This is a genomic window from Streptomyces luomodiensis (assembly GCF_031679605.1).
GTDB classification, from domain to species: domain Bacteria; phylum Actinomycetota; class Actinomycetes; order Streptomycetales; family Streptomycetaceae; genus Streptomyces; species Streptomyces luomodiensis.
Genome location: NZ_CP117522.1, coordinates 7,395,952 through 7,451,415 on the forward strand (window position 1 = coordinate 7,395,952; position 55,464 = coordinate 7,451,415).

Annotated in this window: 57 protein-coding genes (2 of these 57 cut by a window edge); 38 read left to right on the forward strand and 19 right to left on the reverse strand. The window is 72.3% G+C overall.

All coding sequences use genetic code 11. From position 1 onward, the window contains the following. The 3 genes from pucD to PS467_RS31225 all read left to right on the forward strand — a co-directional run. Nucleotides 1-1,101 carry the final stretch of a xanthine dehydrogenase subunit D gene (gene pucD, locus PS467_RS31215; RefSeq protein ID WP_311038006.1) on the forward strand. It extends 1,290 nt beyond the left edge of the window, so the window shows 1,101 of its 2,391 coding nt (coding positions 1,291-2,391); its start codon lies off the left edge, out of view; the stop codon is at nt 1,099-1,101. A 105-nt stretch (nt 1,102-1,206) separates the two neighbouring features. Continuing rightward, nucleotides 1,207-2,358 (forward strand): XdhC family protein, encoded by a 1,152-nt coding sequence (locus PS467_RS31220; protein ID WP_268975017.1) that lies wholly within the window; start codon nt 1,207-1,209, stop codon nt 2,356-2,358. Nucleotides 2,359-2,514: 156 nt separating this feature from the next. Continuing rightward, nucleotides 2,515-4,227: a glycoside hydrolase family 6 protein gene (locus PS467_RS31225; protein WP_311038007.1), complete on the forward strand. Its 1,713-nt coding sequence runs from the start codon at nt 2,515-2,517 to the stop codon at nt 4,225-4,227. 12 nt (nt 4,228-4,239) lie between these two features. Here PS467_RS31225 and PS467_RS31230 read toward each other — a convergent pair whose 3' ends face one another. From PS467_RS31230 to PS467_RS31245, 4 genes are all read right to left on the reverse strand, one after another. Continuing rightward, the gene (locus PS467_RS31230) at nt 4,240-5,133 is read right to left on the reverse strand and encodes a phosphatidylinositol-specific phospholipase C (protein ID WP_268975018.1); all 894 of its coding nucleotides are present in this window, start codon (nt 5,131-5,133) and stop codon (nt 4,240-4,242) included. A 100-nt stretch (nt 5,134-5,233) separates the two neighbouring features. Beyond that, the gene (locus PS467_RS31235) at nt 5,234-5,851 is read right to left on the reverse strand and encodes a hypothetical protein (protein ID WP_311038008.1); all 618 of its coding nucleotides are present in this window, start codon (nt 5,849-5,851) and stop codon (nt 5,234-5,236) included. Nucleotides 5,852-5,963: 112 nt separating this feature from the next. Then, a complete protein-coding gene (locus tag PS467_RS31240; protein ID WP_311038009.1) occupies nt 5,964-7,118 on the reverse strand; it encodes a magnesium and cobalt transport protein CorA in 1,155 nt (384 codons plus the stop codon). Between the two features lie 366 nt (nt 7,119-7,484). Continuing rightward, on the reverse strand, nt 7,485-8,309 hold the full coding sequence (locus tag PS467_RS31245) for a helix-turn-helix transcriptional regulator (protein ID WP_349256489.1): 825 nt from the start codon (nt 8,307-8,309) through the stop codon (nt 7,485-7,487). 157 nt (nt 8,310-8,466) lie between these two features. On the opposite strand from PS467_RS31245, the gene PS467_RS31250 reads away from it, so the two are divergent. After that, the gene (locus PS467_RS31250) at nt 8,467-10,164 is read left to right on the forward strand and encodes an AMP-binding protein (RefSeq protein ID WP_311040010.1); all 1,698 of its coding nucleotides are present in this window, start codon (nt 8,467-8,469) and stop codon (nt 10,162-10,164) included. Nucleotides 10,165-10,249: 85 nt separating this feature from the next. Next, nucleotides 10,250-11,986, forward strand: coding sequence for an AMP-binding protein (locus PS467_RS31255; RefSeq protein ID WP_311038011.1), 1,737 nt, complete (start codon nt 10,250-10,252; stop codon nt 11,984-11,986). A 72-nt stretch (nt 11,987-12,058) separates the two neighbouring features. Here PS467_RS31255 and PS467_RS31260 read toward each other — a convergent pair whose 3' ends face one another. After that, complete coding sequence (locus PS467_RS31260) at nt 12,059-12,775, reverse strand: neutral zinc metallopeptidase (RefSeq protein WP_311038012.1); 717 nt, start codon at nt 12,773-12,775, stop codon at nt 12,059-12,061. A gap of 154 nt (nt 12,776-12,929) precedes the next feature. After that, the gene (locus tag PS467_RS31265) at nt 12,930-13,649 is read right to left on the reverse strand and encodes a hypothetical protein (RefSeq protein ID WP_311038013.1); all 720 of its coding nucleotides are present in this window, start codon (nt 13,647-13,649) and stop codon (nt 12,930-12,932) included. 137 nt (nt 13,650-13,786) lie between these two features. Between PS467_RS31265 and PS467_RS31270 the strand changes: the two genes are divergently transcribed. The 6 genes from PS467_RS31270 to PS467_RS31295 all read left to right on the forward strand — a co-directional run bounded on the left by PS467_RS31270 (nt 13,787) and on the right by PS467_RS31295 (nt 17,686). After that, nucleotides 13,787-14,038, forward strand: a complete 252-nt coding sequence (locus tag PS467_RS31270; RefSeq protein WP_311038014.1) for a hypothetical protein — start codon at nt 13,787-13,789, stop codon at nt 14,036-14,038. Then, entirely contained in the window at nt 14,035-14,406 is a 372-nt protein-coding gene (locus PS467_RS31275) for a helix-turn-helix domain-containing protein (RefSeq protein WP_311038015.1), read from the forward strand. Before PS467_RS31270 ends, PS467_RS31275 begins: the two co-directional genes overlap by 4 nt. Before the next feature lie 131 nt (nt 14,407-14,537). Continuing rightward, entirely contained in the window at nt 14,538-15,068 is a 531-nt protein-coding gene (uraD, locus tag PS467_RS31280; RefSeq protein WP_311038016.1) for a 2-oxo-4-hydroxy-4-carboxy-5-ureidoimidazoline decarboxylase, read from the forward strand. Further along, complete coding sequence (gene uraH, locus PS467_RS31285; protein WP_268975028.1) at nt 15,068-15,406, forward strand: hydroxyisourate hydrolase; 339 nt, start codon at nt 15,068-15,070, stop codon at nt 15,404-15,406. Before uraD ends, uraH begins: the two co-directional genes overlap by 1 nt. A gap of 5 nt (nt 15,407-15,411) precedes the next feature. Continuing rightward, nucleotides 15,412-16,293: a factor-independent urate hydroxylase gene (gene pucL, locus PS467_RS31290; protein WP_311038017.1), complete on the forward strand. Its 882-nt coding sequence runs from the start codon at nt 15,412-15,414 to the stop codon at nt 16,291-16,293. Nucleotides 16,294-16,315: 22 nt separating this feature from the next. Continuing rightward, nucleotides 16,316-17,686 (forward strand): 8-oxoguanine deaminase, encoded by a 1,371-nt coding sequence (locus PS467_RS31295; protein ID WP_311038018.1) that lies wholly within the window; start codon nt 16,316-16,318, stop codon nt 17,684-17,686. A gap of 37 nt (nt 17,687-17,723) precedes the next feature. Here PS467_RS31295 and aceB read toward each other — a convergent pair whose 3' ends face one another. Next, entirely contained in the window at nt 17,724-19,343 is a 1,620-nt protein-coding gene (aceB, locus tag PS467_RS31300; RefSeq protein WP_311038019.1) for a malate synthase A, read from the reverse strand. 118 nt (nt 19,344-19,461) lie between these two features. After that, on the reverse strand, nt 19,462-20,070 hold the full coding sequence (locus PS467_RS31305; RefSeq protein ID WP_311038020.1) for a nucleotidyltransferase family protein: 609 nt from the start codon (nt 20,068-20,070) through the stop codon (nt 19,462-19,464). A gap of 271 nt (nt 20,071-20,341) precedes the next feature. On the opposite strand from PS467_RS31305, the gene PS467_RS31310 reads away from it, so the two are divergent. After that, entirely contained in the window at nt 20,342-20,677 is a 336-nt protein-coding gene (locus PS467_RS31310; RefSeq protein ID WP_268977166.1) for a DUF5955 family protein, read from the forward strand. A gap of 1,183 nt (nt 20,678-21,860) precedes the next feature. On the opposite strand, the gene PS467_RS31315 is transcribed toward PS467_RS31310, so the two are convergent. Then, nucleotides 21,861-22,664, reverse strand: coding sequence for an IclR family transcriptional regulator (locus tag PS467_RS31315; RefSeq protein WP_268975033.1), 804 nt, complete (start codon nt 22,662-22,664; stop codon nt 21,861-21,863). A gap of 258 nt (nt 22,665-22,922) precedes the next feature. Between PS467_RS31315 and allB the strand changes: the two genes are divergently transcribed. Both allB and alc read left to right on the forward strand, forming a co-directional pair. Then, nucleotides 22,923-24,275 carry an allantoinase AllB gene (allB, locus tag PS467_RS31320; RefSeq protein ID WP_311038021.1) on the forward strand — a complete coding sequence of 451 codons (1,353 nt, stop codon included), beginning with the start codon at nt 22,923-22,925 and terminating at the stop codon, nt 24,273-24,275. After that, nucleotides 24,272-25,450, forward strand: coding sequence for an allantoicase (gene alc / locus PS467_RS31325; RefSeq protein WP_311038022.1), 1,179 nt, complete (start codon nt 24,272-24,274; stop codon nt 25,448-25,450). The genes allB and alc overlap by 4 nt, the downstream gene beginning before the upstream one ends. Nucleotides 25,451-25,507: 57 nt before the next feature. Here the strand turns inward: alc and PS467_RS31330 are convergent, their stop codons facing one another. After that, on the reverse strand, nt 25,508-26,071 hold the full coding sequence (locus PS467_RS31330; RefSeq protein ID WP_311038023.1) for a TetR/AcrR family transcriptional regulator: 564 nt from the start codon (nt 26,069-26,071) through the stop codon (nt 25,508-25,510). An 84-nt stretch (nt 26,072-26,155) separates the two neighbouring features. Here PS467_RS31330 and PS467_RS31335 point away from each other — a divergent pair, with 84 nt between their 5' ends. After that, the gene (locus PS467_RS31335) at nt 26,156-27,037 is read left to right on the forward strand and encodes an NAD(P)H-binding protein (RefSeq protein ID WP_311038024.1); all 882 of its coding nucleotides are present in this window, start codon (nt 26,156-26,158) and stop codon (nt 27,035-27,037) included. A 126-nt stretch (nt 27,038-27,163) separates the two neighbouring features. Next, a complete protein-coding gene (locus PS467_RS31340; RefSeq protein WP_311038025.1) occupies nt 27,164-27,991 on the forward strand; it encodes an AIM24 family protein in 828 nt (275 codons plus the stop codon). 11 nt (nt 27,992-28,002) lie between these two features. Here PS467_RS31340 and PS467_RS31345 read toward each other — a convergent pair whose 3' ends face one another. From PS467_RS31345 to PS467_RS31355, 3 genes are all read right to left on the reverse strand, one after another. Further along, a complete protein-coding gene (locus PS467_RS31345; protein ID WP_311038026.1) occupies nt 28,003-29,400 on the reverse strand; it encodes an amidohydrolase family protein in 1,398 nt (465 codons plus the stop codon). Nucleotides 29,401-29,503: 103 nt separating this feature from the next. Further along, nucleotides 29,504-30,541, reverse strand: a complete 1,038-nt coding sequence (locus PS467_RS31350; RefSeq protein WP_311038027.1) for a DMT family transporter — start codon at nt 30,539-30,541, stop codon at nt 29,504-29,506. Between the two features lie 97 nt (nt 30,542-30,638). Further along, nucleotides 30,639-31,517, reverse strand: coding sequence for an NAD(P)H-binding protein (locus PS467_RS31355; RefSeq protein ID WP_311038028.1), 879 nt, complete (start codon nt 31,515-31,517; stop codon nt 30,639-30,641). Nucleotides 31,518-31,648: 131 nt separating this feature from the next. On the opposite strand from PS467_RS31355, the gene PS467_RS31360 reads away from it, so the two are divergent. Then, entirely contained in the window at nt 31,649-32,548 is a 900-nt protein-coding gene (locus tag PS467_RS31360) for a LysR family transcriptional regulator (protein WP_311038029.1), read from the forward strand. A 71-nt stretch (nt 32,549-32,619) separates the two neighbouring features. On the opposite strand, the gene PS467_RS31365 is transcribed toward PS467_RS31360, so the two are convergent. Together PS467_RS31365 and PS467_RS31370 are read right to left on the reverse strand one after the other, a co-directional pair. Beyond that, nucleotides 32,620-32,808, reverse strand: a complete 189-nt coding sequence (locus PS467_RS31365; RefSeq protein ID WP_268975041.1) for a DUF6126 family protein — start codon at nt 32,806-32,808, stop codon at nt 32,620-32,622. Next, a complete protein-coding gene (locus tag PS467_RS31370) occupies nt 32,805-33,482 on the reverse strand; it encodes a helix-turn-helix domain-containing protein (RefSeq protein WP_311038030.1) in 678 nt (225 codons plus the stop codon). Before PS467_RS31370 ends, PS467_RS31365 begins: the two co-directional genes overlap by 4 nt. A gap of 176 nt (nt 33,483-33,658) precedes the next feature. Between PS467_RS31370 and PS467_RS31375 the strand changes: the two genes are divergently transcribed. The 6 genes from PS467_RS31375 (at nt 33,659) to PS467_RS31400 (ending at nt 38,975) form a co-directional block, all read left to right on the forward strand. Next, nucleotides 33,659-34,087: a ribonuclease gene (locus PS467_RS31375; protein WP_311038031.1), complete on the forward strand. Its 429-nt coding sequence runs from the start codon at nt 33,659-33,661 to the stop codon at nt 34,085-34,087. Nucleotides 34,088-34,274: 187 nt separating this feature from the next. Beyond that, on the forward strand, nt 34,275-35,240 hold the full coding sequence (locus tag PS467_RS31380; RefSeq protein WP_311038032.1) for a sugar kinase: 966 nt from the start codon (nt 34,275-34,277) through the stop codon (nt 35,238-35,240). A gap of 210 nt (nt 35,241-35,450) precedes the next feature. Next, nucleotides 35,451-36,104 carry a bifunctional 4-hydroxy-2-oxoglutarate aldolase/2-dehydro-3-deoxy-phosphogluconate aldolase gene (locus tag PS467_RS31385; RefSeq protein WP_268975045.1) on the forward strand — a complete coding sequence of 218 codons (654 nt, stop codon included), beginning with the start codon at nt 35,451-35,453 and terminating at the stop codon, nt 36,102-36,104. 390 nt (nt 36,105-36,494) lie between these two features. Next, nucleotides 36,495-37,340 carry a transporter substrate-binding domain-containing protein gene (locus tag PS467_RS31390; protein WP_311038033.1) on the forward strand — a complete coding sequence of 282 codons (846 nt, stop codon included), beginning with the start codon at nt 36,495-36,497 and terminating at the stop codon, nt 37,338-37,340. A gap of 129 nt (nt 37,341-37,469) precedes the next feature. Beyond that, entirely contained in the window at nt 37,470-38,126 is a 657-nt protein-coding gene (locus PS467_RS31395) for a TetR/AcrR family transcriptional regulator (RefSeq protein WP_311038034.1), read from the forward strand. 129 nt (nt 38,127-38,255) lie between these two features. After that, nucleotides 38,256-38,975: a DUF1700 domain-containing protein gene (locus PS467_RS31400; RefSeq protein WP_311038035.1), complete on the forward strand. Its 720-nt coding sequence runs from the start codon at nt 38,256-38,258 to the stop codon at nt 38,973-38,975. Here PS467_RS31400 and PS467_RS31405 read toward each other — a convergent pair. Then, on the reverse strand, nt 38,918-39,430 hold the full coding sequence (locus PS467_RS31405) for a hypothetical protein (RefSeq protein WP_311038036.1): 513 nt from the start codon (nt 39,428-39,430) through the stop codon (nt 38,918-38,920). The genes PS467_RS31400 and PS467_RS31405 overlap by 58 nt on opposite strands. A gap of 197 nt (nt 39,431-39,627) precedes the next feature. On the opposite strand from PS467_RS31405, the gene PS467_RS31410 reads away from it, so the two are divergent. From PS467_RS31410 to PS467_RS31455, 10 genes are all read left to right on the forward strand, one after another. Continuing rightward, a complete protein-coding gene (locus tag PS467_RS31410) occupies nt 39,628-39,957 on the forward strand; it encodes an oligopeptide/dipeptide ABC transporter ATP-binding protein (protein WP_311038037.1) in 330 nt (109 codons plus the stop codon). A gap of 123 nt (nt 39,958-40,080) precedes the next feature. Continuing rightward, nucleotides 40,081-40,848 (forward strand): GntR family transcriptional regulator, encoded by a 768-nt coding sequence (locus tag PS467_RS31415; protein WP_268977169.1) that lies wholly within the window; start codon nt 40,081-40,083, stop codon nt 40,846-40,848. 244 nt (nt 40,849-41,092) lie between these two features. Continuing rightward, complete coding sequence (locus tag PS467_RS31420; RefSeq protein WP_268975055.1) at nt 41,093-42,082, forward strand: sugar ABC transporter substrate-binding protein; 990 nt, start codon at nt 41,093-41,095, stop codon at nt 42,080-42,082. Next, a complete protein-coding gene (locus PS467_RS31425) occupies nt 42,079-43,131 on the forward strand; it encodes an ABC transporter permease (protein ID WP_311038038.1) in 1,053 nt (350 codons plus the stop codon). Before PS467_RS31420 ends, PS467_RS31425 begins: the two co-directional genes overlap by 4 nt. Further along, nucleotides 43,128-44,012, forward strand: a complete 885-nt coding sequence (locus PS467_RS31430) for an ATP-binding cassette domain-containing protein (RefSeq protein ID WP_311038039.1) — start codon at nt 43,128-43,130, stop codon at nt 44,010-44,012. The genes PS467_RS31425 and PS467_RS31430 overlap by 4 nt, the downstream gene beginning before the upstream one ends. A gap of 225 nt (nt 44,013-44,237) precedes the next feature. Continuing rightward, the gene (locus PS467_RS31435; protein WP_268975058.1) at nt 44,238-45,392 is read left to right on the forward strand and encodes an ROK family glucokinase; all 1,155 of its coding nucleotides are present in this window, start codon (nt 44,238-44,240) and stop codon (nt 45,390-45,392) included. Then, nucleotides 45,389-46,000 (forward strand): hypothetical protein, encoded by a 612-nt coding sequence (locus PS467_RS31440; RefSeq protein WP_311038040.1) that lies wholly within the window; start codon nt 45,389-45,391, stop codon nt 45,998-46,000. The genes PS467_RS31435 and PS467_RS31440 overlap by 4 nt, the downstream gene beginning before the upstream one ends. Before the next feature lie 65 nt (nt 46,001-46,065). After that, nucleotides 46,066-47,355: a bifunctional 3-oxoadipate enol-lactonase/4-carboxymuconolactone decarboxylase PcaDC gene (pcaDC, locus tag PS467_RS31445; protein WP_311038041.1), complete on the forward strand. Its 1,290-nt coding sequence runs from the start codon at nt 46,066-46,068 to the stop codon at nt 47,353-47,355. Nucleotides 47,356-47,393: 38 nt separating this feature from the next. Beyond that, complete coding sequence (locus PS467_RS31450; RefSeq protein WP_311038042.1) at nt 47,394-48,041, forward strand: MBL fold metallo-hydrolase; 648 nt, start codon at nt 47,394-47,396, stop codon at nt 48,039-48,041. A gap of 67 nt (nt 48,042-48,108) precedes the next feature. After that, the gene (locus tag PS467_RS31455) at nt 48,109-48,888 is read left to right on the forward strand and encodes an exodeoxyribonuclease III (protein WP_311038043.1); all 780 of its coding nucleotides are present in this window, start codon (nt 48,109-48,111) and stop codon (nt 48,886-48,888) included. Between the two features lie 47 nt (nt 48,889-48,935). Here the strand turns inward: PS467_RS31455 and PS467_RS31460 are convergent, their stop codons facing one another. Then, nucleotides 48,936-50,744, reverse strand: coding sequence for an SGNH/GDSL hydrolase family protein (locus PS467_RS31460; RefSeq protein ID WP_311038044.1), 1,809 nt, complete (start codon nt 50,742-50,744; stop codon nt 48,936-48,938). A gap of 154 nt (nt 50,745-50,898) precedes the next feature. Here PS467_RS31460 and PS467_RS31465 point away from each other — a divergent pair, with 154 nt between their 5' ends. Then, complete coding sequence (locus PS467_RS31465) at nt 50,899-51,339, forward strand: DUF6278 family protein (protein ID WP_268975064.1); 441 nt, start codon at nt 50,899-50,901, stop codon at nt 51,337-51,339. A 73-nt stretch (nt 51,340-51,412) separates the two neighbouring features. On the opposite strand, the gene PS467_RS31470 is transcribed toward PS467_RS31465, so the two are convergent. Further along, on the reverse strand, nt 51,413-51,853 hold the full coding sequence (locus tag PS467_RS31470; protein WP_311038045.1) for a globin domain-containing protein: 441 nt from the start codon (nt 51,851-51,853) through the stop codon (nt 51,413-51,415). Nucleotides 51,854-52,153: 300 nt separating this feature from the next. Between PS467_RS31470 and PS467_RS31475 the strand changes: the two genes are divergently transcribed. From PS467_RS31475 to PS467_RS31490, 4 genes are read left to right on the forward strand one after another with little or no spacing between them, the layout of a single operon-like run. Then, nucleotides 52,154-52,900, forward strand: coding sequence for an amino acid ABC transporter ATP-binding protein (locus tag PS467_RS31475; RefSeq protein WP_311038046.1), 747 nt, complete (start codon nt 52,154-52,156; stop codon nt 52,898-52,900). 8 nt (nt 52,901-52,908) lie between these two features. Beyond that, entirely contained in the window at nt 52,909-53,832 is a 924-nt protein-coding gene (locus tag PS467_RS31480; RefSeq protein WP_432280657.1) for a glutamate ABC transporter substrate-binding protein, read from the forward strand. 10 nt (nt 53,833-53,842) lie between these two features. Beyond that, nucleotides 53,843-54,487: an amino acid ABC transporter permease gene (locus PS467_RS31485; protein ID WP_311038047.1), complete on the forward strand. Its 645-nt coding sequence runs from the start codon at nt 53,843-53,845 to the stop codon at nt 54,485-54,487. Beyond that, nucleotides 54,484-55,353, forward strand: coding sequence for an amino acid ABC transporter permease (locus PS467_RS31490; protein WP_268975067.1), 870 nt, complete (start codon nt 54,484-54,486; stop codon nt 55,351-55,353). The genes PS467_RS31485 and PS467_RS31490 overlap by 4 nt, the downstream gene beginning before the upstream one ends. Before the next feature lie 21 nt (nt 55,354-55,374). Here PS467_RS31490 and PS467_RS31495 read toward each other — a convergent pair whose 3' ends face one another. After that, nucleotides 55,375-55,464: the 3' end of an alpha/beta fold hydrolase gene (locus PS467_RS31495; protein WP_311038048.1), read on the reverse strand. The gene runs 1,521 nt beyond the window's last position; 90 of the gene's 1,611 nt are visible here — the last part of the coding sequence; the start codon falls outside the window, past its right edge; its stop codon occupies nt 55,375-55,377.

The window sequence follows — 55,464 nt, forward strand, 5'->3', positions numbered from 1 at the left end:
GAGCTGCTGCGCCGCGTCAAGGCGCTGCCGCTGCCGCCCGAGCGCGCCTGGGAGGCGGCGGGCGGCCCCGTGGACGTACGGGCGCTGCCGGGCGGACTGTCCAACACCACCCACGGCGAGGCCGTGGTGCGCGGTGTGGGCTACGCGGTCGGCATCAAGAACGTCGGCTTCTCCGAGGGCTTCGACGACTACTCCACGGCCCGCATCCGGCTGGAAGTGATCGCCGGCGAACCGGTCGCCCTGGTGCACACCGCGATGGCCGAGGTCGGCCAGGGCGGTGTCACCGTGCACACCCAGATCGCCCGCACCGAACTGGGCGTGGACCGGGTCACCCTGCACCCGGCCGACACCCGGGTCGGCTCGGCCGGCTCCACCTCCGCCTCCCGGCAGACGTACATGACCGGCGGCGCCATCAAGCACACCTGCGAGGCGGTACGGGAGGAGGTGCTGCGCCGCGGCCGCGCACGGTTCGGCGCCGCCCACCCCGCGTGGGCGGCGCCCGAGCGGCTGCGGCTGGCGGACGGCAAAGTGGTCACCGACGGCGGCGAGGCGATCGGCGACCTCGCCGAGATCCTCGGCGAGGAGGCGATCGACCTGGAGCGGGAGTTCCGGCACCGGCCGACCGAGCCGTTCGATCTGGGCACCGGTCAGGGGTTCGGCCATGTGCAGTACTCCTTCTGCGCCCATCGCGCGGTCGTCGAGGTGGACACCGAGCTGGGCCTGGTCAAGGTGGTCGAGCTGGCGGCCGCGCAGGACGTGGGCAAGGCGATCAATCCGCTGTCGGTCGTCGGGCAGATCCAGGGCGGTTCGACGCAGGGACTCGGGCTCGCCGTGATGGAGGAGATCGTCGTCTCGGCGGACGGGGCGCGGGTGCGCAATCCGTCCTTCACCGACTATCTGATCCCCACCGTCCTCGACACCCCGAGCATGCCGGTGGAGGTGCTGGAGCTGGCCGACGACCATGCCCCGTACGGGTTGCGCGGCGTCGGCGAGGCGCCCACGCTGTCCTCGACCCCGGCCGTCGTCGCCGCGATCCGCGCGGCGACGGGCCGCCCGCTCCACCGCGTCCCGGTCCGTCCGGAGCATCTGACCGGCACCTGAGCCGCCGGTCCGGGGCAGAACGGGGACCTCCGGCGTTCCGGGGCAGATTTCGCGGGCCCGGTGCGTTGACGCGGGTAACCGACGTGCCCCAAGGAGCTGATCACCATGCTGGACATCGCCGCCGAGCTGCACCGCTGGTGCGAGGAAGGACGGGATGTCGCCGTCGCCACCGTGGTCTCCGTGGGCGGCAGCGCGCCCCGGCAGCCCGGTGCCGCGCTCGCCGTGGACGCCGAGGGCACGGCGATCGGCAGCGTGTCCGGCGGCTGTGTCGAGGGCGCGGTGTACGAGCTGTGCCAGGAGGCGCTGCGCACCGGCGAAACCGTACGGGAGACCTTCGGCTACTCCGATGAGGACGCCTTCGCGGTGGGCCTGACCTGCGGCGGGGTCATCGATGTGCTGATCAGCCCGGCCCCCGCGGCCGACCGCCGGCTGCGCCCGGTGCTCGCCGCCGCCGCGTCCGCCGCCGCCGACGGCCGGACGACGGCACTGGCCCGGATCGTGGACGGCCCGCCCGAGCTGCTGGGCCGCGCCCTGCTCGTCCGCCCGGACGGCGACTGGGACGGCACCCTGGGCGGCCACCCCGAGCTGGACCGTACGGCGGCCGCGGAGGCCCGCGCCCTGCTGGACGCCGGGCGCACCGCGACCGTGGTCATCGGCGCCGAGGGAAGCCGTTGCGGGCGCCCGGTCACCCTGCTGGTCGAGTCCAGCGTGCCGCCACCGCGCATGATCGTCTTCGGGGCGGTGGACTTCGCGAGCGCGCTGGTGCGGATCGGGAAGTTCCTGAACTACCACGTCACGGTCTGCGACGCCCGTCCGGTCTTCGCGACCGCGCACCGCTTCCCGGACGCCGACGAGGTCGTCGTCGACTGGCCGCACCGCTATCTCGAGCAGACCGAGGTGGACGCCCGGACGGTGCTGTGCGTGCTCACCCACGACGCCAAGTTCGACGTGCCGCTGCTGGAGCGGGCGCTGCGGCTGCCCGTGGCGTACGTCGGGGCGATGGGCTCCGCCCGCACCCACCGGGACCGGCTGCGGCGGCTGCGCGAGGCCGGTGTGGGCGAGCCGGAACTGGCCCGGCTGCGCTCCCCGATCGGGCTCGACCTCGGCGCCCGTACGCCCGAGGAGACCGCGCTGTCCATCGCGAGCGAGATCGTCGCGAACCGGCGGGGCGGCAGCGGTACGCCGCTGACGGGCGCGCGGACACCGATCCACCACGACACCCGGACGTCCTCGGAGCGGATGGAGCCGGTTGCATGAAATCGCATCAGCTCACATGAGGATCGTCTGACATTCGGTCACTCCTGGGCGGGAAAAACCCTCCGCCACCTGGCAGAGCCTGCTATGCCGGGCGCCGGTTCCTGAGTGAGAGTCAGAAACCGACCTTGGTCCTGCCGCCCCCTCTGGAGTGCGCCCGTGCGTAAGAGACGCAAGATTCTCACCCTGTCGACGGCCGTCGTGACCGCGGCCACCCTGCCCCTGCTGATGAGTCCCGTGGTGAGCGCGGCCGGATGGGAGGACGACACCGAGTCCTCGCACCTGACCCGCCTCTACGCCCCGCCCCCCGACCGGGACGCCTACCGTCAGGTGGCCCGGCTCGCCTGGCAGGGCGACTACCGCGAAGCCGCCGGGCTCATGGCCATGCTGCGGACGCCGCACGCGCTCTGGTACGGGGACGAGACCCCGGGGCGGGTCAAGCGGCTGGTCCGCAGGGCGACGCGGAGCGCCCGCTGGCAGGGGACGCTGCCGGTGCTCACCCTCTACAACATCCCGGGCCGTGACTGCGGCAGCTACTCGAGAGGCGGAGCGGACGGCATCGCCGCGTACGAGGCGTGGATCGACGCGGTCGCCGAGGGCATCGGCAACCGCAAGGTGATCATCATCCTCGAACCCGACTCGCTGGCGCTGCTGCCCTCCGAATGCTCCGGCGCGGACACCGAGAGCGAGAGCGAGAGCGAGACCGAGCCCGAGAGCGAGACCGCGGACGCGGCCGGGACCGATGGGGCCGCCGCCGAGGAGCAGTCGGCCGCCGAGGAGCAGTCGGCCGCCGAGGGGCAGTCGGCCGGGGAGCGGCCGGGCGAGCTGCCGCCGCTGCCCGACCCCGACGCGTCGACGGCCCCGCCCGCCGACCAGGAGGCCGCGCAGACCCCGGACCCGCAGACCTCGAACCCGCAGTCCCCGGACTCGCAGTCTCCGGCCCCGCAGTCCCCGGCCCCCCAGACCTCCGCCTCTCGGAGCCCCGCCCCCGAGCCGTCCGGCGGCGAACAGCCCGGCACCCTGCCCGAGCTGCCCCCGCTCCCCACGCCGCCCGAGACCTCCGGCTCCGAGGGCTCCGCGAGCCCCGAGAGCCCCGAGGACCCACAGAACTCCAAGGACCCCAAGGACTCCAAGGGCCCCGAGGACGCCGACACCGTGGGCGACGCCCCGGAGGTCGAGGACGCGCAGACCGCCGCCCGCTACTCCGAGATCAACTACGCGGTCGACGTCCTCACCGCGCACGGCAACGCGTCGGTGTACCTGGACGCGGGCCACGCCGGCTGGCACTCCGTCAGAACCATCGTGCCCCGTCTGATCAAGGGCGGGATCGACCGGGCCGACGGCTTCTCCATCAATGTCTCCCACTACCAGACCGACCAGGACAGCTCCTGGTACGGGCGGCTGGTCTCCTCCTGCCTCGCCTACGCCGACCAGGGTGGGGACCCCGAGGACTGTGCCGACCAGAGCTGGTCGCGGTGGCACGCCCGGCGCTGGATGCGCGACCACGTACCGTTCGACCCCGACCGTATGAAGCACTTCGTCACCGACACCAGCCGCAACGGCCAAGGGCCCTGGACCCCCAGGGCCGGTGCGCACCTCGACGCGCAGTCATGGTGCAACCCGCCGGAGCGCGGTCTGGGCAGGCGCCCCACCACCCGTACCGGCAATCCGCTGCTGGACGCCGTGCTGTGGGTGAAGACGCCGGGCCAGTCGGACGGCCGGTGTCTGCGCGGCACGGACGGGCCCTTCGACCCGGAGCGGGGGACCGTCAACCCCGAGGCGGGGGAGTGGTTCCCCGAGCAGGCCCTGGAGCTCGTGCGCTACGCGGACCCGGCGGTCACCATCCGCCGGATCACCGGCCGCAGATACTGACCGCCATCGCCGTCAGCCCGTCGGATTGTGCCGGACGAGGGCGTCGACCAGGCCGGACGTGGTGTTCGGGAAGTCCATCGGAACGATCCCGAGCCCCGTCCAGCCCTGTGCCTCGGCGCCCTCCAGGAACGACTTCACCTGCGGGTTCAGCCGGTCCGCGTTGGAGCGCGGCGGCAGCAGGGCGGCGGTGGACACGTAGTTGATGAAGAGCTTGCCGGGCTGGGCCGCCGCCTTGCGGAACTGCGCCTCGATCTTCGGGTACTTGCCGATCGGCTCCGCCATGTAGTCGTCCTGGATGTCGAAGAGCGCCCCGTCGCCGTACCGCACCCCCGGCATGTTGTCCGAGTCGGCGAGCAGTACCACCCTGCCCCGGGCCTCGCCCAGGGTGGGGAGGGTGCCGTCCAGGCGGAAGAGTGAGCGCCAGCCCTTGTCGTCCAGGTAGATGTCGAAGATCCGGCGGAACTCCGCGGCGCTCTCCTCCGAGTACTCCTGCTTGACCCGCATCAGCACGGTCTCCGACGGATGCGCGGAGAGGAAGGCGCGGCAGGCGCCGAGCACATCGTCGAAGTTGAGGTTCTGGTAGGAGGCGCCGTGGTGGATGGGGAAGGCGTTCTCGAAGGCGCGGCAGCGGATGTCCAGGAAGCGGATGCCGCTGGTCAGCTGGTCGGCGATGACGCTGTTCTGACACTCCGTCCACGGCCCGCCGAAGCGGGCGCCGGAGTCGTGGGTGCCGGGCAGCGTCAGCCGCTGGACCGGGGTGGAGTCGGCGATGGCCGACAGCCAGTCCTCGGCGGCCAGTGGCCGGGCCGGCGCGGCGGCCGTGGCCGTCGCGGCACCGCCGGCGGCGGTGACCAGCCCCACGGTGGACAGCGCGGCCGCGCCCCTGAGGAACCCTCGCCGGTCCATACACACTCCTGTCGCTCGCCTGTTGTGTCGTGCACATGGCATCCAAGCACAGGCGAACGAGGAGGGACTACGGAAAGCGGCTGAATCAGCGGTGCGTCGATTACTTCTCGACCGGCGGGCAGTAGCCGGTGTCCTCACCGATGGAGTTGATTTCGGCGTTGGGTCGGGTGTCGCCCGCGTAATTGATCTGGTCGGTGCACTTGACCCCGTCCTTCTTGGGGGTGCCCGACGGGGTGCTGGTGGAGGAGCCCTGGACGGGCGGGCAGTAGCCGGTGTCTTCGCCGATGGAGTTGATTTCGGCGTTGGGTCGGGTGTCGCCCGCGTAGTTGATCTGGTCGGTGCACTTCATCCCGTCCTTCTTGGGGGTGCCCGACGGGGTGCTGGTGGAGGAGCCCTGGACGGGCGGGCAGTAGCCGGTGTCTTCGCCGATGGAGTTGATTTCGGCGTTGGGTCGGGTGTCGCCCGCGTAGTTGATCTGGTCGGTGCACTTGACCCCGTCCTTCTTGGGGGTGCCCGACGGCGTGCTGGTGGTGGAGCCCTGGGCGGCCTTGGACGCGGGAGCGGCGGAGGTGCCCGCGGAGGCGGACGCGGAGGACGAGGCCGAGGACGAGGCGTCGGTCTCGCTGTCCTGGCAGGCGGTGAGCCCGAGCGCGGCGACCGCGATCAGCATGGCGGCGGCGGCCTTGCGGGTGTGGCGGATTGCGGTGCGGTGCGACATGGTCTTCCTCGTTCTCACGACGTGGTGTTCCGGCTTGGTGAGAACAAGTCTGTCGGCCACCGCTGTTGATCTGTCGCCGTACCGCTAACGTTCCACTAACGCCCCCGAGACTTCACAGCCACCCCCGCCGCTTGAAGATGACGTACAGGCTGACGCAGACCACCGCCATCAGCAGAATCGCGAACGGGTACCCCCACACCCAGCCCAGCTCGGGCATATGGGTGAAGTTCATGCCGTAGATGGTGCCGACGAGGGTCGGGGCGAAGAGGATGGCCGCCCACGCGGAGATCTTCTTGACCTCCTCGTTCTGCTCGAACCCCGCCTCGGCCAGCGCCCGCATCTCGGCGTTCTGCTGCTGGGTCACCAAGGTGGCGTTGACCGCGAGGATGTCGGTGAGGGCGGAGCGGAAGCCGTCCACGCGCTCGCTGGTGTGGGTGACGTGATCGGCGACGTCACGCAGATAGCGCTGTAGCTCCTCATCGGTGCCGTATTTGTCGAAACCCGCCATCAGCCCGTGCAACATCCCGACCAAGGGCCGGGTGGCGCGCTGGAACTCCACCATTTCGCGGGAGAGTTCATAGATGCGCCGGGACACCTCCGGATCGCCGCGGAACACCTCGGTCTCGATCTCGTCGATGTCGTTCTGCACCCCCGCCACCACCGGGGCATAGCCGTCCACGACCGCGTCGAGTATCGCGTAGAGCACGGCCTCGGGGCCCAGCGCCAGCAGCTCGGCCGTCGACTCCATCCGGGCGCGCACCGCGGACAGGTCCGGCGCGGCGCCGTGCCGGACGGTGATGACGAAATCGGGACCCACGAAGACGTGCAGCTCGCCGAAGTCGACCTCCTCGGGCGCGTCGAGATACCGGGCGGCGCGCAGCACCACGAAGAGCGTCTCGCCGTAGCGCTCCAGCTTGGGCCGCTGATGGGCCTCCATCGCGTCCTCGATGGCCAGCTTGTGCAGATCGAACTCCTCGGCCAGCGAGAGCAGCTCCGCCTCGGTCGGCCGGTACAGCCCGATCCAGGCCATGGCGCCCGGCTCCTCGCGCAGCCGCCGATACGTGGCGGCCAGGGAACCGGGGGTGCCGACCCGGCGGCCGCCGCGGTACACGGCGGCGTCCACCACACTGCGCTCGTCGGCCGGGGTTCCGTCGACGGGGGCGGGCTCCTCGCGCGGGGGCGCCGGGGCGGGGCCCGCGGCGTTGGCCCCGGGGCGCAGCCGGAGGTACCGCTTCGCCGGACGCGGAGTGCGACGGCGCTCGGACATGGCGGGTCCTTTACGGGTTGCGGGCGCGCGAGCACTGACCTCTGTGCAGGATATCGCCCTATATGACCGTGGTGCGGTCCGGGGTCGCTTGACCAGGTGGTTGCGTCAGATCAAGCGTTTTTCGGAGGGGGTACCGGAGGGACGCCCCGGCTCCCCGCAGTCCGGCCGGAGCCCGGCCACCGAAGACGGAAGCCGCCACCGGCGCCGCGACCACGGGCCCGGCGCCCGGCGGCGGCGCCGGGCGCCCACTCCCTGCGCCGCTGCTCAAAGGCGCCGAAGGCGCGAAACGAAACCCGCGCCCGCCCAACCCGAGAAGCCCGACAAACCCGAGCCCCCCGGCCCCGACCAGCCCGCCCGAGCAGCCGCCTACGGCAAAAGCCCCGCACGCCGCGCCTCCACCACGGCGTGCAAACGCGTATGGGCCCCCAACTTCCGCATCGACGACCGCAAATAGCTCTTCACTGTCTCCGGCCGCAACCCCAACCGCTCCGCCGCCGCCGAGTTCGTCGCCCCCGACGCCACACACGCCAGCACGTCCACCTCGCGCGGCGACAGGTTCACCCCGCTCAGGCGTTCGCGCTCTCGCCGGCGCGCCCGCTCCCGGCCGTGTCCCGACGAGGCCCTGGCCAGCCGGCCGCAGGCGCTGAGGATCTCCTCCCGCAGCTGGGGGTCGGAGACCCGGTGCGCCAGGGCCCGCAGATCGACATGCGCCTCGCGCACCTCCTCCCACACCGCCGGATCGGTCTCCTCCACCGAGGGCGGCTGCTGCCGCGCCACCGTCAGCAGCCGCTGTGCCTCCTCCTGCCCCGCCAGCGCCTGCTCCAGTTCGCGCGCCGCCGCCACGGCGGCGCTCAGCGCGCGGTCGCCGAGCATCAGCGGCTGGCGCAGGGCGCCGTACAGCACGCCGCGCACCCGCCCGCGCACCACCACCGGCACCGCGAGCATCGAGCGCAGCCCCTCGGCGCCCACCGCCGCGTCGTACTCATGGCTGATCGCCCGTGAGGCGGGGTAGTCCGCCACCGAGATCGGCCGGGACATGGTGAGGACCTTGCCGCCGAGGCCGTTGCCGGGTATGACGGCGAGCCCCCGCAAGGAGTTGGTCGTGGTGCCGGTGAGCTCCGAGATCCGGAACTGCCGTGAGCCCGAGAAGAGCCCGCCGAACGCGACGGGCAGCCCACCGCGCCGGCGCATACGCTGCAGCGTGCTCCGTACGTCGACCGCCCCGTCCGATCCCGTCACGGCCACCTCCTGCTTCCAGCGCCACCCCCGTCCGGGGGTAGTGAGACTCAGATCACCCGTCGCACGATGCTAGCGAGCGGTACGGCATTCAGGAGGACAAGTGACAGCAATGGATCCGGCTCACGACTTCCGCGAGGCACGGGACTTCCTGCTCGAGCACGGGGAGGACTACGCGGCGGCGTACGAGGGGTTCGGCTGGCCACGCCCGGACCGCTTCAACTGGGCCCTGGACTGGTTCGACGGGATCGCCGGACGCGGCGGCGACCGTACCGCCCTGCACATCGTCGAAGAGGACGAAAGCGAGATCCGGCTGAGCTTCGAGGAGTTGCGCCGACGCTCCAACCGGGCCGCGAACTGGCTGCGCGACCGGGGTGTACGGGCCGGTGACCGCGTCGTGGTCATGCTCGGCAACCAGGTCGAGCTGTGGGAGACCGCGCTGGCCGCGATGAAGCTGCGCGCGGTCGTCATCCCCGCCACCCCGCTGCTCGGCCCGCTCGACCTCGCCGACCGCATCGAGCGCGGCCGGGCGGCGCATGTGATCGTGCGGACCGGGGACACCGGCAAGTTCGCGGACGTGGCGGGCGACTACACCCGGATCGCGGTCGGCGGCGCGCCCGAGGGCTGGCTCGCCTACGAGGACGCGGGCACGGCCGGTATCAGGGCGGACCGCGAGGAGGACGACGAGCCCTTCGTCCCCGACGGGCCGACCCTCGCCACCGACCCGCTGATGCTGTACTTCACCTCCGGCACCACCGCCCGCCCCAAGCTCGTGGAGCACACCCACATCTCGTACCCCATCGGGCATCTGGCGACGATGTACTGGATCGGGGTCAGGCCGGGCGATGTGCACCTCAACATCTCCTCACCCGGATGGGCCAAGCACGCCTGGTCCAATCTCTTCGCCCCCTGGAACGCCGAGGCCACCGTCTTCGTCCACAACTACACCCGCTTCAACGCCGCCCGCCTGATGGCCGTGATGGACCGCTGCGGCGTCACCACCTTCTGCGCCCCGCCCACCGTCTGGCGCATGCTCATCCAGGCCGATCTCACCCAGCTGCGCACCCCGCCCCGGGAGGCCGTCGCGGCGGGCGAACCGCTCAACCCCGAGGTCATCGAGCATGTGCGGCGGGCCTGGGGGGTGACCATCCGGGATGGCTTCGGCCAGACCGAGACCGCCGTTCAGGTGGCCAACACCCCCGGTCAGCCGCTCAAGACCGGTTCGATGGGCCGGCCGACCCCCGGATACCGGGTCGTCCTGCTCGACCCGGTCACCGGCCGGCCCGGCGAGGAGGGCGAGATCTGTCTCGAGCTCACCGGCCCGGACGGCCGCCCGGTCGGCCTCATGACCGGCTACGCGGGCGACGCGGAGCGCACCGCCGAGGCCACCGCCGGCGGTTACTACCGCACCGGTGACATCGGCGCACGCGACGCCGACGGCTACATCACCTACATCGGGCGCGCCGACGACGTCTTCAAGGCGTCCGACTACAAGATCTCGCCGTTCGAGCTGGAGAGCGCGCTGCTGGAGCACGAGGCGGTCGCCGAGGCCGCCGTCGTCCCGGCCCCCGATCCGCTGCGGCTCGCCGTGCCGAAGGCGTACATCGTGCTGGCGGAGGGCTGGGAGCCCGGCCCGGAGACCGCGAAGGCGCTGTTCGCGCACTCCCGGGCGGTGCTCGCGCCGTACAAGCGGATCCGCCGTTTGGAGTTCGCCGACCTCCCCAAGACGGTTTCCGGCAAGATTCGCCGGATCGAGCTGCGTGAACGCACGGCACAAGGCGGCGGTATCGAGTTTCATGAGGAGATCTGATGACTGACGCTCATCTGATGACCGACCCTCACGAACGTGAACCCGTACGCGAAGGCGTACGGGCACATGGACCCAAGGAGATCCCATGACCGACCTGACATCAGATCCACCCAGCCCAGCCGGACTCTCCTACGCCAGCGGAGCCAGTGACCTCCCGCTGCTCGGCGACACCATCGGGGCGAGCCTGGCCCGCGCCGTCGAGCTGTACGGCGAGCGCGACGCGCTCGTCGACCTGCCCTCCGGCCGCCGCTGGACCTACGCCGAGTTCGGCCGGGCGGTCGAGGAGGTCGCGCTCGGGCTGATGGCCAAGGGAGTCGGAAAGGGCGACCGGGTCGGCATCTGGGCCGTCAACTGCCCCGAATGGGTGCTGACGCAGTACGCCACCGCCCGCATCGGCGCCATCATGGTCAATATCAACCCCGCCTACCGCGTCCACGAGCTGCGGTTCGTGCTCCGGCAGGCCGGCATCTCGGTCCTGGTCTCCTCCACCGAGCACAAGACCAGCGACTACCGCCGGATGGTCGAGCAGGTGCGCTCGGCCTGCCCCGCCCTGCGCGATGTCATCTACATCGGCGACCGGACCTGGGACGGGCTGGTGCGCGCCGGCGCCGATGTCTCCCCCGCCCGGCTGGCCGAGCGCGAGGCCCGGATCGTCTGCGACGACCCGGTCAACATCCAGTACACCTCCGGCACCACGGGCTTCCCCAAGGGCGCCACCCTCTCCCACCACAACATCCTCAACAACGGCTTCTTCGTGGGGGAGACGGTCCGCTACACCGAGCAGGACCGGATCTGCGTACCGGTGCCCTTCTACCACTGCTTCGGCATGGTGATGGGCAACCTCGCGGCCACCAGCCACGGCGCCTGCGTGGTCATCCCCGCCGCCTCCTTCGACCCGGCCGCGACCCTGGCCGCCGTCGAACGGGAGCGCTGCACCTCGCTGTACGGCGTCCCCACCATGTTCATCGCCGAGCTGGCCCTGCCGGACTTCGCCACCTTCGACCTCAGCTCGCTGCGCACCGGGATCATGGCCGGATCGCCCTGCCCGGTGGAGGTGATGCGGCGGGTGGTCACCGAGATGCACATGGCGGAGGTGTCCATCTGCTACGGCATGACCGAGACCTCACCGGTGTCCGTCCAGACCCGGCCCGAGGACGACCTGACCCACCGCACCGGGACGGTCGGCCGGGTGATGCCGCATGTCGAGGTCAAGGTCGTCGACCCGGCCACCGGGCTGACCGTGCCCCGGGGCACCCGCGGTGAGCTGTGCACCCGTGGCTACTCGGTGATGCTCGGCTACTGGCAGGAGCCCGAGCGGACCGCCGAGGCGATCGACTCGGCGCGCTGGATGCACACCGGCGACCTCGCGGTGATGGACGCGGACGGATACGTCCGGATCGTCGGCCGGATCAAGGACATGATCGTCCGCGGTGGGGAGAACGTCTATCCGCGGGAGATCGAGGAGTTCCTGCACACCCACCCCAAGATCGCGGACGTGCAGGTCGTCGGCGTACCGGATGAGAAGTACGGCGAGGAGATCCTGGCCTGCGTCATCCTGCGCGAGGGCGCCAGGACCCTCACCCGCGACGAGCTCGCCCGCTTCTGCCGGGGCCGCCTCGCCCACTACAAGGTGCCCCGCTATCTGCGTCTCATGGACGCCTTCCCGATGACGGTCAGCGGCAAGGTCCGCAAGGTCGAGCTGCGCGAGGCGGCCGCCCGGGAGCTGCTGTCCGAGACCCGGTCCGAGGCCCGGTCCGAGGCCGACCCGGCCAGAGCCGAGGCAACCGCCGCACGCGCCGAACCCCAGGCCGCGCGCGGCTGACTCAGCTGATCCAGCTGATGCGATGAGGGCCCCTCGACCCAGCAGGGGCCCACACCCCCGCCGAGCCGCCCGTCACCGGACGACGCCGGGCAGGCAGGACGTCACTCCGGAGCGCGCGCCGCGGCTGAAGGAGGAGAGACGCTGGGCGGCGTCGCCATGGTCGGAGACGTCGGTCCACGGGGTCCGGTCGGCGAGCGCGGTCAGGGCGTCCGCCAGCTCCTCGGTGTCACCCTCCTCGAAGGTGAGGGTTCCGTCCCGGGCGGCTCCGAAGAGGACCGCCCCGGCCAGACAGTCGGCCTGCAGCTCACGGGCCAGCTCCACCAGGCCCGCGTCCAGGCGGCTTTGGACGGCGTGGCCCCACTCATGGGCGATCACCAGATAGACCCAGGCGTCGCCCCGTGCGTGTCCCCAGCGCATCAGGTCCCTGTCCCAGGCCAGGTAGTCGCCGTCGGAGCAGTAGACGGCGTTGTCGTCGGGGAGGGGCTCACCGCCGCACACCGGGGTGTCGGCGTACGCCCCGTCGTACGGCCCCAGGACCCGGGGCGGTCGGTAGCCGCCGGTGAACAGCTCGGACCAGTGGGTCCGCCAGTAGGTGTCGGTGATGGCGACCGCCGCGTCGATGTCCCGCTCCACCTCCGTCCGGCCGTCGGTCCCGCCGGTGCCCGTGGGCCGGCCGGGCGTATCCGGTGCGGTGCCGGGCGCGGGCGCCGACTCGACCGGGGAGCTGTCCAGCGGGCGCGGGGACGGATCGGCACCTCCCCCGCACCCGGCCACCAGGAGCAGGGCCAAGGCGGCGACGATCGGAGCCCATGACCTCGGGCACCACGGAACAGCCATCGTTCGGCCTCCGGCCGGTCGGGAGTCGAGAGTCGAGAGGAGGGAACGGGTGAACGGGGGACGGTGGTCCCTCAACGGAACCGTTCCCCCGTCAGGGGACGGGGGATCAGCTGTTCGGCGGCCCCAGCCGGATCAGCGTGTCCGCCGGGTCGTTGACGGGCTGCGGGGTGCCGGTCAGATCCATGATGAAAAGCGGCAGATGGAGCGCGTCGGCGCGGGCCCGCGCCTCCCGCGCGTAGCCCGCCAGCGAGAAGAAGACGCTCACGGCCGACTTCTGGAGCCCGTTCAGCCACAGGCATTCGATGTCCCGCAGCCCGGTGGGGCGGGTGGTCGGATCGACCTGGGCGACGACGCCCGTCCCGTAGAGGTCCACCCCGGACCCGGCCCGGTCCTCCGACGGGCGCAGGCCGTGGAAGCCGAGCCAGGTCAGATACTGCGCGGCGGCGGCGACCGCGTCCCGCGCCGTACGGATCGTCACCGGCTGGAAGGCCGGGCGCGGCACGACCGGGCCGCCGCGCCCCGCCGCCGCACCCGGGCCGGCGGGGCGCGGCTCGGCCGGGGGCGGCGCGGCGGCGACCGGGACGCGGACCACCGCGCCGCAGCCGCAGCCGAGCTCCGGCTGCGGCCAGTGGCCCCGGCGGCCGCAGGCGGGGCAGTCCACCGCCACCCAGAGGTTCTCCCAGGTGCGGTGGCCGATCTCCTCCGGGGCGCCGTCGCGGAGGACCGGCAGGGTGACCGGCGCGCCGCACGGACAGGGGAAGGTGGGCGGCGTGAACGACTGCTCGCGACGGCACGCGGGACAACGCACCGGCACGTTGTCTGTCATCGGGGCGCTCCGTGGACGGGGGCGGACGCGGTATCCCTCCATGCTCCCGGAAGCGGGCGGCGGCGGGGAGGTACTTGGGCGTTCTGTCCCCCGTAGTGGGGGCGCCGTGTTACGGCCTGACGCAGTAGGTTGGCGGCGTGAGACTGAGGGTTGAGTTCACCACCGAACCGTTCGACCTCGACGAGGTGCCGCCGCACGCCGTGGCGGCCCGCGAGACCGTCCAGGCCGCCCCGCTGGACGCCGTCGACGTCGGCCCGTTCGGCAACACCGCCGAGGGCGGGGCCGACGCGGTGCTCCAGGCCGTCGACCAGCTCCTCCGTACCGCCCTCGCGGCCGGTGCCACCCGGATATCGCTCCAGGTCAGCGTGGTGGGGGAGGGGGAGACATGAGCGGACCGGCCGATCACCCCTTCGCCGCCGCGGTGAAACCGCTCGTGGACGCCATGGGCGGCGAGATGATCGCCCCGGACCGGGCGCGGGGCGACGATGTGGTGCTCTCCTGGGAGGGCCGGCCGGTGGTCGCCGTCAGGCTGCCCCATCTCTCCGACTCGCTCGACCGCATCCTCGCCGACCTCCAGCGCCGCCACGGCGTGCCGCTCTCGGCCCTCGACCGCAAGGCCAAGCAGTCCGTCGTCCGCCACCTCGAACAGCGTGGCGCCTTCTCCGTGCGCCACGGCGTGGAGACGGTCGCCGGAGCCCTCGGCGTGAGCCGCTTCACCGTCTACAACTACCTCAACCGCGAGAAGAGCGGGGACTGAGCCTCCCCGCCAAGAGTGTCCCGGCACGCGTGTCCCCGCCACCTGTCCCGGCACGCGTCGGCCGCCTCCGTAACGCGGATTTTTCAACAAACTGTTGACGCTCGATACGAGGGCCTCCTAGCTTGCGGAGGGTGACTACCAGTGCTCCGCCGGGCCTGGCCCGGTTCAATGCGGTGGACGGGCGCGACGCGGCCCGGATGCTGCGCGAGGTGTGCGCGAGCCGGGCCTGGGCCGCGGCGGTGGCGGACGGACGGCCGTACGCCACCCTCGGCGAACTGCTCGACGCCGCCGACGCGGCCATGGCCGGGCTGACCGCCGCCGATCTGGCCGAGGCGACGGCCGCGCACCCGCCCATCGGACGGCCGGCGCCGGGCGACGCCGCCTCGGCGCGGGAGCAGAGCGGGGTGCGGGACGAGGAGCGGGCACAGCTGCTGGAGCTGAACCGCGCCTACCAGGAGCGCCACGGCCATGTCTTCCTGATCTGCGCCACCGGCCGCACCGGCGCGGAGATGCTGGCCGCGCTGCGGACACGGATCGGCCATGACGCCGAGACCGAGCGCGAGACCGTGCGCACCGAACTGGGAAAGATCAACCGCATCCGGCTGACCCGGTGGGCGGAGACCCCCCAGGCCCCGCGGGCCCCGGCGAAAGGAGAGCGGTGATGCCGACCGGCGCCACGTCCGTGTCCACCCACATCCTGGACACCAGCATCGGCCGCCCCGCCGTGGGCGTGGTCGTCGAGCTGGCCGTCCGCTCGGGGCCCGGTACCGAGTGGACGCCGCACGCCGACTCCCTCACCGACGCCGACGGGCGCTGCCAGGACCTGCCCGCGCTCCCCGAGGGCACCACCCACGCACGGCTGCGCTTCGAGACCGGGCCGTATCTGACCCACGCCTTCTTCCCGGAGGTCGCGGTCGCCTTCGCCGTCGAGCCGGGTGAGCACTACCACGTACCGCTGCTGCTCACCCCGTTCGGCTACTCCGTCTACCGAGGGAGCTAGCACCGATGCCCACGCTCGGCCCGAACCGTTACGGCAAAGCCGAAACCCGTGTCGTCCGGGTGGTGCGCGACGGCGCCGTGCACCACCTCAAGGACCTCAACGTCTCGGTGGCGCTCGCCGGGGAGATGGACGCGGTCCACCTCTGCGGCGACAACGCCAACGTCCTGCCGACCGACACCGTCAAGAACACCGTGTACGCCTTCGCCAAGGAGCACGGCATCGACGCGGCCGAGGAGTTCGGCATCCGGCTGGCCCGGCACTTCGTCACCGGGCAGGAGTCCATCCACCGCGCCCGGGTGCGGATCGAGGAGTACGCCTGGGAGCGGATCGGGACGGCCGGGAGCGCCCGGCACTCCTTCGCCCGCCGCGGCCAGGAGGTCCGCACCGCCCGGATCGCCTACGACGGCGAGCGCTGGGAGGTGGTCTCCGGACTCACCGGGCTCACCGTGCTGAACACCACGGACTCCGAGTTCCGGGGCTATGTCAAGGACCGTTACACCACGCTCGAGGAGACGTCCGACCGCGTCCTCGCCACCGATGTGCACGCCCGCTGGCGCTACGGCTGGAGCGATGACACCCGGCCGGTGCCGGACTGGCAGCGCGCCCACGCCGAGGCGCGCGGCCATCTGCTGAGCGCGTTCGCCGAGACGTACTCCCGCTCGCTCCAGCAGACGCTGTACCAGATGGGCGCGCGGGTCATCGAGCGCCGGCCCGAGATCGACGAGATACGGCTCTCGCTGCCCAACAAGCACCACGTCCTGGTCGATCTGGAACCCTTCGGCCTCACCAACGACAACGAGGTCTACGTCGCCGCCGACCGGCCGTACGGCCTCATCGAGGCCACCGTGCTCCGGGACGGCGCCGAGCCCCTGATCCCCACCGACTGACCCGACGGAAGGGCCACGCGCCGTGAACCGCATCGTCATCGAGAACTGTGCCGTCGCGACCGTGGACGCGAAGGACACCGAGTACGCCAGCGGCCATGTCGTCGTCGCGGGCGACCGCGTCGAATCGGTGGGCGAGGGGCGCGCGCCCCAGGGGCTTGAGGGCGTCGTCCGCCGCATCGACGGCACCGGGCATCTGGTCACCCCGGGCCTGGTCAACACCCATCACCACTTCTACCAGTGGCTCACCCGCGGTCTGGCCCAGGACAGCAACCTCTTCGACTGGCTGGTCGCGCTCTACCCCGCCTGGGCGCGGATCGACGAGCCGATGGTCCACGCGGCGGCGCGCGGCTCGCTCGCGATGATGGTGCGCGGCGGGGTCACCACCGCCATGGACCACCACTACGTCTTTCCGCGCGGCGGCGGCGATCTGCTGGGCGCCGAGATCCGCGCGGCGCGCGAACTTCGGGTGCGCTTCACCGCCGCCCGCGGCTCCATGGACCTGGGCACCTCCGCCGGCGGGCTGCCGCCGGACTTCGCCGTGGAGTCCACCGAGGAGGCGCTGGCCGCCACCGAGGAGGCCATCGACACCCACCACGACCCGGGCTTCGGCGCGATGCTCCAGATCGCGGTCGCGCCCTGCTCGCCCTTCTCGGTCTCCACCGAACTGCTCCGCGAGGCCGCGGCGCTGGCCCGCCGCAAGGGCGTCCGGCTGCACACCCACGGCTCGGAGACGGTGGAGGAGGAGAAGTTCTGCCAGGAGCGGTTCGGGATGGGGCCGACCGACTACTTCGCGTCGACCGGCTGGCTGGGCGAGGACGTGTGGATGGCCCACTGCGTCCATATGAGCGACACCGACATCCAGGCGTTCGCCCGGACCGGCACCGGCGTGGCCCACTGCCCCTCGTCCAACGCCCGGCTCGGCGCCGGGATCGCCCGCGTCCCCGATCTGCTCGCCGCGGGCGTACCGGTGGGCCTCGGCGTGGACGGCACCGCCTCCAACGAATCCGGTGAGCTGCACACCGAACTGCGCAACGCGCTGCTGGTCAACCGGCTCGGCGCGCACCGCGAGAAGGCGCTGACCGCCCGCCAGGCGCTGCGTCTCGGCACCCACGGCGGTGCGCGGGTGCTCGGCCGCCAGGACCAGATCGGCTCGCTGGAGCCGGGCAAACTGGCCGATCTGGTGCTGTGGAAGCTGGACGGGCTGGGCCACTCCTCGATCGCCGACCCGGTCGCGGCCCTCGTCCTCGGCGCCCCGGCCCCGGTGACGCTGTCGCTGGTGGGCGGGGTTCCGGTGGTGGAGTCGGGCCGGCTGCGCACCGTGGACGAGGACGAGATCGCCCGCGAGGCGCGCGCCCAGGCGCGACGCCTCGCCCGTATCGCGGCGGACGGCTGAACGTCGCCGCGATACGGACGGTGTCGTCCGGCGCCGCTCAGTCCAGCAGCTCGTACGCGGGCAGGGTCAGGAACTCGGCGTAGTCCTCGTCCAGCGCGACCCGCAGCAGCAGATCGTGCGCCTGGCTCCACCGGCCCGCGCCGAAGGCGTCCTCGCCGATCTCCTCGCGGATCGCCGCCAGCTCCTCGGCGGCGACCTTGACGACGAGATCGGCGGTGGCCCGCTCGCCGTTCTCGAAGGTGACCCCGGTGTTGACCCACTGCCAGATCTGGGAGCGGGAGATCTCGGCGGTGGCCGCGTCCTCCATCAGGTTGAAGATCGCGACGGCGCCGAGGCCGCGCAGCCACGCCTCGATGTAGCGGATGCCGACCTGTACCGCGTTGCGCAGGCCGTGCTGGGTGGGCTTGGCGTCGAGCGACGCGATGTCGATCAGCTCGGCGGCCGTGACCCGGACGTCCTCGCGCAGCCGGTCCTTCTGGTGCGGCCGGTCGCCGAGGACCGCGTCGAAGGAGGCGCGGGCGACCGGGACCAGATCGGGGTGGGCGACCCAGGAGCCGTCGAAACCGTCCTGCGCCTCCCGGTCCTTGTCGGCCCTGACCTTGTCGAACGCGACGGCGTTGACCTCGGGGTCGCGGCGCGAGGGGATGAAGGCCGCCATGCCGCCGATCGCGTGCGCGCCGCGCCGGTGGCAGGTGCGCACCAGCAGTTCGGTGTAGGCGCGCATGAACGGGGCGGTCATCGTGACCGCGTTGCGGTCGGGCAGGACGAAACCGGGGCCGGCGTCGCGGAAGTTCTTGACGATGGAGAAGAGGTAGTCCCAGCGGCCCGCGTTGAGCCCGGAGGCGTGGTCGCGGAGCTCGTAGAGGATCTCGTCCATTTCGTACGCCGCCGTGATCGTCTCGATGAGAACGGTGGCGCGGATCGTCCCTTGCGGAATCCCGAGGTAGTCCTGTGCGAAGACGAAGACGTCGTTCCAGAGGCGGGCCTCCAGATGCGACTCGGTCTTGGGGAGGTAGAAGTACGGCCCCTTGCCCAGGGTGAGCAGACGGCGGGCGTTGTGGAAGAAGTACAGCCCGAAGTCGACGAGGGCACCGGGGACGGCGCGGCCGTCGGCGGCCCGCAGATGGCGCTCGTCGAGGTGCCAGCCGCGCGGCCGGGTGACGACGGTGGCCAGTTCCTCGGCGGGCCGCAGTGCGTAGCTCTTGCCCTCGGGGGAGGTGAAGTCGATCCGGCGCTCATAGGCGTCGATCAGATTGAGCTGACCGCCGATCACATTCGCCCAGGTGGGGGCGGAGGCGTCCTCGAAATCGGCGAGCCAGACCTTGGCGCCCGAGTTGAGGGCGTTGATGGTCATCTTGCGGTCGGTGGGGCCGGTGATCTCCACCCGGCGGTCCTCGAGCGCGGGCGGGGCCGGGGCGACGCGCCAGTCGGGGTCGTCGCGGATGTGGGCGGTCTCCGGCAGGAAGTCCAGGCTGCTGGTGCGGGCGATCTTGGCGCGGCGTTCCGCGCGGCGCGCCAGCAGCTCGTCGCGGCGGGGGGTGAAGCGGTGGTGGAGCTCGGCCAGGAAGGTCAGGGCCGCGTCGGTCAGCACCTCCCCCTGACGCTCCAGCGGCTCGGCGTCGACGACGGCCACCGGGGACGGCGCTGCTGCGGACATGGGCTGTCACTCCTTAGACGAGGCACGGCGGAACACACGCGATGCTTCTGTGTCGCGGATACTAATTTTCTTATGGTGGAAGATCAATGATGCGGGGAACGTCTCGTCCCGTGTCCCCTCACTCCAGCAGCGCCAAGTCCTCGGGGGTGTCGATGTCATCCGTACGGGCGATGTCCGAGCAGTCGACGAGCGTGATCGCGGACTGATGGGCCCGCAGATAGGCGCGTGCCCCCCGGTCGCCCACCGCACTCGCCGTGATGTCGGCCCACCGGTCCGCGCCGAACAGCACCGGATGCCCCCGCTCCCCGCCGTACGCGGCGGCCGCCAGGGTCGACGGCGAGCGGTACGCGGCCACCACCCGCGCCACGGCCTCGGCCCCGATACCCGGCTGGTCCACCAGCGTGACCAGCGCCGCCCGCGCCCCCGTACCGGCCAGCGAGCCGAGCCCGGCCCGCAGCGAGGACCCCATGCCCTGCTCCCAGTCGGGGTTGTCGACCAGGACGCACCCGGACAGCCGGGCCCGCGCCCGTACGGTCCCGGCCGCGGCGCCCAGCACGATGTGCACCGGGGCGCAGCCGCCCTCCCGCAGCGCGTGCGCCGCGTGCTCCACCAGCGGCCGTCCCCGATGCGTCAGCAGGGCCTTGGGCCGCCCGCCCAGCCGCCGCCCGCCGCCGGCCGCCAACACGATCCCGGCGACCAGCGCGTTGTCCTCCGATGTGCGTTCCATGGGCCCTGCTTACCGCACAGCGGGGCGGCGCGGGGGCTTCATCCCAGCCGGTCTGATTTTCGCTCTCCGTATAGCGCGTCGCGCGCTGAGTGGCGTTAACTGATCCGCGGCCCCTTGTGCCCGGATGACGTGAACCACTATGAAGCCGGGCGAGGCGGCCGTGGGGAGAGGGGGCAGGCTCGTGCGAGAGTGCGCGAGGGGGAGCAGGACAGTGTTGTCCGAGTCGTCCGACGAGGGCGCGAGGCTCTGGGGCGAACCCGGCGCCTTGCCAATGGAGGGTGCCGCAGTCGTGGAAGCCGGGCGAGTGGCGGGCGCCGATGACGATCCGAGGGCGGCGGAGCTGCGCCGTGCCGTGGCCCGGCTGAGGCGTGACCTGGCCGCCCACCCCGCCGAATTACCGGACCGGGCGATCGCGGACGACGAACTGGCGGCGCTGGACGCCATGGCCCGCACCGGCGCCCCGGAGCTGCACCGCCTCCGCCGCTCACTGCTCCTCATCGCGGGCGCCCTGGGCTCGGTCAGCGCCCTGGGCCCCGCCCTGACGGGCGTTCACGCGGCGATCGACCAGTTCGGCAGCGTCCCGCGAACAGGCCTGGGGAGGGACTGAACGCACCGGTGAGCCTAGGCGCCTTCGGCGCCTCACGGCGGCGGGCCGGCTGGGGCCTGGCCACCAGGCCCCAGCGGTCGGCCGTCGGCCGCTGGGCGTCTGCCGTCGGGCGCTGGGCGGCGGCCGCCGGGCGTTGGTCGTCGGGCGTTTGCCGTCGGCCGCCGGGCGTCCGCACGCCGGGCGGCGGCCGCCAGCCGTCTGCCGCCGTGCGTTGGTCGTCGTGCGCCGTCCGCCGGGCGTCCGCCGTCGGCCGTTCGCCGTCTGCGGCCAGGTGTCCGCTTCCGGGCGTTCACCACCGGGTGCCGCCAGCCGTTCGCCGCCAGCCGCTTCCGTGTGTCCGCCGTCCGCCGTCCGCCGTCCGCCGTTCGGCGCCCGGTGTCCCGGTGTCCCGGCGTCCGCCGGGTGGCGGGACGTTGGGGTGTCAGTACGACTTGATGGCGGCGGGATGGGCGCGTGCGGCGTGATGACGGCGGGTGCGTGCGTCGAGTGCGACGTCCAGGTCGACCGGCAGCGCCGCCAGGCGGTCTGACGCCTCACTCGACCGCGCGTTGGCCGTGTCTCGTGCTCGTCGTGGCTCGCGTTCGTCGTGGCTTGTGCTCGCCGTGCCTCGCGTTGTCTGTCCTCGTGCTCGCTGTGCCCCGCGTTGGCCGTGGCTTGTGCTCGGTGTGCCCCGCGCTTCGCCGCGCGTTCGTCGTGGCTCGCGTTGGCCGTGGCTCGCGTTGGCTGTGGATCGTGCCCGCCGTGTCTCGCGTTCGGCGTACCCCGCGCCCACTGTGCCCGCGTCCGCCCCCGTCGCATCCGCCCCGTGCTCGCCGCCCCGTGCTTGCCGCGCCGTGCTTGCCGCGCCGTGCTTGCCGCGCCGTGCTTGCCGCGCCGTGCTTGCCGCGCCGTGCTTGCCGCGCCGCGCTCGCTGCGCCCGCGCTCGCCGCCCCCGCGCTCGCTGCGCCCGCGCCCGTCGGCCCCGCGCTCGTCGCGTCCGCGCTCGTCGCGTTCGCGTCCGCGCTCGCCGCGAGGGCCGCACCCGGCCGAGCTGAGCGGCGGCGTGGCCGAGCGGCGGGGCTGGCTGAGCGGGGGAGTCGGCCGAGCGGGGGAGTCGGCCGCGTGGCGGAGCCGACCTGCGGCGGAGCTGGCCGCGTAGCGGAGTCGGCCGCGTGGCGGTGCGGTCAAGTGGTCCCCTCCGCCGTCAGGCGGATCCTGTGCTGGCCAGCGCCTTCGACAACTCGGACGCGACCTCCTTGAGGATCGGCACGATCTCCTCCGTGGCCTCGTCCGTCACCCGGCCCGCCGGGCCCGAGATGGAGATGGCCGCCGGGGCGGGGGAGTCGGGCACCGGGACCGCGAGGCAGCGCACGCCCATCTCCTGCTCGTTGTCGTCCACCGCGTAGCCCACTTCGCGGACCTGCCGCAGGGCGTCGAGGAACTCGTCCGGCGAGGTGATCGTCTTCTTGGTCGCCGCGGGCATGCCGGTACGGGACAGGAGGGCGCGCACCTCCTCGGGGGGCGTGCCCGCCAGCAGTGCCTTGCCGACGCCCGTGGTGTGGGGCAGCACCCGCCGCCCGACCTCGGTGAACATCCGCATCGAGTGGCGCGAGGGCACCTGCGCGACGTACACCACCTCATCGCCGTCCAGCAGCGCCATGTTGGCGGTCTCGCCGGTCTCCTCCACCAGCCGCGCCAGATACGGCCGCGCCCAGGTGCCCAGCAGCCGGGAGGAGCTCTCGCCGAGCCGGATCAGCCGGGGGCCGAGGGCATAGCGGCGGTTGGGCTGCTGGCGTACGTAGCCGCAGGCCACCAGCGTGCGCATCAGCCGGTGAATGGTGGGCAGGGGCAGCCCGCTGCTGGTGGACAGCTCGCTCAGTCCGACCTCGCCCCCGGCGTCGGCCATCCGTTCCAGCAGATCGAAGGCGCGCTCCAGGGACTGGACGCCACCGGATCCGCCACCGGACCCGGCGGTGGTGGCGGCGGTCTTGGACTCGGCGGACGGCACGGCGGTGTTCCTTTCCCAGCGGTCGGCACCGGCCGCACACGGTGACGATCCGCTGCCGACCGGCCACGGGCAGCCTACCGGTCCCCGGCGACCCCCACAGCGGGCTTGCGCTCGCGGTCCGCGCCGGTCACGGCCGGGGGGGCGGTCTTGACCGGGCCCGGCCGCCGCGTGAATCATGCATCCCATTCAACGGAATGTTGATTCCGGTTCGCGGAAGCGGAATCAACAAGGGCGGGGGTGAGAAGGATGTCGGTGCCGGTGTCCGACGCACGGCCGGTGGAACTCGTGCTGCGCTCGGCCAAGGTGGTCACCCCGGACGGCATACGCGCGGCCTCGGTGTCCGTCGCCGACGGCCGCATCGTGGCCGTCGGGCCGTACGAGTCCCCGGTCCCGGACGGCGCACGGGTCGAGGATCTCGGCGACGACGTCCTCCTCCCCGGCCTCGTCGACACCCACGTCCATGTCAACGACCCCGGCCGCACCGCATGGGAGGGGTTCGCCTCCGCGACCCGCGCCGCCGCGGCCGGCGGCGTCACCACCCTCGTCGACATGCCGCTCAACAGCATCCCGCCGACCACCACCGTCCGGGCCCTGGAGGTCAAACGGGCCGTCGCCCGGCGCTCGGCCCATGTCGACATCGGCTTCTGGGGCGGGGCCGTGCCCGGCAACGTCGCGGACCTGGCGCCGCTGCACGACGCGGGCGTCCTCGGCTTCAAGGCGTTTCTGCTCCCCTCCGGCGTGGACGAGTTCCCGCAGCTCGCCCCCGACCAGCTGGAGGCCGCCCTGCGCGAGATCGCGGGCTTCGGCGGACTGCTCATCGTGCACGCCGAGGACCCCCGCCTCATCGACGGCGCCCCGCCGCCGGCCGGCCCGCGCTACGCCGACTTCCTCGCCTCACGCCCGCGCGCCGCCGAGAACGAGGCCATCGCGGGCCTCATCGAGCTCGCCCGCCGGCTCGACGCCCGCGTCCACGTCCTGCACCTGTCGTCCGCCGACGCGCTGCCGCTGATCGCCGACGCGCGGCGCGAGGGCGTCCGCGTCACCGTGGAGACCTGTCCGCACTTCCTGACCCTCACCGCGGAGGAAGTCCCCGACGGGGCCACGGAGTTCAAATGCTGTCCGCCCATCCGGGAGGCCGCCAACCAGGACGTGCTGTGGGCGGGCCTGGCGGCCGGGGAGATCGACTGCGTGGTCTCCGACCACTCGCCCTGTACGGCCGACCTCAAAGTGGACGACTTCGGCCGGGCCTGGGGCGGCATCTCCTCGCTCCAGCTCGGACTCCCCGCCGTCTGGACGGCGGCCCGGCGGCGCGGCCACACCCTCCAGGACGTGGCCCGCTGGATGTCCACCGGCCCCGCCGCGCTCGTCGGTCTCGACCGTAAGGGCGCCATCGAGGCCGGCCGCGACGCCGATTTCGCGGTCCTCGCCCCGGACGAGACCTTCACCGTCGACCCCGCCGCCCTCCACCACCGCAACCGGGTCACCGCCTACGCGGGCAGGACGCTGTACGGCGTCGTCCGGTCCACCTGGCTGCGCGGCCGGAAGATCGCCGAGCACGGCCTGCCGACCGAACCCACCGGCCGACTCCTGGAAAGGCAGCCCCGTCGATGACCGCGTACCCGTCCGCGCCGATCCCCCGCTTCACCGGCGACGCCGCCCCGTACGGCGGGGGCGATCCGTACGCCGACTACCGGACCGCCGACTTCCCCTTCACCCACCTCGTGGACCTGGCCGACCGGCGGCTCGGCGGCAGCGTGCTCGCGGCCAACGACGAGTTCTTCGCCGAGCGCGAGAACCTGCTGAAGCCCGAAGCACCGCGGTTCGACCCCGACTCCTTCGGCCACAAGGGCAAGGTCATGGACGGCTGGGAGACCCGGCGGCGGCGCGGGGCCACGGCCGACAGCCCGCATCCGGCCGAGGACGACCACGACTGGGCCCTGATCCGCCTCGGCGCGCCCGGGGTCGTCCACGGCATCGTCGTCGACACCGCCCACTTCCGCGGCAACCACCCGCGAGCGGTGAGCGTCGAGGCGACGGCGGTGGACGGCACCCCGTCCCCCGGGGAACTCCTCGCCGCCGACACCGCCTGGACCGAACTCGTCCCCCGCACGCCGATCGGCGGCCACGCGGCCAACGGCTTCGCCGTCCCGGTCCGGCGCCGCTTCACCCACCTGCGCCTCAAGCAGTACCCCGACGGCGGCATCGCCCGCCTCCGCGTCCACGGCGAGGTCGCCCCCGACCCGGCCTGGCTCACCGCCCTCGGCACCTTCGACCTGGTGGCCCTGGAGAACGGCGGCACCGCCGAGGACGCCTCCGACCGCTTCTACTCCCCGCCCGCCAACTCCATCCAGCCGGGCCGCTCCCAGCGGATGGACGAGGGCTGGGAGACCCGCCGCCGCCGCGACACCGGCCACGACTGGGTCCGCTACCGCCTCGCCGCCCAGGCGACCCTCCGCGCCGTGGAGATCGACACCGGCTGCTACAAGGGCAACGCGCCGGGGTGGGCGGCGCTGTACGGCCTCGACGCGACGTCCGGCGCGGACCCGGCCGACCCCACGGCACCCGGCTGGACCGAACTCCTGCCCCGCACCCGCCTCCAGCCCGACACGGTCCACCGCCTCCCGCTCACCGCGGCCCCGCCGGTCACCCACGTCCGCATCGACATCCACCCGGACGGGGGCATCGCCCGGCTGCGGCTGCACGGGACACCGACCGAGGACGGCGCGCGGTGGCTCGCCGCACGCCATGCGGAGCTGACCGACCAGCTCCCGCCCCGGCGGACGTAACCGACCAACTCGGCCATCCGCTCGCCGGGCCGGCCGACCGCACGCTTGCCCTTCGTTTCAGCGGTCGGTGGCGCGGACGCCCTCAAGCTGGAGGGTCAGGTGCCGGCGCCAGTCTTCGCCGCCCGTCATGTTCGCCATCGCCCCGCGGGTGATGAGGACGAAGTCGGAGGCCTGGAAGTCGGTTCGTAGGTGGCCGGCGTCGATGGCGCGCCGCACGACGCGTTCGACGATCGCCGCGAACGCGGTCTTCTCGGCGTCGATCTCGCCCCAGCTCGGCTCCTGCGGGCCGAGCAAGGCGAAGCGGAACGCCGCGTCGGGCTGCGCGGATTCCAGGTATCCGTACAGCAGCGTCTCGAAGGCCGTCCACGGGTCCTCGATCCGCTCGGCGCTTCGGGCCAGGCTGGTCATCGCTTCGAACCGGCGGCCGATGATCGCGGCCCGCAGGGCCTGCTTGTCCGCGAAGTGCCGATACAGGGTGCCGACGCCCAGACCGGCGCGCTCGGCGATCTCGTCCATCTGCACGCTCTCGCCCCGCCGGGCGAACAGTTCGCTGGCCGCGTCGAGGATGGCCTCGCGGTTGCGCCGAGCGTCGGCACGCAGCGAGGGGCCCCGGGTGGTCATGGCTCCTGATGGTAGTTGACGGCGTGGAGGGCCCGCATTAGCGTCCGGAACCGGAGTTCAGGTTCATCTTATGGAGGAGTTCTCGTGATCGTCGTCACCACACCGACCGGACAAATCGGCAGTCAACTCGTGCGACGGCTGCTCGACGGGGGCAAGGCGGTCCGGGTCGTCACCCGTGATGCCTCGCGCCTTGACCAGACCGTGCGCGACCAGGTCGAGATCGTCGAGGGCCGCCACGACGATCCGACCGTGCTCGACAAGGCGCTGCCCGGAGCCGACGCCCTGTTCTGGCTGGTCCCCCCGAACCCCGCCGCGCCGAGCACGATGGAGCATTACCTGTCCTTCGCCCGCACCGGCGCCGCGGCCGTGGCCCGCCACGACGTCGGCCACCTCGTGGCCGTGAGCAGTGCCGGTCACGGATGGACGAGCCCGGCCGGCGTGCTGTCCGCGGCCTTCGCCATGGACGCGCACCTGGCCACGTCCGGTGCGGCCTACCGGTCGCTGGCCCTGCCCTTCTACATGGAGAACCTGCTCGGCCAGCTCGACGCGATCCGCCGGCACAACGCGTTCTCCCTGACCTGCGCCGGCGACCAGCCACTGGCCACGATCGCGACACGCGACATCGCCGAGGCCGCCGCCGGCCTGCTGACCGACCTGTCCTGGGCCGGGCAGGCCGACCTGCCCCTGTTCGGGCCCGACCGCCTCACGCCCGAGGGCATGGCCGAGGTGATCAGCGAAGAACTCGACATGCCCGTCGCCTACCGCCGCATCACCGTGGACGAGTACGCCTCGGCGCTGCGTTCCCGCGGACTCGGCGACCGGATGGTGCGGGACCTCGTCGAGACGTTCGCCGCCCAGGACGGCGGTATCTACGACGCGGACTGGGCCACCGCGACGATCGCGGCCACCGGCTTCCGGACCTGGTGCCGGCAGGTGCTCAAGCCTGCCGCGCACGCCACGTCGTAGGCCCACGCCTCCAGCCGGCCGCGACGGAACCTGGTGGTCCGGGTCGGACGTTGACCCGGATGTCCGGTTGTGACGGCACCTGACACCACCGGACACCACCTGACGCGACCCTCGAGGAGAACTGCTGTGACCCTGCGGCAAGAGATCGTCGGCAACGCCATGCAGATGGCGGTCTGCACCCTTCAGCCGGGGCAGACCGTCTACTGCGAGGCCGGGAAGTTCCTGTTCAAGACGGCCAACGTGACGATGGAGACCCGGCTGTCCGGACCGAGCGCGGGCGGCGGTCAGCCCGGGGGCAACGGCGGCAGCGGCGGGGGCGGCGGCATGGGCGGGATGCTGCGCCAGGCCATGGGCACCGCCATGCAGGTGGGGCAGCGGGCGCTGGCCGGGGAGTCGCTGGCGTTCCAGTACTTCACCGCCGCCGGCGGCGAGGGCACCGTCGGCTTCGCGGGGGTGCTGCCCGGCGAGATGCGGGCGCTGGAGCTGGACGGGACGCGGGCCTGGTTCGCGGAGAAGGACGCCTTCGTGGCGGCCGAGTCCACCGTGGAGTTCGGGATCGCGTTCCAGGGCGGGAAGACCGGGCGCAGCGGCGGTGAGGGGTTCATCCTGGAGAAGTTCACCGGGCGCGGCACCGTGATCATCTGTGGTGCGGGCAACTTCATCGACCTGAATCCGGCCGATTTCGGCGGCCGGATCGAGGTCGACACCGGCTGCATCGTGGCCTTCGAGGAAGGCATCCGGTACGGCGTGGAGCGGATCGGCGGGCTCAACCGCCAGGGGCTGATGAACGCGGTCTTCGGCGGCGAGGGGCTGTCGCTGGCCACCCTGGAAGGCAATGGACGGGTGATCCTCCAGTCGCTCACCATCGAGGGCCTGGCGAACGCCCTGAAGAAGGCGCAGGGCGGCGACAAGCAGGGGCCGACGGGCGGGCTGTTCTCCACCCACGCGGGGTGACGGCGGCCGGCTCAGACCGGGAGCGGCAGACCGGCGGCGTGGAAGAGCCGGTCACGGGAGGCCGCGGCCTCGTCGAAGACGGCGTCGCCTCCCTTCAGCACACCATTCTCCTTGCGGACCTCACCGGCCACCACGACGAGGTCGACATTGCCGGCGTGGCCGCCCGCGACGATCGTGGCCCCGATGTCCGTGGCGGGCAGCATGTTGGCGTGATCGAGGCGGATCATGATCAGGTCGGCTTCCTTGCCCGGGGTCAGGCTGCCGGTGCGGTCGTCGATCCCCGCGGCCCGTGCGCCCTCGATGGTCGCGAAGGACAGCAGGTCGGCGGCGTCGAACGTGGGCAGGCCGGGAACACGGTCCATGGGCCCGGCCGCACCGGCGAGGACCAGCTGCTGGTAGGCGAGCGTCGCCCGCATGACGCCGAACATGTCACCGCTCACGATCGTCTCGGTGTCCACGCTGAGGCTCGGGCGGACACCGGCGGCCAGCAGCCGGTTGGTGGCCGGCTGACCCAGGCCCGGCATGAAGACCTCCAGGGCGCCGGCCACGGACGCGGTGGCGCCGCGTGCGGCCAGCATTCTCAGCTCCTCGTCGGTCGATGTGCACAGATGGATGAACGTCATGTCCGAGGCGAGCAGCCCGGCCTCCTCCAGCTGCCGTACGGCCTGCTGCTCCGCCCCCCACTCGCCGAGGCCCACGTGCATGCTGATGCGCAGGCCCAGCTCACGGGCGAGCCGGATGTCATGCTCGGACACATCGGGGGTGGACAGCTCCGGGCCGCGGAGCATGGCGTTGAGGGTCACCCGCGCCGAGTCGTCGGAGAGCACCTCGTTGCGGATGCGCCGAATGTCGTCGGGGTGGGTGCGGTCACTGCCGAACTGCCACTGCTCGGCCTCCGTGGACGGCCAGCCGTGGTCGAAGACGGCGCGGATGCCCGACTCCCAGTGCGCGGCGATCGCCGCGTCCGAGTGCTCGGGGCTGTTGCTGATGTGCGACTCGTCCCGCACGGTGGTCACCCCGGAGTCGAGGGACATCAGGTCCGCCGCCAGGTTGCCGACGTGTACGTCCCGGGGCTCGAAGTACTGTCCGAGGCCGATTTGCACCTGGCTGCGGTACTCCTGGTAGGTCCAGGCGGGGCCGAGGTTGCGCAGCGCTCCCTGCCAGTTGTGGCGGTGGGTATCGATGAAACCGGGCAGCACGGCGTTCCCCGTGCCGTTGATGACCCTGGCCCGGTCGTCGGAGAGGTCCCGGCCGATCTCGAGGATCCTGCCGTCGGCGACGAGGACGTCGCCCACGAAGTTGCCGAGCTTGTCGTCCTGAGTCATCAGGTACGCGCCCTTGATCAGGATGCGTTCCTTGTTCTGCGGGTTCTGCGGGTTCTGCGGGTTCTGCGGCTGGTTCTGGGACACCTGTGGTTCCTTTCGTGCCGGGGGCGGCTCTGTGTTGCCCGTCCATCGAGGGAGGGACGGTGGGGCGGGTCCGGGTCCGGGTCCGGTCGGACGCGGACGTGGATCACATCGTGGGGGTGCCTCGCGGGCGCCGGGAGGCGATCCAGACGGCGCCGAACGTGAGCGACGCGCCGAGGATGGTGAGGACGGAGGGGGACCGGCCGCCCGAAGGGACGAGGAAGTCCAGGGCGATCGAACCGGCGAGCTGCCCCGCGATAGAGGCCATGCTCAGCAGCAGGACACCGATCCGGCGCACCAGGAACGCCGAGGCGCCGATGAACACCACGCCGCACAGACCACCGAGGTAGACCCACAAGCTGGTGGGCAGCGGGGCCCCCGCGGTCCCCTGTACGAGTGTTTTCGCCCCCCAGGCCGCGACGAGGAAGACCGCACCGACAAGGAAGTTGAGCCAGGTCGCTGCGAGCGGCGAGCCCGACGCGGCCGTCGTCGCTCCGTTCAGGGCCTGCTGCACACCGAGGAGGAAGCCCGCGACGATGGCGGCGAGGGCCGGCAGGATGATCGTGGCCGGGGCCGGGGTGTCGGTGAAACGGGGCAGGGCGGACACGACCGCGGCCACCAGGATGACAGCCGCTCCCGTGAGCCGAGCGGCGCCCGGTCGCTGCCGCAGGCCGCCGCCGATACCCCGGCTGTCCACGATCAGACCGCCGAAGGTCTGACCGGCGATGGCCGACACGGTGAACACGGCGATTCCCGTGACCAGCGCGGCGGTGGACTGGGCCACGGCGAACGTGCCGCCGAGCACACCGGCCAGCAAGTACCGGCGGGGGAGCCGACCGTCCCGTGCAGCGCCGGCCAGGCTGCGCAGCGCGCCGCGCAGCCCGGGGGAGAAGAGCGCGAGGAGGGACAACAGGACGAGTCCGCCCGAGAAACTGATCGCCGCCGCGGCGATGCCGTCGTCGAGGCGATGACTCAGCTCACCGTTCAGACGGGCCTGTACCGGTACCACCATGCCGGCTGCGATGGCCGCCACGACGGCCGGCGAGCCGCCGCGCGGCACGGACGGGCGGGGCTGTTCCGCCGGCTGGGGGCCGGGCCCGGCAGGACGACGGCCTGACCCGGGCAGTGCGGTGGGAGTGCTCATGTCGAAGTTCCTTCAAGAAGGGCTGCGGCCGGACGGGGGCCCCGGCCGCTGACGTCCGGTCGCGCCCCGCCTGCGGCAGGGCCCCCGCAGGTCGCTCTCAGAAGTCCGTACGCGCGATGTCGTCGAGGACCGACGGTCCGGTGGGGGACCAGCCCAGGACACGCCGGGCCCTGTCGCCGAGCACCGTGCACGTGGACGACCTGGCCGAGCTGTACGTGCTCGCGCTGGAGAAGGCCCCGGCCGGTTCGTACTTCATCGGCGCCGGCGGCGCGAACCCGACCGTACGGGAGATCACCGAAGCGGTGAGCCGCTCCGTCGGCCTGGCCGGACGCGTCGAGCCCGAACCCGTCGTGCAGACGCTCGACCGGCTCGGCCTGCTCGGCGAGGCCCTTCTCCTCGACCAGCAGGCTTCGGAGTGCTGGTCACCGGGACCGATCATGGTGAGCGCCGGGGTGTTTCCGGCGGTTCGGGGACCGGCGGCGACGAGGTTCAGCAAACCGCCGCCGTGGCCGTACACCACCGCCGGTGCGATGACCGAGGTCCGGACGTTCTGCGCGTCGCGCACGAGCGTGCCGAGCGGCACCCGCCAGGCGGTCAGCCGCGGGGGGTTCATGCCGGACGACTCGGTGATCGCCGAACCGCTGCCGTGCAGCCAGACACCGGTGGTGTGCACGAACGGCCGGTCCGTGTCCCGCAGCGCGCGCAGGAAGCTGGTGACGGCCACCTCGTCGACGGTCGCGCTGGTCTCGTCGCCCGGCGAGGCCACGTGGATCACGCCCTCGCTCGCGGCCGCGAGTTCCTCCAGGGTGTCGCCGTCCGCCAAGTCGGCGACCGCGGGCTCGACGCCCTTGGCCCGCACCAGCTCGGCCTTCTCGGCGGAGCGGACCACGGCGGTGACCTGGTGGCCGCCGGAGATGAGTCGATCGAGCACCGCGGCTCCGATGTAGCCGGTGCCGCCGGTGAGCAATACGCGCATGGTCATCCTCTTTCGCTGACGTTTCCAGGCCGGGTGGTTGGCCCGCACGACAACAGTCGCCCTGTCCGGCTATCGTGTCCAACGAATGTTTTCGAATGACCGATCGGACTTACCGATGAATGAGGTGGGGTGTGGACCAGAAGCGGTTGGAGTACTTCATCACCGTCGCCGAGGAGCTGAACTTCACGCGGGCGGCCCAGCGGCTGCACGTCACCCAGTCCACGCTCTCGGCCGGTATCAAGGCCCTGGAGCAGGAGCTCCGGACCGAACTGCTCCTCCGCTCCACGCGGTCGGTCAGATTGACGGAGGCCGGCTCGGCGTTCCTCCCCGAGGCGCGGACCGCGATCGAGGTGCTCGACCGGGCGCGGGCGGCGGTGGAGCCGCTCGCCACGGGGCTGCGCGGCAGCCTCACCGTGGGCGTCCTCAGCGGGCTGACGGTGATCGACGTACCCGCGCTGGCCGGTGCATTCCACCGGCACTATCCCGAGGTCCGATTGCGCACCGAGACCTCCCAGCGGGGAACCTCCGGGCTGATCGAGCGGATCAAGGAGAGCCATGTCGACGTGGCCTTCGTGGGAGCCGACATCAAGGACGAACACCTCAGATCGAGGGCCATCAAGAAGTACGAGGTCCAGCTGCTGGTCCCCGCCGATCACCCACTGGCCGGCCGGAAGAGCGTGCGGCTCGGCGACGTCGCCGGGGAATCCTTCGTCGACATGCCCGCCGGTTTCGGGCAACGCCGGGTCGTGGACGACGCGTTCGCGAAGGAGGAGCTGTTCCGGCGGGTCCTCATCGAGGTCTCGGACATCACCACGATCGCGGACTACGTGGCGCACGGCCTGGGCGTGGCGCTGTTGCCCCCGGACTTCGCCGCGGCGGTCGGGGACGCTGTCCGTACCGTCCCCCTCGCGGACGCCCGACTGGCCTGGACGCTCAGCGTGGTCACCTCCGCGACGCGTCCGCCGACGCGGGCGCTGCACGCCTTCCTCGACTTGATCCCGCACCACATCCGGCGCGACCGCGTGTTCTGAACGGACGTCGCCGGCCGGGACGTCGACTACGGTACGGCGCGGCCCCCGGGCCGCAGTCCCTGGGCCACCGCCTACTTCGCGCCCGCCACGTAGAAGAGGAAGAACAGAAAAGCGGCGATGAAGTGGACGCCCACCAGGTAGATGAAGACCCGGACGGTGAAGGTCATCGGCGCCCGGTCCTCCTCGTTCGGTCCGGTCCGGGCACTCGCCGGCGGGCCCGTCCGGGCATCGGTCGCGCTCAGGTCGTTCGCGTCCTTCATGGTCTACCGGGCCTTCCTCCGCGAGGGTCGCCGCCGAGGCATAGCTCGGCCGCGCCGCTCTGGAGCAGCGTGTGGACGAAGAGCAGATCCGCGCCGCCGGACCGGGCGGCGGCGATACGGTGCGGGGTGAGCGAGTCGAAGTGGGCCGCGTCGCCCGGGGAGAGCACATGGACGGTCTCACCGAGGGTCAGCCGCAGCCGGCCGCCCAGGACGTACAGCCACTCCTCGCCGGGATGGACCCGCACCAGGTCCTCCTGGGCACCGGAGCGCTCCGGCACATGCAGCCGCAGCGCCTGCATGGCCCGGCCGGAGCCGCCGGCCTGCCAGTAGGTCCAGCCGCCCGCCTCCTGCGCCTCCATGCGGTCGGCCCGGACGATCGGGTCCCGTTCCGGGGACACCTCGCCGAGCAGGTCCGATACCGTGGTTCCGTAGGTACGGGCCAGGGCCAGCAGCATCGGGAGCGAGGGCTGGCGGCGGCCCGTCTCCAGCCGGGACAGATGCGCGGGGGAGAGCCCGACGCGCCCGGCGGCGGCCTCGAGCGTCAGACCACTGCGGCGCCGCAGGTCACGCAGGCGGGGAGCGACGGTGGGGAGCTCGGCGGGCGGTCCGCCGGAGTGACCGTCGGCCGGTCCGTCCGTGGGCCTCTCGGCGGGCCCGTCGGGGAGCGGGTTCATATCTCCGGTATAGCCAGCGGATGACCTCAGAGGCAAAAGTTTTGCCTGTGAGGCAAGAACCGTGAGATTACGTCTTCGTTACCCTCTCCGGCGCTTCGCGGAGTTCTTGTGAACGCCGGGAAAACGACGAGACTTGGCATTGACACGACAGGGTCTACGCGCGTCATGCTATCCGTATGACGATCCCCCCACGGCTCGCCCGCATCGGCGCCCTCGGCGCCCTCGCCTCGACGCTGATCATCGGCGGTACGGCCACCGCGGCCACCGCGGTCACCCAGCCGGCACCGCGGACCGTTGTCTCCTCGCAGGTCATCGCGGCCGTCGGCGACATCTGCTACTCGGATCTGCCGACCGAGGCCCATGACACCCTGGACCTGATCGAACAGGGTGGCCCCTACCCGTACCCGCAGGACGGCACCGTCTTCCAGAACCGCGAAGGCGTCCTCCCGTCCCAGTCCTCCGGCTACTACCACGAGTACACCGTGATCACCCCGGGCTCGGACGACCGCGGCGCCCGGCGCATCGTCACCGGGCAGAAGACGGACGAGGACTACTACACGTCCGACCACTACGCCTCGTTCGACCTGGTGGACTACGGCTGCTGACGCGGCCCCACCGAAAAGCGCCACCCCCCGCACCGCGGCCGCTGCCCCCAACCGGGCAGCGGCCGCAACGCGTTGCGCCCTCCATGCGGGTTGTCCGCCATGACGGGCTGCCCGGGAACCCCGGGCGGGTCCTCGTCGTTGCTTCCCGATAACGTCTCGGTAGAAGCGGACGTGCGGGGAGGCGCTGATGGCGAACGGTCCGGAAGTGGTCACGTGCGGGGAGGCCATGCTTCTCCTGCTCGCCGAGCCCGGGGTTCCGCTGGACCGGGCCGTGCATTTCCGCCGGTCGGTGGCGGGAGCCGAGTCCAATGTGGCCGTGGGTCTCGCCCGGCTCGGGCACGGTGTGCGCTGGCTGGGCCGGGTCGGTGCCGACCCGGCGGGCGAGGCGGTGCTGCGCGAGCTGCGTGCCGACCGCGTGGACGTCGCCCACGCGATCGTGGACGACCACGCCCCCACCGGGCTGCTGATGCGGGACAGCCACCCGCACCGCGCCATCGATGTGCAGTACTACCGCACGGGCTCGGCCGCCTCCCGGCTGACACCCGAGCAGATACGCCCCGAGGCCCTCGAAGGCGCCCGGCTGCTGCATCTGTCCGGGATCACGCCGATGCTCTCGCCGACCGCGGCGGCCGCCAGCCGGCGCCTGGTGGAGCTGGCCCGTGCGGCCGGGGCCAAGGTGTCCTTCGATCCGAACGTACGGCACAAGCTGGGCGGCGCGGCGCAATGGGCCCAGACGGCGGGCCCGTTGCTGCGCGACGCGGACATCGTCTTCGCGGGCGAGGACGAGTTGGAGCTGCTGACCGCCCAATCCGCCGACGAGGCGGCGAAGGAGCTGGTGCGCGGCGGGGCCGGCGAGGTCGTGGTCAAGCGCGCCGACCACTCCGCCACCGTCCTCACCGCGGACGGCCGCTGGGACCAGCCGCCGCACGCGGTGCCGGTCGTCGACCCGATCGGGGCCGGTGACGGCTTCGCGGCCGGCTATCTTTCGGCGCGTCTGCGCGGACTGCACGAGGACCAGGCGCTCGCCGAGGCGGCGTGCGTGGCCGCCCTGGTGGTCCAGGCCGCCACCGATACGGACGGGCTGCCCACCGCCGCCGCGCGGGACCGGGCGCTCGCCGAGCTGTCCGAGGGCGGGGACCCGGTGTACCGCTGAGCCGCCCCCCGGCGGCGCACCGCGGCGCGCCACGACGGACAGCGCGGACAGCGCCCACAGCGCGCATCGCACGGACAACCCGGATACCGGCTACCAAGCGCAGCACAGCACCGCACATCGTCAACCGCACACCGAAACCGCCGCATATCCCGGAGGCAATCCGGGGCGGCACCGCCAGCACCATCTGGGAGAGGAAAGGCGGCGACCGCCGTGTACCGCTGGGAGATCACCCGGGCCGCGCTCAGACAGCGCGTCCTCGCCATCGTCCGCAGCGACAGCTACGACCACGCCCACGCCACGGCGGACAGTCTGCTCTCCGCCGGCATCACCAGCCTGGAGATCTCGCTGACCACCCCGTTCGCGCTGGAGGCGGTCACCACACTGATCCGGGAGGTCGGCGACGACGCGGTGATCGGCGCGGGCACGGTGCTCGACGCCGCCTCCGCCCGGATGGCGGTGGACGCCGGGGCCCGCTTCCTCGTCTCGCCGAGCCTGGACCCCGAGGTCATCCGCACCGGCCACCGCTACGGACTGCCGGTCTTCCCCGGCGTGGCCACGCCCACCGAGGCGGTGCGCGCGATGGAGCTGGGCGCGGACGCCCTGAAGCTCTTCCCCGCCTCCGCGTACGGGCCCAGGTGGGTCAGCGACGTACGGGCCGCGCTGCCGCAGGCCGCCGTGATCCCCACGGGCGGGGTGACCCTGGCCGAGGCCCCGGACTGGGTCGCGGCCGGGGCCGTCGCCTGCGGGATGGGCTCGGCGCTGTCCGAGGGCGACCGGGACACCGTGGTCAAGCGCGCCGCCGAGCTGCTGGCCCGCCTCGCGGATGTGGCACCGCCGCTGGACTCGGCGCCCGAGCCGTACTGACGTACCGGCCTGCTGACATACCGTCGGCGGGGTGCGCGGGCCATCCCGACGCGGCCCGCATGCCGCACCGACGCGGCCTGAACGCCATACCGACGCGCGTCGCACGCCACACCGGCGTGGCCCCGCATGCCGACGCGACTCGCGCGCCGGACCAGGGCGAACAGCCGACGCGGCCCCGCGTGCCGACGCGGCCGCGCGCCGTACCGACGCGGCCCCCGCGCGCCGTGCTGACGCGGCCTCCGCGCGCCGTACCGACGGCCACGCGGCGCACGTCGTCGCATCCCAGCAGGCGGTCAGTGGGTTCCCGTGGGCCCGGACTTCTGCCACCCTGAGCGGCTGTGATCATGCGGCTCGTACCGGCCGCCAGCCCGCCCGTGCCCAGGAGATGCCGTGAGACGTACCGTCACGCTGTCCGCCCTCGCCGCCGTGCTCGCCGCCACCGCCGCCGGTTCGGCGCTGGCCGTCGGCTCCACGGCGGAGCCGGAGTCGAAGCGGGCCGCCGCCGCCGACCGCGCGCAGCGGGGCGGCACCTTGCTCGACCGGGTGCCCCGGCGCGGGGTTCTGCGGGTGTGCACCACGGGCGACTACCGGCCCTTCAGCCACCGCGATCCCGAGTCCGGCGCCTACACCGGCATCGACATCAAGATGGCCGGGGACCTGGCCAAGAGCCTGGACGCCAAACCGTCGTTCGTGCCCACCACCTGGGCCGACCTGGTGGACGACCTGGCCGCCGGGCGGTGCGACGTGGGCATGGGCGGCGTGTCGGTGACCCTGGCCCGTGCCCGCAAGGCGGCTTTCAGCGAGCCGTATCTCACCGATGGCAAGACGCCGATCGTGCGCTGCGAGGACAAGGACACCTACCAGACGCTGGAGGACATCGACCGGCCGGGCGTGCGGGTGGTGGTCAACCCGGGCGGCACCAATGAGCAGTTCGCCCGCGCCCATGTCAAACAGGCCACTCTGACCGTCCATCCGGACAACACCACGATCTTCGACGAGATCATCGCGGGCCGCGCCGATGTGATGATGACGGACGCCAGCGAGACCCGCTACCAGTCCGCGATCCACCCGGAGCTGTGCGCGGTCCACCCCGACGAGCCGTTCTCCTTCTCCGAGAAGGCGTACGTCCTGCCGCGCGGCGACACGCAGTTCAAGGAGTACGTCGACCAGTGGGTCCACCTGGCCACGCACGACGGCACGTACCAGAAGTACGAGGATGAATGGATGAAGCGCTGAAGCGATGAAGCGCTGAGGCGGCGAGGCGCGGAGCGGCGGCGGACGGCCGGCGGCTGAAATTATCGGCATCGCCGTACGACTCTCGCGTCCACCGCCCTCCTACGGCGTCCGGAGCGGGAAGATGGCCCCATGAGTGCCGCCCAGCCACCGCGCCGCCGCTCGGACGCCGTCGCCAACCGCGCCGCCCTCCTCGACGCGGCCGAGCGGATCCTGCTCCGCGACGGGCCCGCGGTGCCGCTGGACGTGGTGGCGCGCGAGGCCGGGGTCGGCATCGCCACGCTGTACCGGAACTTCGCCGACCGCGAGGAGCTGTACGCGGCCGTCGTCCACCGCTGCTACGAACTCGTGGCCGCCCTCGCCCAGGAGGCCGAGCGCAGCGCGGCGCCGCCGCTGGACGCGCTGGCCGGTTTCCTGGACCGGCTGCTGACCGAACACCACCATCTCGCCCTGCCGCTGCTCGGCGCCCCCGGCCCGCTCCAGCAGGACGGGGCCGAACCCCTCGGTCCGCGGATCTCCCGGTCGCTGGCCGCGGTCCTGAAGCGGGGGATCGACGACGGCTCGATCCGCCCCGACGCCACCGCCGCCGATCTCGTCGTCGTCGGCGCGATGCTCGCCCACGCCCAACTCCCGCCCGACGCCTGGCAGCGCGCCGCCCACCGGATCGCCGTACTCGTCCTGGACGGCCTGCGCGCCCGACCCGGCACCACCCGGCTCCCGGCCGGGCTCACCGAGCCCGAAGTCGACCGAATCATGACCCGCCGTGGGAGCGACACGGCGGCCCACTAGCCTGTCGAGCGCAGCGGGACGCGCAGATGCGCGAATCCGGGAGCGGCTCTCGTGCGGGTGCTACACGCTGACGGAAGCCGGTCGCAGTGCCTGGTCCGGTGACCGTTCCCTCGCATCCGGAGAGACGACATGAGCAGTCCCCTCAGCCACCCCCTCGTGCGGACCTTTCTGTCCTCGGTCGAGCGGCAGACCGCGGCGCTCCCCGCCGCATGGCGGGAGGAACTGCTCGAGGACCTGCGCGAGGAGATCGCCGCGGCACTGGCGCACGCCCCCGCCGAGGGGCCGGCCGACGCCCCCGCCGCGGACCCCGTGGCGGACCCCGTGGCGGGCGGCGGCTCGGCCGACAGCGATGAGCGGGTGCGGCGGGTCCTCGACTGGATCGGCACCCCGGAGGAGATCGCGGCGGACGCGCTGGCCGAGGAGTCCGGCAGCATCCCGCCCGAGCCGGAGAACGTCGGCGGCACCTGGCTGACGCTCGGCCTGGCCGTGCTGCCCGTGCCGCTGTGTCTGGTCCCGGGGGTGGGCATACCGCTGGGGCTGGCCGCCGCCCTCGGCGCGCTGGTCCGGCTGTGGCGGTCCGCGCCGTGGGCGCGGCGGGAGAAGCGGCAGGCCACCCTGTTCGTGCTGTCGCCCCTGGTGACGGTGCCGGTGCTGGCGGTGGTGCTGTCCCTGGCGTTCGACGGGATCAGCGCCCCCGCCTTCGTGGCCTCCCTCCTGGTGGCCCTCACCCTGCCCGTGGTCGGCGCCGTACGGCTGGCCCGGTCCGCCGCCCGGCTGCGCGAGCGGTCCGGTCAGGATGTCTCCAGCCGCAGCACCCGCACCCCGTACGGGGGCAGGACGACCGTCTGAGCCGTCGTGCCGTCGAGGGAGGTGAGCCGTCCGCCGTCCGCCACCACCGGTTTGACCGTCAGCTCCGCCCGCGCCTGGCTGACCAGCCAGACGAAGACCCGGCCGTCCTCGTGCACCAGCCGGTCCACCGCGACCCGGGGGTCCGCCACGGTGACCGGGCGGCTGACGCCCGCGTGGGCGGCGAGCGCGTCGTAGAGGGCGCTGGTGGCCTCGGGGTTGACGCGCGGGGTGACCGCGGCCATGTGCTCGATCGGATAGGTGCAGAACACCACCGACCCGGCGCCGGTCCGGCGCAGCGGCAGCGCCGGGCGGCCGCGCCCGTCGACCGCGAGGATCTCGGCGCCGTCCGGTTCCACGGGCAGGAAGACCCGGCCGTTGCCGGTGGCCGGGGTGCGGAAGGTGAGCCTGGCCCCCTCGGGGAGGGTGCCGAACGCCCGGGTGAGGGTGAACGTCACCTCGTCGTCCTCGATGGGGTCGACCAGGCCGTAGTCCAGCTGGTGGCGGACGCCGAAGAGCTGTCCCAGATGCGCGCCGGCCGTCCTTCCGCCACATTCCGCCGGCGCCCTTGGTGTAGGAGGAGCGCGGGCTGGCGCTGCTCTACGTCACCCACGATCTGGCCACCGCCCGGCACTTCTCGTCCGAGGTGATGGTGATGTACCGGGGCGAGATCGTCGAGCGCGGCCCGAGCGACGAGGTGATCCTGGCCCCACGTCACCCCTACACCCAGCTGCTGGCCGCCGCCGCGCCCAGCTCCGGGGCGAGCCGGGAGCGGACCCGGGCCGCGCGGGCCGCGCGGCTGGCGGCGCGGGAGCGGCGGGACGCGGAGCGGCGCGAGGCGGTGGTGGGGGACGGCTGCCGCTTCCGGCCGCGCTGTCCGTTCGCGATGGACGCCTGTGCGCGGCGGCCGCCGGAGCTCGAGGCCGGACCGGGGCACCGCGCCCGGTGCTGGCTGGTGGGGGCGGACGGCGGTGCACGGCCGTGACGGGTGACACGGCTGTGGGCGTTGTCGGCCCGGCCCGGCGCGCCACCCTGCGTAGTTTGTCCGGACAATAAAACTTCACAACTTCCCGTCATGTGCTCATCCGGATACCCTCGGGCCGTGGCTATGGAGGAAGAAGACTCTTCGGGCGGGGCGGAGGCGCTCCAGCTCAGTGTCGACCGCAGCAGTCCGGTCCCCCTGTACTTCCAGCTGTCCCAGCAGCTGGAGACGGCGATCGAGAAGGGGCGGCTGGCGCCCGGAAGCCTGCTCGGCAATGAGATCGAGCTGGCCGGACGGCTCGGGCTGTCCCGGCCCACCGTCCGTCAGGCCATCCAGTCGCTGGTGGACAAGGGGCTGCTGGTGCGCCGCCGGGGCGTGGGCACCCAGGTGGTGCACAGCCAGGTCAAGCGTCCGCTGGAGCTGAGCAGCCTCTACGACGACCTGGAGGCGGCCGGTCAGCGCCCCGCCACCCGGGTGCTGCGGAACACCACCGAGTCCGCGACCGCCGAGGTGGCCGCCGCGCTCGGCATCGCCGAGGGCGCCGAGGTGGTGCTGATCGAGCGGCTGCGGCTGGCGCACGGCGAGCCCATGGCCCATCTGCGCAACCACCTCCCGGTGGGCCTGCTCAAGCTGGACAGCGCCGACCTGGAGCGCACCGGTCTCTACCGCCTGATGCGCGCGGCGGGGATCACCCTGCACAGCGCCCGCCAGGCGGTCGGCGCCCGCGCGGCCACCGCCGAGGAGGGGGAGCGGCTCGGCGAGCCGGCGGGCGCGCCGCTGCTGACCATGGAGCGCACGACGTTCGACGACACCGGCCGGGCCGTGGAGTTCGGCTCGCACACCTACCGGGCCTCCCGCTACGCCTTCGAGTTCCAGTTGCTCGTACGCCCCTGAGCCGGGCGTTCCCGGCCTGACCCGTTGACGTGGCCCGCGCCCCCCGCTACAAGTCCCCCAGCCGCCACGGGGCGGCCGGGCGGCCCCGTCGAGCACCCCGGAAGCTCCGGCGAGAGCCGGTGACGGATACTTGGCGGCGGCCGGGCCCGATCATGCGGTGCCCGGCCACGAAGGTGACAGCGGGACGAACACACAGTGAGAAGGGCGGGTCTTCGTGGCGAAGGTGCGGAGAGGGGCACGCGCGATGACCGCCGCCGTGCTCGCGGCGGTTCTGGGTACGGCCCTGGCGGGCTGTAGCAGTACGGGCGGTAAGCGCGCCGAGGAGCGGGCCGCCCGGGAGGCGGCCGCCGGTGGGCGGGCGGCGGTCAACACCCCGAAGTGGACCTTCGCGATGGTCACCCACTCCGGCGACGGCGACACCTTCTGGGACATCGTCCAGAGCGGCGCCAAGCAGGCCGCGGTCAAGGACAACATCAAGTTCCTCTACGCCCACAACGAGGAGGGCAAGGAGCAGGCCCAGCTGGTCCAGTCCTACCTCGACCAGAAGGTCGACGGTCTGATCGTCACCCTCGCCAAGCCCGACGCCATGAAGTCCGTGATGAAGAAGGCCCAGAAGGCCGGGATACCGGTGATCACGGTGAACTCCGGCTCCGAGGTGTCCAAGGCCATGGGCGCGCTCACCCACATCGGCCAGGACGAGACCATCGCGGGCGAGGCCGTCGGCGACGAGCTCAACAAGCGGGGCCGCAAGAAGGCCCTGTGCGTGATCCACGAGCAGGGCAACGTGGGCCTGGAGCAGCGCTGCGACGGCGCCGCCAAGACCTTCGACGGCAAGCTGGAGAAGATCTACGTCGAGGGCACCAACATGCCCGATGTGCAGTCCTCGGTCGAGGCCAAGCTCCAGTCGGACAAGGGCATCGACACCGTGCTCGCCCTCGGCGCGCCCTTCGCCGACACCGCCGCCAAGGCCGCCGAGCAGGCCGGCAGCGACGCCGAGATCGACACCTTCGACCTCAACGCCAAGGTCGCCGCCGCGCTGCAGAACGGCACGCTCGGCTTCGCCGTGGACCAGCAGCCGTACCTCCAGGGCTACGAGGCCGTGGACCTGCTGTGGCTCAACCGCTACAACGCCGATGTGCTCGGCGGCGGACGCCCGGTGCTGACCGGTCCGCAGATCATCACCAAGGACGACGCCGCCCAGCTCGCGGCGTATACGAAGCGGGGGACCCGATGAGCGCGCAGGCACCGCCCGTGCAGGAGGAGCTGGTCGGCGGACCGCCGGTGCGCGGCTCGCTGGCGCGCCGGCTGGTGGGCCGGCCGGAGCTGGGCGCGGTCGTCGGCGCCGTCGCCGTCTTCGTCTTCTTCTCGGTCGTCGCCGACGCCTTTCTCCAGTGGTCGAGCTTCAGCACCGTGCTGTACGCCTCCTCGACCATCGGGATCATGGCGGTGCCGGTCGCGCTGCTGATGATCGGCGGCGAGTTCGACCTGTCCACCGGGGTCCTGGTGACCAGCTCGGCGCTGATCTCCTCGATGTTCTCGTACCAGATGACGGCGAACGTCTGGGTCGGTGTCGGGGTGTCCCTGCTGGCCACCCTCGCGATCGGCTTCTTCAACGGCTATCTGCTGGTCCGCACCAACCTGCCGAGCTTCATCATCACGCTCGGCACCTTCCTGATCCTCCAGGGCTGCAACCTCGGCTTCACCAAGCTGATCAGCGACACCGTCTCCACCAAGAGCATCTCCGACATGGAGGGCTTCCCCTCCGCCCACAAGGTCTTCGCCTCGCACCTGACCATCGGGGACGTCGAGATACAGATCACCGTGGTGTGGTGGCTGGCCCTGGTCGCGCTCGCCACCTGGATCCTGCTGCGCACCCGCGCCGGGAACTGGATCTTCGCGGTGGGCGGTGCCAAGGAGGCGGCGCGGGCGGTCGGCGTACCGGTGGCGCGCACCAAGATCGGCCTCTATCTGGGCGTCGCGCTGGCCGCCTGGATCTCCGGACAGCATCTGCTGTTCAACTACGACGTCGTCCAGTCCGGCGAGGGCGTGGGCAACGAACTGCTCTACATCATCGCGGCCGTCATCGGCGGCTGTCTGCTGACCGGCGGCTACGGCTCGGCGGTCGGCGCGGCCGTCGGCGCGTTCATCTTCGGCATGACCAACAAGGGCATCGTGTACGCCCAGTGGGGCGCCGACTGGTTCAAGTTCTTCCTCGGGGCGATGCTGCTGCTCGCCACGCTGCTCAACTGGTGGGTCCGCAAGCGGGCGGAGGAGAGCAAATGAGTACGTCCAAGGCATCCCCGGCGTCCGAGCCGTCCCCGGCGTCCGAGCCGTCTGCGGCGTCCGAGTCGTCCCGGACGGCTCTGGTCGCGCTGCGCGAGATCGGCAAGTACTACGGCAACGTCAAGGCCCTGGACGGCGTCTCCCTCGAGGTGCACGCCGGGGAGATCACCTGCGTCCTCGGTGACAACGGCGCGGGCAAGTCCACCCTCATCAAGATCGTCGCCGGGCTGCACCAGCACGACGGCGGCAGCTTCACCATCGAGGGCGAGGAGGTCCGGCTCGGCTCCCCCCGCGAGGCCCTCGACCGCGGTATCGCCACGGTCTACCAGGACCTCGCCGTGGTCCCGCTGATGCCGGTGTGGCGGAACTTCTTCCTCGGCTCCGAGATCCACAAGGGCCGCGGACCGCTGCGCCGCCTGGACGTGGCGGCGATGCGCGCCACGACCCACCGCGAACTGCTGCGCATGGGCATCGACCTGCGCGATGTCGACCAGCCCATCGGCACCCTCTCCGGCGGTCAGCGCCAGTGCGTGGCCATCGCCCGCGCCGTCCACTTCGGCGCGAAGGTGCTCATCCTGGACGAGCCGACGGCGGCGCTGGGCGTCAAGCAGTCCGGGGTCGTGCTCAAGTACGTCGCGGCCGCCCGGGACGCGGGCCTCGGCGTGGTCCTCATCACCCACAACCCGCACCACGCCTATCTCGTCGGCGACCGCTTCGTGCTGCTCAAGCGCGGCACCATGGCGGGCAGCCACGCCAAGGACGAGATCGCCCTGGAGGAGCTCACCCGGCAGATGGCGGGCGGCAGCGAGCTGGAACAGCTCAGCCACGAACTGGCCCGCACCCCCGCCCCCGATCTGTCGGAGGGGGTCGCCAAGGGCTGACCGGCCGGGTCCCGGAGCCGCGTCCGGTGCTCCGCGCGGGCCGCGCGCCGTAGGCTCGCCATGCGGCGTGAGGCACGGGTGAGGCACAATCGCACGGCGGGCCACACCCGCCACGACCGACGCATCCGAGGCCCCGGCCTCCCGAGACCACCGCAGGGACGACGAACTCTTGCGAGCACGTACCCGCAGCGACCGCACCCCCCACACGGCCCCGGGGGCCGGCCGATGAGCATCTACCGCGAACGAGTGCACCGGGGCTCGGCCCGAGCCACCGTCCTGCGGACGGTCGGCACCCGCGAGCGCCGCTCGCACCTCACCGCGCCCCGGGTGCCCACGGTCGGCATCGACATCGGCGGCACCAAGGTGATGGCCGGGGTGGTCGACGCCGACGGCAACATCCTCGAGAAGCAGCGCACCGAGACGCCGGACAAGTCCAAGAGCCCCAAGGTCGTCGAGGACACCATCACCGAACTGGTGCTGGATCTCTCCGACCGGCACGATGTGCACGCCGTGGGCATCGGCGCCGCGGGCTGGGTGGACGCCGACCGCAACCGGGTGCTGTTCGCCCCCCATCTGTCCTGGCGCAACGAACCGCTGCGGGACCGGCTCGCGGAGCGGCTCGCCGTCCCGGTCATGGTCGACAACGACGCCAACGCCGCCGCGTGGGCGGAGTGGCGGTTCGGCGCCGGACGCGGCGAGGACCATCTCGTCATGATCACCCTCGGTACCGGGATCGGCGGCGCGATCCTGGAGGACGGCCAGGTCAAGCGCGGCAAGTACGGGGTCGCCGGGGAATTCGGCCATATGCAGGTCGTCCCGGCCGGGCACCGCTGCCCGTGCGGCAACCGCGGCTGCTGGGAGCAGTACAGCTCCGGCAACGCGCTGGTCCGCGAGGCCCGTGAACTGGCCGCCGCCGAATCGCCGGTGGCCTACGGGATCATCGACCGGGTCGGCGGCAACATCCAGGAGATCACCGGACCGCTGATCACCGAGCTGGCCCGGCAGGGCGACGCCATGTGCGTCGAACTCCTCCAGGACATCGGCCAGTGGCTCGGCGTCGGCATCGCCAACCTCGCCGCCGCCCTCGACCCCTCCTGCTTCGTCATCGGCGGCGGCGTCAGCGCCGCCGACGACCTGCTGATCGGCCCGGCCCGGGACGCCTTCCGGCGCACCCTCACCGGCCGCGGCTACCGGCCGGAGGCCCGGATCGTCAAGGCGCAGCTCGGCCCCGAGGCCGGGATGGTCGGCGCCGCCGACCTCGCCCGGCTGGTCGCCCGTCGCTTCCGCCGGGCCAACCGCCGCCGCACCGAGCGGTACGAGCGCGCCGGGTCCTCCTCCCCGCTGCGGCTGGCGCCGCGCAGCCAGGCAGGCCGCGAGTGACCGCCGCCGAGCAGTGCCCCGCGCCGGGCGCCGTCCCGCCGGGCCGCGACAGCGGCGCCCCGCAGAGCCCCGGGCCGGCCGGCGGCGAGGGGGGCCGTCCGCCGCGCCGCTGGCTCAAGGCCCTGGTCATCTTCCTGCTGATCACGATCCCGGCGGGCTATCTGGTGATCTCCGCCATCCAGAGCCGCAGCGGCGGTGAGGAGAAGGCGGAGGCGGCGTCGGCCAAGGGCCTCACCGCGGGCTATCCGACCCGGGTGCAGCGGCGCATCTACGACGTGCCGGTGCCCGCCTACTCCCGCAAGGTCGCCTTCTACGAGACGAACTCCTGGAAGGTCAGCACGATGTACGTGCAGTTCGTCACCTCCTCCCAGGGGCTCGACACCTTCCTGACCCGGATCGGCACCCGCCGCACCGCCCTGGAGAAGGGCGCGGTGACCATCACCGGGAAGCAGGCGGAGAAGGTCGGCTGGCAGGTCGGGGCGCCCGGTCATGACTGGGCCGGAATGGTGCTCAAGCAGAAGGAACCGCAACCCAAGCTGAGCATCACGGTCAAGTTCGACAACCCGTCGCATCCCAAGGTGTACGTGGTCTCGACGGTCACTCCGTAGGTCCTTCGCATCCCGGGGGCAATGGGGCCGAAAGGCCCGCCACCCGTGTCGGATACCTTTTTCGGGTGAGTGAGACGAAGACACTTCAGTACCGGACCGACGGCCCCGAAGACGGGCCCGTGCTCGTCCTCGGACCGTCACTGGGCACCACCTGGCACATGTGGGACCGCCAGATACCCGAGCTGTCCCGCCACTGGCGCGTCCTCCGCTTCGACCTCCCCGGCCACGGCGGCGCGCCCGCCCACCCGGCCCACTCCGTGGCCGACCTCGCCGCCCGGCTGCTGGCCACCCTCGACGAGCTCGGCATCGAGCGCTTCGGCTACGCGGGCTGCTCGATCGGCGGGGCCATCGGCGCCGAACTCGCCCTCCGACAACCCCAGAGAGTGGGCTCACTCGCCCTCGTCTCCGCCTCCCCGCGCTTCGGCACCGCCGACTCCTTCCGGCAGCGCGGCGTCGTGGTCCGCACCAACGGCCTGGACCCGATCGCCCGCGCCACCCCCGAGCGCTGGTTCACCCCCGCCTTCGCCGCCGCCCAGCCCGCCATCGTCGACTGGGCCGTCCAGATGGTCCGCACCACCGACCCCGGCTGCTACATCGCCGCCTGCGAGGCCCTCGCCGCCTTCGACATCCGCGCCGAGCTCAGCCGGATCGGCATCCCCACCCTCGTGGTGGCCGGCGCCGAGGACCAGGTCACCCCCGCCGCCGACGCCCGGGTCCTGGTCGCCGGCATCGCCGACGCCCGGCTCGCGCTCGTCCCCGGCGCCTCCCACCTCACCCCCGTCGAACAGCCGGCGGCCGTCACCGATCTGCTGGTGCGCCACTTCTCCAGCTCCTGGCAGTCCTCGGACCACCCGACCGGGATGACCGCGATCCCCACGCCCCCGCCCAAGCCCCTCCTGTCGCCCGCACAGCAGCCCGTCGCCGAGATCGCCGAGCCCACCGAGAACCCGCCCGAGCCGCTGCTGGACGCCCGCGCCGATGTGTACGACCAGGGCATCAAGGTGCGCCGCGAAGTGCTCGGCGACGCCCATGTGGACCACGCGCAGTCCCTGGCGGATGAGTTCACCGGCGACTTCGACGACTTCATCACCCGCTACGCCTGGGGCGAGGTGTGGACCCGGCCCGGTATCGACCGGCGCACCCGCAGCGTCGTCACCCTCACCGCCCTCGCCGCCCGTGGCCACCTCGACGACCTCGCCGCCCACACCCGGGCCGCGCTGCGCAACGGACTGACCCCCACCGAGATCAAGGAGGTGCTGCTGCACACCGGCGTCTACTGCGGGGTGCCGGCCGCGAACTCCGCCTTCGCCGTGGCCCAGCGCGTCATCCGCGAGGAGACCAGCCCGGAGGGGTAGCCCGGCCACCGGGGGACCGCGGTAGCACAATGATCTCCATGAAGCTCACCAAGAAGGGCCATGCCTGCGTCCGGCTCGAGAAGGACGGGCAGACGCTCGTCATCGATCCCGGAGCGTTCAGCGAAGAGGACGCGGCGGTCGGCGCGGACGCGATCCTGGTCACCCACGAGCACTTCGACCACTTCAACGAGGAGCGGCTGCGCACGGCGCTGGACGCCAATCCCGCCGCCCACATCTGGACGCTCTCCAGCGTCGCCGGCCAGATCTCGGCGGCGTTCCCCGGGCGGGTGCACACCGTCGGGGAGGGCGACACCTTCACCGCGGCGGGATTCGACATCGAGGTGCACGGCCAGCTGCACGCGGTCATCCACCCCGACATCCCGCGGATCACCAATGTGGGCTATCTGGTGGACGGCACGCTCTTCCACCCCGGCGACGCGCTCACCGTGCCCGCCGGGCGCCGGGTGGACACGCTGATGCTGCCGGTGCACGCCCCCTGGAACAAGGTCGCCGAGGTCATCGACTACGTCCGCGCGGTGGCCCCGCGCCGGGCCGTGGACATCCACGACGCCCTGCTGTCCGAGGTGGCGCCCATGGTCTACGGCCGGATGCTCGGCCCCGACGGCCCCGGTACGGGCGGCGCCGAGCACCTGCGGCTGACACCGGGCGAGTCCCTCACCTTCTGACGCCTTGCGGGCCGGCCGCCGGTGCGGACCGGACCGGCTGTCACACCCGGGATGTAGGTTGTCCCCTATGCGCATCGCGACCTGGAACGTCAATTCGATCACCGCCCGGCTGCCCCGGCTGCTCGCCTGGCTGGAGAGCAGCGGCACGGACGTCCTGTGCGTCCAGGAGACCAAGTGCGCCGAGTCCGCCTTCCCCTACGAGCCGCTGCGCGAGCTCGGCTACGAGGCCGCGGTCAACGCCACCGGGCGGTGGAACGGCGTGGCGCTGCTCTCCAAGGCCGGTCTCACCGACGTCACCGTGGGCCTCCCCGGCGGCCCGGACTACGACGGCGGGCAGGAGCCGCGGGCGATAGGCGCCACCTGCGGCCCGGTCCGCCTCTGGTCGGTCTACGTGCCCAACGGCCGGGAGATCGGCCACCCCCACTACGACTACAAGCTGCGCTGGCTTCAGGCGCTGCGCACGGCTGTCGCCGACGACGCGGCCGGTGAGCGTCCCTTCGCGGTCCTCGGCGACTTCAATGTGGCGCCGACCGACGAGGACGTCTGGGACCGCGCCCGGTTCGAGGGGCTGACCCATGTGACGGACCTGGAGCGGGACGCCCTGGCGGCGCTGCGGGAGGCGGGTCTTTCGGACGTGGTGCCGCGGCCGCTGAAGTACGACCGCCCGTTCACCTACTGGGACTACCGGGAGCTGTGCTTCCCCAAGAACCGCGGGATGCGCATCGACCTGGTCTACGGCAACGAGCCGTTCGCCAAGGCGGTGGACGACGCGTACGTGGACCGCGAGGAGCGCAAGGGCAAGGGCGCGTCCGACCACGCCCCGGTCGTCGTCGACCTGGAGGTGTGACACCCGGGGCGGGACGTCCTCACGCAGGGGGAGCCCCTGGGCTCCCTCTACCCCACCAGCTTCCGCAGGTCGATCGAGTCCGCCAGCGCCGCCAACCCCGCGTCCCCCGGGTGCAGATGGTCCCCGCTGTCGTAGGCGGGCAGGATGCGCGCCGGGTGGCCGGGGTCCCGGACCACCGCGTCGAAGTCCAGCACGGCGTCGAACGCCCCGCCGCTGTCCCGGATGAAGGCGTTGACGGCCGAGCGCCGCGCGTCCGCGTCCGCCGTGCACAGCGACTCGCCCTCGCACGGGGCGATCGTCGCCCCGACCACCCGCAGCCCGCGCTCACGCGCCCGCTCCGCGACGGACCGCAGACCCGCGATCAGCTCCTCGGCCGAACTGCCCCACCGCAGATCGTTGATGCCCTGGAAGACGACGACCGTACGGACCCCGGTCTGGGCGAGCACATCCCGCTCCAGCCGGTGCTGTGCGCTCACCCCGCCGGTGTCCGTACTGACGCCCTCGCCCGGATAGCGGTCGGCCACCACCCGGTTGGCCGAGATGCCCGCGTTGAGTACGCCGTACGCCGGGACCTCCAACTGGCCGCGCAGCCGGCGGGAGAGCACATCGGGCCAGCGGTGGTTGGCGTCACGGGTCGACTTGGTGCCGTCGGTGATCGAGTCACCCAGCGTCACCACCGAACCAGGCCCGCCCCGCACATCGACCCCGGTCAGGAACGGCCAGGTGGTGAGGGTGCCGGTATAGGACTCGGCGCCCTGCTCACCGGACTGGTCACCGCTGCCCGCCGCGCTCAGATACGACCGCTGGGTGGCCTGGCTGTGCACCGGCACCGCCTCGACCGGCCCCGGCAGATACATGCTCACCAGCAGATTGGCGTCCGCCGGGACCGGGAAGTCCACCGGATCGCTGAACACCTGGGCGCCCGCCGGGATCGAGGTCCCCGGCCGCCCGCCGAAGGTCAGCGGCACCGGTGTGCCACGCGCCGCCGCGCCGCTCGCCTGGAGCGCGACCGTCGCCCCGCCGATCTCCACGGGCGCCGCGGCGAAGGTGTTCTCCAGCCGGACCCGGACGCCCGGCCCGCCCGCGCTGGTGTGCACCACCAGCCGCAGCGTCTGATCCGTCCACGGCCCGACCTTGGTGTACCCGGCGGTGCTCGCCGCCCAGCTGCCGGTCCAGCCGTACCCGGGCTGCCGCAGCGCGAGGGCGAAGACATGGAGATCGGCCGCCGGTCCCGGGTCCTTCGGCAGCACCACCGACGCGATCTGCCGGCCGCGTCGCACCGGCACCGTCACCGCGTACAGCCGGGCCGTCTCCTGCCGCTGCCCGGCCGCGGTGTTGAGGTGGGGGAGGCCGACGGCCTTGGTGGCGGCGGGGCCCGCCCGCCAGTCGGGCGCGCTCAGCGTGTAGGGAGCGCTCGACCCGTCCCGGTAGCGCACCGCTCCGACGCCGCTCGCCCCGGCGCCGGGGCCCTGGGGTGAACTGCTCGCCACCAGGAAGGTCAGCGCCTCGCCGCGGCCGCGCAGCCGCACCGCCTGCCCGTCGGCGATCACGTTGTCTGGCCCTGTCCCCGCGCTCCTCGGCCAGGTCAGCCGCGCCGCGTCCAGGCCGATGCGCCGCCCCGGAGTCCAGCCGGCGGTCCGGAGATCCGCGGCGGAGAGCGAGGTGCCCGCACCGTCGAAGTCGGCGTCCCCCGGCCGGGCGTCCTCGCTGACTGCCTGATTGTCGAAAAGCCGCTCCAAAGGGAGCGGCTTGTGGGTCTGCGGGGCGGCCGGCGCGGGGGCCGCGGGGGCGAGGAGGACGAGGCCGACACCTCCCGCGACGATCCCGGCCGCTGTCCACGGTCTCGCGACGCGCATAAGTGTCCCCTCTCGCAACCAACCGGAGCGCTGATTCGACAGGCGCGGAGAGAACGTACGGAGGCGGGTGGGTGTCGTCAAGACAAGCATCGGGCCACGGCTCGTGCCGCGCGCCCTGTGGTGCGCCGGTGTGCCGGGTGCCACGCTGAGTGGTATGAACATCCCCTTCTTGGACAACTGGCGCAAGCGACGCGGCCCCGCCTCGGGTACGGCCCTGATGAGCGCCCAGGAGGAGGATCCCCAGGGCATCGCCCAACTGCTCTCCGAATGCGAGCTGCTGCGGGCGCGGGCCGCGGCCGCGGGCATCGGGCTCGATGACTCGACGGCCTCCCTGGAGGCCCTGGACCAGATGGTGCCGCGCTGGCGCGACGACCCGGACGAGATCCCCTGGCTGGGCAACGACGCCGGTCTCTACCTCGGCACGGTCATCGTCCGCACCGTCCCCGGCGCGGTCTGGCAGGTGTGGCCCAACGGCCGGCCCGTCGTCAGACTCGCCTCCGGCCGGGAGATCGACGTGGTGGCGGCCGGTCAGCAGTGGGCCGCCGACGGCGCCCCCGAACTCTCCCGGCGCTACGCCGAGGTGGCCGAGGGCTGATCCGGGCCCGCGCGGGGCCGGGGCCGGGTGCCGCCGAACGCGCGGCCCCGGCCCTGCCCGGCGGCGCTCAGGCTCAGTCCTGCGCGGCCCCGGCGGCCGCGGGGGCGCCCGCCCGCTCCATGGCCTGCCCCATGACATCGGTGATCACGCCGTATACCGCGACCCAGGCGGCCTCGGTCTCCGGCGTCCACGCCGGACCCGCGAAGTGCTTCAGGGAGGCGAGCAGGCTGGCGCCGACGGCCGGCAGATGCGCGGGGGCGGCGCCGTAGCCGACGTGCCGGGTGCCCAGGCCGTCCAGCATCCGGGTCACGGCCTCGGTGTCCTCCACCTTGCTCACCAGGGCTCGGAGGGCCTGCCACAGCCGGTCCCGCTGTTCCCCCATGTGCTCGGCGAACAGCGGGCGCACCGCGGGGTTGTGCTCGAAGAGGTGGTCGTAGAAGTACTCCGTCACCTGTGTTCCGTACGGCTCCACCGCGGCGAAGCTGCTCTTCACGAGTTCGGTTTGTGAAGTCATGGGGGAAACGCTAGGAAGGTTCTGTTTCGGGTGGTGCCCCCCTCGGTGACTCCTCGGCAAGTTTTCACTCACGGCAACTCGGCGGTCGCCGTGAGGAGTTGGCGGGTTGCCGTCGGATGGTGTGAAGTTCCTGTGCGGACGCGGTCCGCGCGCCCGGACCGCCCTCGCGGGGGTGTTATCCACCCACCCGTGCGTGTCTTGGGTGAAGTGTCGCTTTCATCCGGATAGCTTGCGCTGACCGGGACACAGCTGACCAGACACAGCTGACCGGGACACAGCGGAAAGTGGGTGGGGCCGGGTATGGCCGTCGGTGAGCCGTTGATCGAGCTGCGCGGCGTCAACAAGCACTTCGGTGCTCTGCACGTGCTGCGGGACATCGACCTCACCGTCGGACGCGGCGAAGTGGTCGTGATCATCGGTCCCTCGGGCGGCGGGAAGTCCACCCTGATCCGGACCATCAACCGGCTGGAGACCGTCCAGACCGGCTCCATCGTCGTCGACGGCCGGCCGCTGCCCGAGGAGGGCAAGGAGCTGGCGCGGCTGCGGGCCGAGGTCGGCATGGTCTTCCAGTCGTTCAACCTCTTCGCCCACCGGACCGTCCTGGCCAATGTGATGCTCGCGCAGGTCAAGGTGCGCCGGCGCGGGAAGCAGGACGCCGAGCGGCGCGCCCGCGAACTGCTGACCCGCGTCGGGCTCGGCGACCAGGCCGAGAAGTTCCCCGCCCAGCTCTCCGGAGGCCAGCAGCAGCGGGTGGCCATCGCCCGTGCGCTGGCGATGGACCCGCAGGTGATGCTCTTCGACGAGCCGACCTCGGCGCTGGACCCGGAGATGATCAACGAGGTGCTGGAGGTGATGCGTCAGCTCGCCCGCGACGGCATGACGATGGTCGTCGTCACCCATGAGATGGGTTTCGCCCGCTCCGCCGCGAACCGGGTGGTCTTCATGGCCGACGGCCGGATCGTCGAGGACCGTGCGCCGGAGGAGTTCTTCAAGGCCCCGGAGAGCGAGCGGGCCCGCGACTTCCTGTCCAAGATCCTCAAGCACTGAGCCGGGTGATGACGGATATGAGGCGTCCGCGCCATGTGACCGTGGCCCTCACCACGGTGCTGCTCGTGCTGCTCACGGCCGGCTGCGGCAAGGAGGGCAGCCCGCCCGCCAAGGGACCCCGGGCGGAGAAGCTGCCCACCTACACGGTGGCGACCGGATTCCGGCTGCCGTCCTCGCCCACCTGGCGCAGGGCCGAGCGCCGTGGCCATCTCACCGTGGGGGTCAAGGAGGACCAGCCCTATCTGGGCGAGCGGGACCCGGCCACCGGCCGCTACTCGGGGTTCGACATCGAGATCGCCCGCATGATGTCCGCCTCCCTCGGCTTCGACCCGAAGACCATCCGGTTCCAGACCATCGCCTCGGCCAACCGCGAGACCGCGCTCCAAAGCGGCCAGATCGACTACTACGTCGGCACCTACACCATCAATCCGCTGCGCAAACGGCTGGTCGGCTTCGCCGGGCCGTACTTCATGGCCGGCCAGTCGCTGCTGGTGCGCACCGACGAGAACGACATCCACGGACCCGGCGACCTGGCGGGCAGGACCGTCTGCTCGGTGGCCGGCTCGACCCCGCTCCAGCGCATCGAGGCCGACTACCCCAAGGCCCACGCGGTCGCGTACGACACGTACTCGGTGTGCGTGGACAACCTGCTCAGCTTCCAGGTGGACGCGGTGACCACCGACAACACCATCCTGCTCGGCTACGCGGCCAAGGCCCCCGAGGAGCTGAAGGTGGTGGGCCGGCCCTTCTCCAAGGAGCCGTACGGCATCGGCGTGCCCAAGCAGGACAACGCGCTGCGCTTCGCGCTGGACGACGCCATCCAGGCGCACCAGCGCAACGGCGACTGGAAGAAGGCGTACGAGGCGACCCTCGGCCTGTCCGGTGTGCCCGCCCCCAAGCCGCCCCCCATCGACCGCTACCGCACCGGCTGAAGGCCATCCCATGGACGTGCTCACCCAGAACTTCTCGCTCTACGGCAAGGGCTTCCTCGGCACCGTGCTGCTGACCGTCTACGCCTCGCTGCTCGCCCTCGCGCTCGGCATCCTGATGGCCGCCTTCCGGGTGGCTCCGGTCGCCTCGCTGCGGGCGTTCGGCACCGTCTGGGTGACGGTGCTCCGCAACACCCCGCTGACGCTGCTGTTCTTCGCGGTGATGCTGGGACTGCCGCGGTTCGGCCTGGTGCTGCCGTTCACCGTCTTCGCGGTGCTCGCGCTCGGCTGCTACACCTCGGCGTTCATCTGCGAGGCGGTGCGCGCGGGCATCAACACGGTGCCGGTGGGGCAGGGCGAGGCGGCCCGCAGCCTGGGCATGACCTTCGACCAGACGCTGGGCGCGGTGGTGCTGCCGCAGGCGTTCCGCTCGGTCATCCCGCCGATCGGATCGACCCTGATCGCGCTCGCCAAGAACTCGGCCATCGCCGGTTCGTTCAGCGTCACCGAACTGCTCGGCACCTACAAACCCCTCAATGAGATGGGCTACAGCATCATCTGGTCCTTCGTCTGGATCGCCGTCGGGTATCTGATCGTCACCCTGGCCATCAGCGCGATCTTCTCCCTCCTGGAGCGGCGCTGGGGGGTGCCGCGATGACCGCCACCTCGACCACCGCCCTCTACGACGTCCCCGGGCCCCGTACCCGCCGCCGCCACCGGGTCTACGGGCTGGCCGCGGCGGTGGTGCTGCTGGCCCTGCTCGGCTGGATCGTCCATCTCCTGATCGACACCGGCCAGTTCGCCTACCGCAAGTGGATGCCGTTCGCGTACAAGGGCATCCAGGAGCTGCTGCTGAACGGGCTGGCGGGCACCCTCAAGGCGTTCGGGCTGGCCGCGGCCCTCTCCCTCGTCCTCGGCGGGCTGCTCGCGGCCGGGCGGCTCTCCGACCACCGTCCGGTGCGCTGGGTGGCCACGCTGGTGGTGGAGTTCTTCCGGGCGATGCCCGTGCTGGTGATGATCTTCTTCGTCTTCGTGGCGCTGCGGGTCCAGCCGCTGCCCGCCCTGGTCACCGGGCTGACGCTGTACAACGGCTCGGTGCTGGCCGAGGTGTTCCGGGCCGGGGTGAACTCGGTGCCCAGGGGCCAGCGCGAGGCGGCGTACTCGCTCGGTCTGCGCAAGACCCAGGTCATGGCGTCGGTGCTGGTGCCGCAGGGGGTGCGGGCGATGCTGCCGGCCATCATCAGCCAGCTGGTGGTGGCCCTGAAGGACACCTCGCTCGGCTTCCTCATCACCTACGAGGAGTTCCTGCACGCCGGAAAGCTGATCGCGTCCAATCTCGACTACGACCTGCCGTTCATCCCGGTGGTCATGGTGATCTCGCCGATCTACATCGGGATGTGCATGCTGCTGTCCTGGTTCGCCAACTGGGTGGCCAGGCAGGAGCGGCGCAGTGTGAAGACCCGCCAGCTCGAGGTCGCCCCCGCGCAGCCGGCCGCCCCGATGCCGGGGGACACCCGCGGCTGAGCCGGGGCGGCCGGGCGTCCCTCAGCCGCGGACCGGGACCGTGAGGTACGACGGGTCGGCGTCCGGGGAGGAGAACGTGAGGTGGGCGCCGTCCGGGTTGTGCTCGATGTA

Bases quoted from the DNA above. Each gene is read 5' to 3' on its own strand.
- PS467_RS31435 (WP_268975058.1), top strand. From the start codon at position 44,238: ATGAGCATCTACCGCGAACGAGTGCACCGGGGCTCGGCCCGAGCCACC.
- PS467_RS31330 (WP_311038023.1), bottom strand. From the start codon at position 26,071: ATGACCACCCGGGGCCCCTCGCTGCGTGCCGACGCTCGGCGCAACCGC.
- PS467_RS31235 (WP_311038008.1), bottom strand. From the start codon at position 5,851: ATGTCGCACCGCACCGCAATCCGCCACACCCGCAAGGCCGCCGCCGCC.
- PS467_RS31380 (WP_311038032.1), top strand. From the start codon at position 34,275: ATGGCGAACGGTCCGGAAGTGGTCACGTGCGGGGAGGCCATGCTTCTC.
- PS467_RS31425 (WP_311038038.1), top strand. From the start codon at position 42,079: ATGAGCGCGCAGGCACCGCCCGTGCAGGAGGAGCTGGTCGGCGGACCG.
- PS467_RS31245 (WP_349256489.1), bottom strand. From the start codon at position 8,309: ATGCGCCGGCGCGGTGGGCTGCCCGTCGCGTTCGGCGGGCTCTTCTCG.
- PS467_RS31420 (WP_268975055.1), top strand. From the start codon at position 41,093: ATGACCGCCGCCGTGCTCGCGGCGGTTCTGGGTACGGCCCTGGCGGGC.
- PS467_RS31430 (WP_311038039.1), top strand. From the start codon at position 43,128: ATGAGTACGTCCAAGGCATCCCCGGCGTCCGAGCCGTCCCCGGCGTCC.
- PS467_RS31240 (WP_311038009.1), bottom strand. From the start codon at position 7,118: ATGTCCGAGCGCCGTCGCACTCCGCGTCCGGCGAAGCGGTACCTCCGG.
- PS467_RS31410 (WP_311038037.1), top strand. From the start codon at position 39,628: ATGTACCGGGGCGAGATCGTCGAGCGCGGCCCGAGCGACGAGGTGATC.
- PS467_RS31480 (WP_432280657.1), top strand. From the start codon at position 52,909: ATGACGGATATGAGGCGTCCGCGCCATGTGACCGTGGCCCTCACCACG.
- PS467_RS31370 (WP_311038030.1), bottom strand. From the start codon at position 33,482: ATGAACCCGCTCCCCGACGGGCCCGCCGAGAGGCCCACGGACGGACCG.
- PS467_RS31465 (WP_268975064.1), top strand. From the start codon at position 50,899: ATGAACATCCCCTTCTTGGACAACTGGCGCAAGCGACGCGGCCCCGCC.
- PS467_RS31455 (WP_311038043.1), top strand. From the start codon at position 48,109: ATGCGCATCGCGACCTGGAACGTCAATTCGATCACCGCCCGGCTGCCC.
- PS467_RS31275 (WP_311038015.1), top strand. From the start codon at position 14,035: ATGAGCGGACCGGCCGATCACCCCTTCGCCGCCGCGGTGAAACCGCTC.
- alc (WP_311038022.1), top strand. From the start codon at position 24,272: ATGACCGCGTACCCGTCCGCGCCGATCCCCCGCTTCACCGGCGACGCC.
- PS467_RS31265 (WP_311038013.1), bottom strand. From the start codon at position 13,649: ATGACAGACAACGTGCCGGTGCGTTGTCCCGCGTGCCGTCGCGAGCAG.
- PS467_RS31355 (WP_311038028.1), bottom strand. From the start codon at position 31,517: ATGCGCGTATTGCTCACCGGCGGCACCGGCTACATCGGAGCCGCGGTG.
- PS467_RS31255 (WP_311038011.1), top strand. From the start codon at position 10,250: ATGACCGACCTGACATCAGATCCACCCAGCCCAGCCGGACTCTCCTAC.
- PS467_RS31365 (WP_268975041.1), bottom strand. From the start codon at position 32,808: ATGAAGGACGCGAACGACCTGAGCGCGACCGATGCCCGGACGGGCCCG.
- pucL (WP_311038017.1), top strand. From the start codon at position 15,412: ATGCCCACGCTCGGCCCGAACCGTTACGGCAAAGCCGAAACCCGTGTC.
- PS467_RS31395 (WP_311038034.1), top strand. From the start codon at position 37,470: ATGAGTGCCGCCCAGCCACCGCGCCGCCGCTCGGACGCCGTCGCCAAC.
- PS467_RS31460 (WP_311038044.1), bottom strand. From the start codon at position 50,744: ATGCGCGTCGCGAGACCGTGGACAGCGGCCGGGATCGTCGCGGGAGGT.
- PS467_RS31475 (WP_311038046.1), top strand. From the start codon at position 52,154: ATGGCCGTCGGTGAGCCGTTGATCGAGCTGCGCGGCGTCAACAAGCAC.
- PS467_RS31470 (WP_311038045.1), bottom strand. From the start codon at position 51,853: ATGACTTCACAAACCGAACTCGTGAAGAGCAGCTTCGCCGCGGTGGAG.
- PS467_RS31305 (WP_311038020.1), bottom strand. From the start codon at position 20,070: ATGGAACGCACATCGGAGGACAACGCGCTGGTCGCCGGGATCGTGTTG.
- PS467_RS31310 (WP_268977166.1), top strand. From the start codon at position 20,342: ATGGAGGGTGCCGCAGTCGTGGAAGCCGGGCGAGTGGCGGGCGCCGAT.
- PS467_RS31400 (WP_311038035.1), top strand. From the start codon at position 38,256: ATGAGCAGTCCCCTCAGCCACCCCCTCGTGCGGACCTTTCTGTCCTCG.
- PS467_RS31230 (WP_268975018.1), bottom strand. From the start codon at position 5,133: ATGGACCGGCGAGGGTTCCTCAGGGGCGCGGCCGCGCTGTCCACCGTG.
- PS467_RS31220 (WP_268975017.1), top strand. From the start codon at position 1,207: ATGCTGGACATCGCCGCCGAGCTGCACCGCTGGTGCGAGGAAGGACGG.
- aceB (WP_311038019.1), bottom strand. From the start codon at position 19,343: ATGTCCGCAGCAGCGCCGTCCCCGGTGGCCGTCGTCGACGCCGAGCCG.
- PS467_RS31485 (WP_311038047.1), top strand. From the start codon at position 53,843: ATGGACGTGCTCACCCAGAACTTCTCGCTCTACGGCAAGGGCTTCCTC.
- PS467_RS31415 (WP_268977169.1), top strand. From the start codon at position 40,081: ATGGAGGAAGAAGACTCTTCGGGCGGGGCGGAGGCGCTCCAGCTCAGT.
- PS467_RS31450 (WP_311038042.1), top strand. From the start codon at position 47,394: ATGAAGCTCACCAAGAAGGGCCATGCCTGCGTCCGGCTCGAGAAGGAC.
- PS467_RS31250 (WP_311040010.1), top strand. From the start codon at position 8,467: ATGGATCCGGCTCACGACTTCCGCGAGGCACGGGACTTCCTGCTCGAG.
- PS467_RS31490 (WP_268975067.1), top strand. From the start codon at position 54,484: ATGACCGCCACCTCGACCACCGCCCTCTACGACGTCCCCGGGCCCCGT.
- uraH (WP_268975028.1), top strand. From the start codon at position 15,068: ATGCCGACCGGCGCCACGTCCGTGTCCACCCACATCCTGGACACCAGC.
- PS467_RS31350 (WP_311038027.1), bottom strand. From the start codon at position 30,541: ATGAGCACTCCCACCGCACTGCCCGGGTCAGGCCGTCGTCCTGCCGGG.
- PS467_RS31375 (WP_311038031.1), top strand. From the start codon at position 33,659: ATGACGATCCCCCCACGGCTCGCCCGCATCGGCGCCCTCGGCGCCCTC.